52 protein-coding genes (2 of these 52 cut by a window edge) are annotated in these 57,671 nt (G+C 43.9%); 35 read left to right on the forward strand and 17 right to left on the reverse strand.

Annotated features, from left to right (window positions below):
• The 4 genes from R7M72_RS03320 to R7M72_RS03335 all read left to right on the forward strand — a co-directional run.
• Positions 1 to 142: the end of an ABC transporter permease gene (locus tag R7M72_RS03320; protein WP_149192470.1), read on the forward strand. 794 nt of this gene lie to the left of the window's left edge; the window shows 142 of its 936 coding nt (coding positions 795-936); the start codon falls outside the window, past its left edge; the stop codon is at positions 140 to 142.
• A complete protein-coding gene (locus tag R7M72_RS03325; protein ID WP_005387275.1) occupies positions 139 to 933 on the forward strand; it encodes an ABC transporter ATP-binding protein in 795 nt (264 codons plus the stop codon). The genes R7M72_RS03320 and R7M72_RS03325 overlap by 4 nt, the downstream gene beginning before the upstream one ends.
• 141 nt (positions 934 to 1,074) lie before the next feature.
• Complete coding sequence (gene malZ / locus R7M72_RS03330) at positions 1,075 to 2,901, forward strand: maltodextrin glucosidase (RefSeq protein ID WP_064354186.1); 1,827 nt, start codon at positions 1,075 to 1,077, stop codon at positions 2,899 to 2,901.
• A gap of 174 nt (positions 2,902 to 3,075) precedes the next feature.
• Positions 3,076 to 4,536 carry a sensor domain-containing diguanylate cyclase gene (locus R7M72_RS03335; protein WP_318056031.1) on the forward strand — a complete coding sequence of 487 codons (1,461 nt, stop codon included), beginning with the start codon at positions 3,076 to 3,078 and terminating at the stop codon, positions 4,534 to 4,536.
• Between the two features lie 50 nt (positions 4,537 to 4,586).
• Here the strand turns inward: R7M72_RS03335 and dusC are convergent, their stop codons facing one another.
• Positions 4,587 to 5,546 carry a tRNA dihydrouridine(16) synthase DusC gene (gene dusC / locus R7M72_RS03340; RefSeq protein ID WP_315956454.1) on the reverse strand — a complete coding sequence of 320 codons (960 nt, stop codon included), beginning with the start codon at positions 5,544 to 5,546 and terminating at the stop codon, positions 4,587 to 4,589.
• Between the two features lie 170 nt (positions 5,547 to 5,716).
• Between dusC and R7M72_RS03345 the strand changes: the two genes are divergently transcribed.
• Positions 5,717 to 6,334, forward strand: coding sequence for a YecA family protein (locus tag R7M72_RS03345; protein WP_315956453.1), 618 nt, complete (start codon positions 5,717 to 5,719; stop codon positions 6,332 to 6,334).
• 79 nt (positions 6,335 to 6,413) lie between these two features.
• Here the strand turns inward: R7M72_RS03345 and dsbB are convergent, their stop codons facing one another.
• Together dsbB and nhaB are read right to left on the reverse strand one after the other, a co-directional pair.
• The gene (gene dsbB / locus R7M72_RS03350) at positions 6,414 to 6,950 is read right to left on the reverse strand and encodes a disulfide bond formation protein DsbB (protein ID WP_047103441.1); all 537 of its coding nucleotides are present in this window, start codon (positions 6,948 to 6,950) and stop codon (positions 6,414 to 6,416) included.
• 83 nt (positions 6,951 to 7,033) lie between these two features.
• Positions 7,034 to 8,620, reverse strand: a complete 1,587-nt coding sequence (gene nhaB, locus R7M72_RS03355) for a Na(+)/H(+) antiporter NhaB (protein WP_005380822.1) — start codon at positions 8,618 to 8,620, stop codon at positions 7,034 to 7,036.
• A gap of 639 nt (positions 8,621 to 9,259) precedes the next feature.
• Here nhaB and fadR point away from each other — a divergent pair.
• Entirely contained in the window at positions 9,260 to 10,099 is an 840-nt protein-coding gene (gene fadR, locus R7M72_RS03360; protein WP_005380824.1) for a fatty acid metabolism transcriptional regulator FadR, read from the forward strand.
• A gap of 110 nt (positions 10,100 to 10,209) precedes the next feature.
• On the opposite strand, the gene R7M72_RS03365 is transcribed toward fadR, so the two are convergent.
• On the reverse strand, positions 10,210 to 11,019 hold the full coding sequence (locus tag R7M72_RS03365) for a hypothetical protein (protein ID WP_017821380.1): 810 nt from the start codon (positions 11,017 to 11,019) through the stop codon (positions 10,210 to 10,212).
• 332 nt (positions 11,020 to 11,351) lie between these two features.
• Here R7M72_RS03365 and R7M72_RS03370 point away from each other — a divergent pair, with 332 nt between their 5' ends.
• Genes R7M72_RS03370 through R7M72_RS03380 form a run of 3 tightly spaced genes read left to right on the forward strand, consistent with a single transcriptional unit; the run spans position 11,352 to position 12,617 of the window.
• Complete coding sequence (locus R7M72_RS03370; RefSeq protein WP_226975269.1) at positions 11,352 to 11,666, forward strand: hypothetical protein; 315 nt, start codon at positions 11,352 to 11,354, stop codon at positions 11,664 to 11,666.
• Between the two features lie 44 nt (positions 11,667 to 11,710).
• Entirely contained in the window at positions 11,711 to 12,262 is a 552-nt protein-coding gene (locus tag R7M72_RS03375; RefSeq protein ID WP_226975268.1) for a hypothetical protein, read from the forward strand.
• Between the two features lie 10 nt (positions 12,263 to 12,272).
• On the forward strand, positions 12,273 to 12,617 hold the full coding sequence (locus R7M72_RS03380) for a hypothetical protein (protein ID WP_104980051.1): 345 nt from the start codon (positions 12,273 to 12,275) through the stop codon (positions 12,615 to 12,617).
• Between the two features lie 78 nt (positions 12,618 to 12,695).
• On the opposite strand, the gene metG is transcribed toward R7M72_RS03380, so the two are convergent.
• Positions 12,696 to 14,771: a methionine--tRNA ligase gene (metG, locus tag R7M72_RS03385; RefSeq protein WP_315956452.1), complete on the reverse strand. Its 2,076-nt coding sequence runs from the start codon at positions 14,769 to 14,771 to the stop codon at positions 12,696 to 12,698.
• A 162-nt stretch (positions 14,772 to 14,933) separates the two neighbouring features.
• On the opposite strand from metG, the gene apbC reads away from it, so the two are divergent.
• The 3 genes from apbC to R7M72_RS03400 all read left to right on the forward strand — a co-directional run bounded on the left by apbC (position 14,934) and on the right by R7M72_RS03400 (position 19,108).
• Positions 14,934 to 16,010: an iron-sulfur cluster carrier protein ApbC gene (gene apbC, locus R7M72_RS03390; protein ID WP_258515165.1), complete on the forward strand. Its 1,077-nt coding sequence runs from the start codon at positions 14,934 to 14,936 to the stop codon at positions 16,008 to 16,010.
• A gap of 180 nt (positions 16,011 to 16,190) precedes the next feature.
• The gene (udk, locus tag R7M72_RS03395) at positions 16,191 to 16,832 is read left to right on the forward strand and encodes a uridine kinase (RefSeq protein WP_005380833.1); all 642 of its coding nucleotides are present in this window, start codon (positions 16,191 to 16,193) and stop codon (positions 16,830 to 16,832) included.
• A gap of 188 nt (positions 16,833 to 17,020) precedes the next feature.
• Entirely contained in the window at positions 17,021 to 19,108 is a 2,088-nt protein-coding gene (locus R7M72_RS03400; RefSeq protein WP_315956451.1) for an AsmA family protein, read from the forward strand.
• A 62-nt stretch (positions 19,109 to 19,170) separates the two neighbouring features.
• Here the strand turns inward: R7M72_RS03400 and cobO are convergent, their stop codons facing one another.
• The gene (gene cobO / locus R7M72_RS03405) at positions 19,171 to 19,776 is read right to left on the reverse strand and encodes a cob(I)yrinic acid a,c-diamide adenosyltransferase (protein WP_005380837.1); all 606 of its coding nucleotides are present in this window, start codon (positions 19,774 to 19,776) and stop codon (positions 19,171 to 19,173) included.
• A gap of 117 nt (positions 19,777 to 19,893) precedes the next feature.
• Here cobO and R7M72_RS03410 point away from each other — a divergent pair, with 117 nt between their 5' ends.
• Positions 19,894 to 20,346 (forward strand): low molecular weight protein-tyrosine-phosphatase, encoded by a 453-nt coding sequence (locus R7M72_RS03410; protein WP_318056032.1) that lies wholly within the window; start codon positions 19,894 to 19,896, stop codon positions 20,344 to 20,346.
• A gap of 60 nt (positions 20,347 to 20,406) precedes the next feature.
• On the opposite strand, the gene R7M72_RS03415 is transcribed toward R7M72_RS03410, so the two are convergent.
• On the reverse strand, positions 20,407 to 21,966 hold the full coding sequence (locus tag R7M72_RS03415; protein WP_315956449.1) for a SulP family inorganic anion transporter: 1,560 nt from the start codon (positions 21,964 to 21,966) through the stop codon (positions 20,407 to 20,409).
• 332 nt (positions 21,967 to 22,298) lie between these two features.
• Positions 22,299 to 25,364, reverse strand: coding sequence for a ribonuclease E (gene rne / locus R7M72_RS03420; protein WP_005380841.1), 3,066 nt, complete (start codon positions 25,362 to 25,364; stop codon positions 22,299 to 22,301).
• 639 nt (positions 25,365 to 26,003) lie between these two features.
• Between rne and rluC the strand changes: the two genes are divergently transcribed.
• Positions 26,004 to 26,948: a 23S rRNA pseudouridine(955/2504/2580) synthase RluC gene (gene rluC, locus R7M72_RS03425; protein ID WP_021033985.1), complete on the forward strand. Its 945-nt coding sequence runs from the start codon at positions 26,004 to 26,006 to the stop codon at positions 26,946 to 26,948.
• A 58-nt stretch (positions 26,949 to 27,006) separates the two neighbouring features.
• On the opposite strand, the gene R7M72_RS03430 is transcribed toward rluC, so the two are convergent.
• Positions 27,007 to 27,588, reverse strand: a complete 582-nt coding sequence (locus tag R7M72_RS03430) for a Maf family protein (RefSeq protein ID WP_054729223.1) — start codon at positions 27,586 to 27,588, stop codon at positions 27,007 to 27,009.
• 149 nt (positions 27,589 to 27,737) lie between these two features.
• Here R7M72_RS03430 and yceD point away from each other — a divergent pair, with 149 nt between their 5' ends.
• The 15 genes from yceD to R7M72_RS03505 all read left to right on the forward strand — a co-directional run bounded on the left by yceD (position 27,738) and on the right by R7M72_RS03505 (position 40,886).
• Positions 27,738 to 28,262: a 23S rRNA accumulation protein YceD gene (gene yceD, locus R7M72_RS03435; protein ID WP_005387307.1), complete on the forward strand. Its 525-nt coding sequence runs from the start codon at positions 27,738 to 27,740 to the stop codon at positions 28,260 to 28,262.
• Between the two features lie 59 nt (positions 28,263 to 28,321).
• Positions 28,322 to 28,492, forward strand: coding sequence for a 50S ribosomal protein L32 (rpmF, locus tag R7M72_RS03440; protein ID WP_005396978.1), 171 nt, complete (start codon positions 28,322 to 28,324; stop codon positions 28,490 to 28,492).
• Between the two features lie 10 nt (positions 28,493 to 28,502).
• Positions 28,503 to 29,528 carry a phosphate acyltransferase PlsX gene (gene plsX / locus R7M72_RS03445; RefSeq protein WP_017633846.1) on the forward strand — a complete coding sequence of 342 codons (1,026 nt, stop codon included), beginning with the start codon at positions 28,503 to 28,505 and terminating at the stop codon, positions 29,526 to 29,528.
• Between the two features lie 5 nt (positions 29,529 to 29,533).
• Entirely contained in the window at positions 29,534 to 30,484 is a 951-nt protein-coding gene (locus R7M72_RS03450; RefSeq protein ID WP_017821385.1) for a beta-ketoacyl-ACP synthase III, read from the forward strand.
• Positions 30,485 to 30,559: 75 nt separating this feature from the next.
• Positions 30,560 to 31,483 (forward strand): ACP S-malonyltransferase, encoded by a 924-nt coding sequence (gene fabD / locus R7M72_RS03455; protein ID WP_005387313.1) that lies wholly within the window; start codon positions 30,560 to 30,562, stop codon positions 31,481 to 31,483.
• A gap of 45 nt (positions 31,484 to 31,528) precedes the next feature.
• Entirely contained in the window at positions 31,529 to 32,263 is a 735-nt protein-coding gene (gene fabG, locus R7M72_RS03460) for a 3-oxoacyl-ACP reductase FabG (protein ID WP_315957060.1), read from the forward strand.
• A 246-nt stretch (positions 32,264 to 32,509) separates the two neighbouring features.
• Positions 32,510 to 32,743 carry an acyl carrier protein gene (gene acpP, locus R7M72_RS03465; protein WP_004406112.1) on the forward strand — a complete coding sequence of 78 codons (234 nt, stop codon included), beginning with the start codon at positions 32,510 to 32,512 and terminating at the stop codon, positions 32,741 to 32,743.
• Positions 32,744 to 32,836: 93 nt separating this feature from the next.
• The gene (fabF, locus tag R7M72_RS03470) at positions 32,837 to 34,087 is read left to right on the forward strand and encodes a beta-ketoacyl-ACP synthase II (RefSeq protein WP_005372948.1); all 1,251 of its coding nucleotides are present in this window, start codon (positions 32,837 to 32,839) and stop codon (positions 34,085 to 34,087) included.
• Between the two features lie 107 nt (positions 34,088 to 34,194).
• The gene (pabC, locus tag R7M72_RS03475) at positions 34,195 to 35,010 is read left to right on the forward strand and encodes an aminodeoxychorismate lyase (protein ID WP_042523095.1); all 816 of its coding nucleotides are present in this window, start codon (positions 34,195 to 34,197) and stop codon (positions 35,008 to 35,010) included.
• Positions 35,007 to 36,023: an endolytic transglycosylase MltG gene (gene mltG, locus R7M72_RS03480; RefSeq protein WP_042523092.1), complete on the forward strand. Its 1,017-nt coding sequence runs from the start codon at positions 35,007 to 35,009 to the stop codon at positions 36,021 to 36,023. Before pabC ends, mltG begins: the two co-directional genes overlap by 4 nt.
• Positions 36,020 to 36,652: a dTMP kinase gene (gene tmk, locus R7M72_RS03485; RefSeq protein WP_044129475.1), complete on the forward strand. Its 633-nt coding sequence runs from the start codon at positions 36,020 to 36,022 to the stop codon at positions 36,650 to 36,652. The genes mltG and tmk overlap by 4 nt, the downstream gene beginning before the upstream one ends.
• A gap of 24 nt (positions 36,653 to 36,676) precedes the next feature.
• Positions 36,677 to 37,639, forward strand: coding sequence for a DNA polymerase III subunit delta' (locus tag R7M72_RS03490; RefSeq protein ID WP_054729226.1), 963 nt, complete (start codon positions 36,677 to 36,679; stop codon positions 37,637 to 37,639).
• Positions 37,630 to 38,397 (forward strand): TatD family hydrolase, encoded by a 768-nt coding sequence (locus R7M72_RS03495; RefSeq protein ID WP_005372957.1) that lies wholly within the window; start codon positions 37,630 to 37,632, stop codon positions 38,395 to 38,397. The genes R7M72_RS03490 and R7M72_RS03495 overlap by 10 nt, the downstream gene beginning before the upstream one ends.
• A 444-nt stretch (positions 38,398 to 38,841) precedes the next feature.
• On the forward strand, positions 38,842 to 40,272 hold the full coding sequence (ptsG, locus tag R7M72_RS03500) for a PTS glucose transporter subunit IIBC (protein WP_005372959.1): 1,431 nt from the start codon (positions 38,842 to 38,844) through the stop codon (positions 40,270 to 40,272).
• A 212-nt stretch (positions 40,273 to 40,484) separates the two neighbouring features.
• Positions 40,485 to 40,886, forward strand: coding sequence for a hypothetical protein (locus R7M72_RS03505; RefSeq protein WP_005372960.1), 402 nt, complete (start codon positions 40,485 to 40,487; stop codon positions 40,884 to 40,886).
• A gap of 68 nt (positions 40,887 to 40,954) precedes the next feature.
• Here the strand turns inward: R7M72_RS03505 and R7M72_RS03510 are convergent, their stop codons facing one another.
• The 3 genes from R7M72_RS03510 to R7M72_RS03520 all read right to left on the reverse strand — a co-directional run bounded on the left by R7M72_RS03510 (position 40,955) and on the right by R7M72_RS03520 (position 43,673).
• Positions 40,955 to 41,050 carry a MetS family NSS transporter small subunit gene (locus R7M72_RS03510; RefSeq protein WP_005372963.1) on the reverse strand — a complete coding sequence of 32 codons (96 nt, stop codon included), beginning with the start codon at positions 41,048 to 41,050 and terminating at the stop codon, positions 40,955 to 40,957.
• Complete coding sequence (locus R7M72_RS03515; RefSeq protein WP_005372966.1) at positions 41,047 to 42,513, reverse strand: sodium-dependent transporter; 1,467 nt, start codon at positions 42,511 to 42,513, stop codon at positions 41,047 to 41,049. Before R7M72_RS03515 ends, R7M72_RS03510 begins: the two co-directional genes overlap by 4 nt.
• Before the next feature lie 569 nt (positions 42,514 to 43,082).
• Complete coding sequence (locus R7M72_RS03520; RefSeq protein ID WP_005372968.1) at positions 43,083 to 43,673, reverse strand: outer membrane protein; 591 nt, start codon at positions 43,671 to 43,673, stop codon at positions 43,083 to 43,085.
• Positions 43,674 to 43,800: 127 nt separating this feature from the next.
• Between R7M72_RS03520 and R7M72_RS03525 the strand changes: the two genes are divergently transcribed.
• Positions 43,801 to 43,893 (forward strand): YnhF family membrane protein, encoded by a 93-nt coding sequence (locus tag R7M72_RS03525; protein WP_005372970.1) that lies wholly within the window; start codon positions 43,801 to 43,803, stop codon positions 43,891 to 43,893.
• 44 nt (positions 43,894 to 43,937) lie between these two features.
• Positions 43,938 to 45,089 (forward strand): patatin family protein, encoded by a 1,152-nt coding sequence (locus tag R7M72_RS03530; protein ID WP_315956438.1) that lies wholly within the window; start codon positions 43,938 to 43,940, stop codon positions 45,087 to 45,089.
• A 108-nt stretch (positions 45,090 to 45,197) separates the two neighbouring features.
• Here R7M72_RS03530 and pyk read toward each other — a convergent pair whose 3' ends face one another.
• Positions 45,198 to 46,640, reverse strand: coding sequence for a pyruvate kinase (gene pyk / locus R7M72_RS03535; protein ID WP_005372972.1), 1,443 nt, complete (start codon positions 46,638 to 46,640; stop codon positions 45,198 to 45,200).
• Between the two features lie 410 nt (positions 46,641 to 47,050).
• Between pyk and R7M72_RS03540 the strand changes: the two genes are divergently transcribed.
• Positions 47,051 to 48,268, forward strand: coding sequence for an ROK family protein (locus tag R7M72_RS03540; RefSeq protein ID WP_005385828.1), 1,218 nt, complete (start codon positions 47,051 to 47,053; stop codon positions 48,266 to 48,268).
• Between the two features lie 363 nt (positions 48,269 to 48,631).
• Positions 48,632 to 49,585, forward strand: coding sequence for a chemotaxis protein CheV (locus R7M72_RS03545; RefSeq protein WP_005372976.1), 954 nt, complete (start codon positions 48,632 to 48,634; stop codon positions 49,583 to 49,585).
• 72 nt (positions 49,586 to 49,657) lie between these two features.
• Here R7M72_RS03545 and R7M72_RS03550 read toward each other — a convergent pair whose 3' ends face one another.
• From R7M72_RS03550 to R7M72_RS03565, 4 genes are all read right to left on the reverse strand, one after another.
• The gene (locus R7M72_RS03550; RefSeq protein WP_318056033.1) at positions 49,658 to 52,732 is read right to left on the reverse strand and encodes an error-prone DNA polymerase; all 3,075 of its coding nucleotides are present in this window, start codon (positions 52,730 to 52,732) and stop codon (positions 49,658 to 49,660) included.
• A 27-nt stretch (positions 52,733 to 52,759) separates the two neighbouring features.
• On the reverse strand, positions 52,760 to 54,163 hold the full coding sequence (locus R7M72_RS03555) for a DNA polymerase Y family protein (RefSeq protein WP_318056034.1): 1,404 nt from the start codon (positions 54,161 to 54,163) through the stop codon (positions 52,760 to 52,762).
• A 4-nt stretch (positions 54,164 to 54,167) separates the two neighbouring features.
• Entirely contained in the window at positions 54,168 to 54,860 is a 693-nt protein-coding gene (gene imuA, locus R7M72_RS03560; protein WP_017633866.1) for a translesion DNA synthesis-associated protein ImuA, read from the reverse strand.
• Positions 54,861 to 54,989: 129 nt separating this feature from the next.
• Positions 54,990 to 55,736 (reverse strand): YciK family oxidoreductase, encoded by a 747-nt coding sequence (locus tag R7M72_RS03565; RefSeq protein ID WP_005372980.1) that lies wholly within the window; start codon positions 55,734 to 55,736, stop codon positions 54,990 to 54,992.
• A gap of 254 nt (positions 55,737 to 55,990) precedes the next feature.
• Here R7M72_RS03565 and sohB point away from each other — a divergent pair, with 254 nt between their 5' ends.
• Positions 55,991 to 57,052 carry a protease SohB gene (gene sohB, locus R7M72_RS03570; protein ID WP_005385819.1) on the forward strand — a complete coding sequence of 354 codons (1,062 nt, stop codon included), beginning with the start codon at positions 55,991 to 55,993 and terminating at the stop codon, positions 57,050 to 57,052.
• Positions 57,053 to 57,260: 208 nt separating this feature from the next.
• A protein-coding gene (cmk, locus tag R7M72_RS03575) for a (d)CMP kinase (RefSeq protein ID WP_021033981.1) crosses the window boundary here: on the forward strand, positions 57,261 to 57,671 show its 5' portion. The gene runs 270 nt beyond the window's last position; the window shows 411 of its 681 coding nt (coding positions 1-411); the start codon lies at positions 57,261 to 57,263; the stop codon falls past the right edge of the window.

Raw genomic sequence — 57,671 nt, forward strand, 5'->3', positions numbered from 1 at the left:
TTCAGACCTCAACCTGGTTACCGCAGTATTGGTGGCTGTGGCGCTTATTGCTCCAAAGCTAAAACAGAGCATAAGAGCGAAACAACGCGTTACTGATGCTAAACAAGCGGCATCAAAAAATGGTTCTGGGGAGGCATTATGATCGAACTAAATAATATTCAGGTCACGTTCAACCCTGGGACGATTTTGGAAAATCGTGCATTGAAAGGCGTCTCTTTAGAGGTTCCAGAGCATCAATTTCTTACCGTGATTGGTTCTAATGGCGCAGGAAAATCGACGTTGCTTGGTGCGGTGACAGGTGAGACGCCGATGATAGGTGGTCAGGTTATCATTGACGGCAAAGACGTCACCAAGCAGACGGTAGCCCAACGTGCGACGCAATGTGCCCGAGTGTTTCAAGATCCATTGGCCGGGACTTGTGGCGAACTGACGATAGAAGAGAACATGGCTCTAGCGCACATGCGTGGTAAAAAACGCAGCTGGGGGTTGGCGCTCTCTACTAAACGTCGCAAGCTGTTCCAAGAGCGAATTAGCATCCTCGGTCTTGGTTTAGAAGACCGCTTGGGCGATAGCATTGGGTTGCTGTCTGGTGGGCAACGACAAGCCGTTAGCCTTGTGATGGCGACGTTATCGGAGAGTAAGCTGTTATTGCTTGATGAACACACGGCTGCGCTTGATCCTCGTATGGCGGCGTTTGTTATCGACTTAACTAAACGTATTGTCGATGAGTTCGATTTAACCGTGATGATGGTGACGCATTCGATGAAAGACGCATTAGCATGTGGCGATAGGACCGTAATGCTTCACCAAGGTGAAATTGTGCTTGATGTGGCTGGAGAGCAGCGCGCTAACATGCAAGTACCAGACTTGTTGGATATGTTCTCTAAAGTGCGTGGTGAAGAGCTTGCAGATGACAGTCTCTTGTTGAACTAAGCGGTATCCGACAAGTCACTACGCCTACTAAGTGTGATCCTCCTTGGGAAAATTGGCTGATATGTCAACTCGCAGGGAGGATTTCTTGTCTCTAATTCTTCAATAACATAGTGGCATATCCGATGACGAGGAGTGCCCATAATGAACCTGCCATTTATTTTTCATAGTCAAACTATTGATGGTTTAGCTTTTAATGACGAGCAAGTTACAGTCAGACTGAAAACCGAGACATTGGATTTTGATTCCGTCTATGTGCGTATTGAGCCGGACAACGAAGAATATCTGGTCGACATGGCTCAAGTAGGAACGGCTGGTGAATTATTACTATGGGAGGCATCGTTTCGACCAAATCAAGATCGAGATGTCACACATTATGTGTTTAAGCTCCTCAAAGACGGACAGCAATACTGGCTCGATGCACGAGGCGTACAAAAGCGTATTCCACCCAAAGAGTTCCACTTTAAGTTGAATGTAGAGCATCAACCACCAAGCTGGGTCCAAGAGCAAGTTTTCTATCAAATCTTTCCTGACCGTTTTTCTGCTAGTAAAAGTGAGTCTGATATTCGCCACGCTTATGCTCAGTATGATTCTGCATCGGTCGTCAAGGCGTGGGGAGACGCGGTAGGCTCTCACCAAAATACCGGGGCACGTGAATTCTTTGGCGGCGACCTCAAAGGTGTAGAACAAAAGTTGGACTATCTTGAACAGCTCGGCGTTACTGCGCTTTATTTCAACCCGATCTTTTCTTCACCAAGTAATCATAAATACGACACCACCGATTACTTCACTGTTGACCCTATGCTCGGCACCAACGATCAGTTTGCTGAACTGTGTGAGAAAATCCGTGGTAAGAATATGAAGATTGTCTTAGACGCGGTGTTTAACCACACGTCAGTGCATCATCCTTGGTTTGATATCCAACAAAAAGGAGAAGGAGCGTATGGCAATCCGCAGTCAAAGTTCCGTGATTACTACTTTTTCGAAGGTGAAACCAATCACTACATTGGTTGGAAAGGCATTGGTAACTTACCGGTTCTGAACTTTGAAAATGAACAGGTGCGCGACTACATCTACCAAAGTGAAGATTCTGTCATCAAGTATTGGCTGAAGCCACCGTACTTGGTTGATGGCTGGCGGTTTGATGTAATCCATATGCTTGGCGAAGGGGACGGCGCGAAAAACAATGCTCATTATGTGGCAGCGTTTCGTAATGCGACTAAGTCAGTAAACCCGAATGCTTATGTGTTAGGTGAGCACTTTTTTGAAGCAACGCAGTGGTTGCAAGGTGATCAAGAGGATGGGGCGATGAACTACTACGGTTTTGCTCATCCAGTCCGAGCTTTTATCGCACGACAAGATATTATGTACGATCCAATCAACATTGATGGTTTGGAGTTTAAAGCATGGTTGGACGAAGCCAGAGCAAAAATCCCATTTTCTAATCAGCTATCGCAGCTAAATCAACTCGATAGTCACGATACTGCTCGGTTTATCACATTGGTTGATGGTGATAAGCGTAAAATGAACATCGCGCTAGCAATGCTTATGACTTACGTTGGCACGCCTTGTATTTACTACGGGAGTGAAGTCGGTCTAGAAGGAGGGCTAGACCCGGATAATCGTCGTTGTTTTCCTTGGAATGAAATTGAAAGTTCACAATGGCTATCGCTTTACCAACAATGGATCAAGATACGTAAACAATGTAAGCCTTTACAGTCGGGCTGTATTCAATGGCTTCATTGCACTAACAACCAGTTGGCGTACGCACGTGTACTGGGTCGCGAAGCAGTCGTTGTTATGATTAATCTCAGTGGTAATGAATGTTCAATCGATTTACCTATGTGGCAACTGGGCTTGGAGGTTAGCCAAGTTATATCGTTGTTAGATGACACAGAACAGGTTGATTATAAAGGTCATATCTCTGTCAATATGTCGGCACAGAGCTGCAAATTATGGCGACTAAAGTGACACCACACTCTATATTGATTAAACTCCTTTAATATATAAACGGTCTCAAACAGCGCGCACACATTTGTTTGGTCTCTTGTTATCTGGTGCTGCATTGCATGCGTCACCAGATAACGAGTATCAATTTAATAGCAGTCATAAGAGACTATTGACCTTTCATATGCATGGTACTCAATGGTAAACCAAAGGCGATTTAGCCTCTCATTTGTCATCTTTTTTCCTCTGGCGTTATTTGTAGTGGTTTTACTCGTGACAACGAAAAATTACTATGATGCGGTTAACCGCTATATCGATTCTGAGTATTCGCGTATCGAGCGTGCAATGTCTCGCGGTATTAAAGTACTCACGGCTTTAGATTACAGCTTCACCAACTATACCAATTACGCTAACCCACTGTTTGAAGAACATAATTCTTTAGTCAAAGAAGGGCTTTGTTATCTTTGGCCTATAGATGTGTTATTACTCGAAAGTGTTTATAGTGAAGGGTTACCTGCGGTTGACCTTGATTATATGATCGTAGGGGACGAAAGCTTATGTCAGCAAGGTTCAACGATTAACCAGTTAGCTGAACAAAAGGCGGGTTTTGCGCCGTCATTGTCATTTCTGCACGATATTGAATCGCACATTGTTGGAATCCATTACATTGACAAGCGCGGTTACGTTATCTCCTCACCCGATACCTACGCAAAAAATTTCACTAGAGAGCTTTTGTCAACGCTAAAAGCCCGACCTTTTTGGCAAAAAACCGCGCAAGATAAAGTGAACATTACCTTGGCTGGACCAGGGCCTGTGTTGGACTCGATGGAAGGTCAAGTCATTAGTATGACGGTACCCGTCTATGAGAAAGGAGAACACCAAGGGGTTTTGTCTATTGATTTTGACATCAATACGCTTATGGCTTCGTCGCTAGGTCTTGTAGGTCAGTTTCATTTGGTTTCCAATTTACAATCCATTCCTTCAAACAGTACACGAATCAAACCAGTCGAATTAGAGCGATTGAGTGCGAATCACAGCATGTACTACGAGCACAACCTTTGGGATGAAGCTAAGAACCTAGCGGTTTTTGAAAAATACAGCCTTATTGTCGCACTATTTATTTACGTGTTGAGTACCGTCGTCTTGTTCTATGTGAATATGCATAGCGAGCGACGCTACTTTAAAGAACTGGCAGCAAGAGACCCAATGACCAGCTTATTGAATCGTCGAGGTATGCAAACCGTGTGGCGTAATAAGATGACAAAAAAACAGGTTGCTTTAGCAGTGTTCGATATTGATAACTTCAAGAAGATCAACGACACCTATGGTCATGATGTCGGTGATTCTGCAATTCAGCTTGTTGCAAAATGTATACGTGAAAATATTCGCCATACCGATGTTGCCTCAAGGTTTGGTGGCGAAGAGTTCGTTTTAGCGATTTATGACGAAGATTCAGAGGGCATTAAACTCATTTTAGACAGAGTAAAAAAGGCCATAGATGAGCGCTCGATACGCGTAACGAAAGAAGGCTTTACGATCTCTGGCGGTGTGGTGTTTAGTAAAGAGAGCCGAGTAGAAAACTTTGATGAATTGTTTAAAGCGGCGGATGAAAAGTTATATCAAGCCAAAAGTACCGGCAAAAATAAGATCTGTTACTAGGATTTAGGTACAAAAAAGGACGAGATATTCGTCCTTTTTGTGTTCGGGAATTATGCAACCTGAGAGTTTAAGTCATCGCGGTAGCGTTGAATATGCTCAACAATTGGTGCGGCTTTGTTGAACGTTCTGATTTCTCTAAATAGGTCTTTTGCTTCAGGATAAGCTTGACGTAAGTAAGAGAACCATTGTTTTACGCGGTTTGGGTAATACAAGCCTTTATCGCCTTTCATCTCAAACTTGGAGTAATAGATGAGCAACTCAACCACCTCGGGCCATGACATTGGCTGGTGGTTATGTTTTACCATATTGCCTAAGTTAGGGATATTGAAAGCGCCTCGGCACACCATCAAAGAGCTAACGCCAGTCGTTTCAATGCAACGTTGACCGTCTTCATAATTCCAAATTTCGCCATTCGCAATCAGTGGGATATCAAAACGTTCACGAATTTGGTTGATGTAATCCCATTTTATCTCAGAAGCTTTATAACCACCTTGTTTAGTACGTGCGTGTACGGTCAGTTCATTTGCGCCAGCAGACTGAATGGCATCGACAATTTCAAAGCAATCTTCAGGGTTCTCCCAGCCAAGACGAATTTTTGCAGTTACGGGAATGGCTTCTGGAACGGCTTCTCGACAAGCTTTAACCACACGGTGAATGAGCTCTGGATGTTGGAGTAGCGCTGCTCCACCTTTACTTTTGTTGACCATTTTGGCTGGGCAACCAAAGTTTATATCAATACCTCTGGCGCCAAGGTTTGCCGCTTTAATTGCGTTCTCAGCCATCCAGTTCGGTTCTTGTCCCAACAATTGCACATGTACTGGCACACCAGATGCAGTCTGAGAACCTTGCAACAGCTCTGGGCATAAACGGTGAAACACATGATCGGGTAATAGCTGGTCGATTACGCGAACAAACTCCGTAACACACAGGTCATAGTCGTTTATCTCGGCCAGGATTTGGCGCATCAAATGATCTAAAACGCCTTCCATTGGGCCTAGTACAACTCGCATAGCTTGCCTAATACAGTTTGGTGGTAAAAAGGAGGGCGATTGTAGCGATGTAAGTTAAGTTTGTCATTAAAAGAGTCGAAGCGCCCAATGCAGTCAAACACACAACGTTAGGTTACGTGCTTTTGAGCTCTGAGGTATAATGCCGCCAAATTTATGGGAAACCAGATGTCATGCAATACACATTGATTGAAAAAGGTGAAGTTCACGTCGATGAATCTTGCCTATTTATCGAAGGCGCAGTGTTAGCTGCGAATCTGACGACAAAACCACTCGCTCCTGAAAAGTGGTTAGAGCCGCTATTAGGTGAGGGATTCAAAGCGATTCAACCAGCTGTGGAAGAGCAAATTCACAAGCAGCATAACCGAATTCAACGAAACGAATATTCCGTGCTAGAGCTAACAGGCAAAGAACCTGAACAACTTGCTGATTTTGCCGAAGGCTTTATGTCTGTTTGGCCAATGATTGAAGAACAGTGGCAAGACGTTGAGCTCAATGATGGATTACAGCGTATGCTGCAAGCATTACTGACCACTTTGATGCTGGCGATCGATGAGCCAGCAACGCAGCAACAGATGCGTGACGCAGGTATTGAAACGCCACCGGCCCTGACAGATTTAGTCGACCAGCTTGATTTAATGGTCGGTGAAGTCGCGCTGGGCGCGGATGAGTTGATGGTAGGCAATAAAGCTCAAAGCCTAAACCCATTCAAAGGTATCGGGCGCAATGATCACTGTCCTTGTGAGAGCGGAAAAAAATTCAAGCAGTGCTGTGGTCAATCACGCGGCTAAGTCGAATCGCCGCGCTATCCACTTAACAAAAAGCCGACCAGATGGTCGGCTTTTTGTTAATTTTTACGCGTCAGTAGGATTAACGAATTGGATTAACGCGTTTTGCAGGGAAGAATTGTGCAATTACAATTAATGCCAAAGCGATTAAATTGCCTGCAAAAATTACGACTAACCATTGTGGCATTGATAAATCAAGGAACTGCCATACAACCTTAGAGCAATCACCATATGCTTCAAACATCCAAGGAACCCACTGATTGAGCTGAGCCCAGCTAGGGAATGTGACGAATAAATCGCAAGTCGCGAATGGTGATGGATTAAACTGGTAGTCAACGTGCTGCATCGCAAGTAACAAACCCTTGTAAGCACTTAATCCCCAGCCTATCAAACCTAGCCAGCGGAAAATTGGGTTCTTGGGTGCCAATATACCAACCATTGCAGCGACGCCCACTCCCATCATCGCGACTCTTTCATAAATACACATGACACATGGTGCAAGCATCATGACGTGCTGAAAATAGAGGGCACATGCTTCAAAGAAAACGACGAATAGCAGAAGCAGTAGCCACGATAAACGTCCCTTTGAAAACTGGTTAAGTGAATTTAAAATAGTCACGTTTTTGTTCCTGTCTGAAATAGAAAAAGCTCTGAATACTCAGAGCTTTTTATCGTGGATAAGTTTCCTAATCAACTCAAATTTTAGTGACCACCGGATACTACGGGAGTCAGATCACCACTATGAGGTAAAATCCAACCAGCTTCGTAGAAAGAAGCTGTTGCAGGCTCTAGGAAGAACATGATTCCCATCAGACCGACAATCGCAAGAACGACGGTGTAAGGCAGCGCCATGATAACCATTCGACCGTAAGACAGACGAATTAATGGAGCGAGAGCCGATGTGAGTAAGAATAGGAATGCCGCTTGACCGTTTGGCGTTGCAACAGAAGGCAGGTTAGTACCAGTATTGATTGCCACCGCCAGTAAGTCGAACTGATCACGAGTAATGAGGCCCTCAATGAGTGCAGTTTTTACTTCATTGATGTAAACCGTACCAACGAACACGTTATCCGACACCATAGATAATAAGCCATTCGCCACATAGAACAGAGCTAGCTGAGTACCTTTATCTTCAACGGCAAGCACCGCATCGATGACTGGTTTAAACAGCTCTTGATCAATGATTACAGCAACGATCGAGAAAAATACAGCAAGCAGTGCAGTGAAGGGCAGGGCCTCTTCAAACGCTTTCCCCATGGAGTGCTCTTCAATGACACCAGTAAATGCGGTCGCTAAAATGATCACAGAAAGGCCAATTAAGCCGACAGCCGCTAAGTGCAAAGCGAGTGCAACGATCAACCAAACCGCAATAAGACCTTGAACCCAGAGTTTTGCGACATCTTGATTTGTTCGCGTTTTACGCTCTTCACGGTCAAAATCGACGAGGATCTGACGAACGTTATTAGGAAGCTTCGCGCCGTAGCCAAACACTTTAAGCTTTTCAACTAAAGCACAAGTGATGAGACCACAGAAAAATACAGGTAGTGTCACTGGAGACATACGGATTAGGAATTCACCAAATAACCAACCCGCTTGGTCTGCAATAATTAAGTTTTGAGGTTCACCAACCATCGTGGTTACGCCACCTAAGGCAGTACCTACACCAGCATGCATCAACAAAGAGCGCAAAAAGGCACGATAGTTTTCTAAGTCATCACGCGTTAGTTCAGTGATCGTGTCATCTTGTGTATGGTCATGGTCACCGATAGGGTTACCAGACGCTACTTTGTGATAGATAGAGTAAAAGCCGATCGCCACGCTGATAACAACGGCGATAACCGTCAAGGCATCCAAAAATGCAGACAAAAATGCCGCAGCAAAGCAGAACGCGAGTGATAGTAGGGTTTTAGAGCGAATGCCAAGTAAAATTTTGGTAAAAATGAACAGCAATAGCTGCTTCATGAAGTAGATGCCCGCAACCATAAACACCAGAAGTAGCAGTACTTCGATATTTGCTACTAATTCGTGCTTAACTTGCGCAGGGCTAGTCATGCCGATAGCAATGGCTTCAATAGCAAGTAAACCGCCAGGTTGTAATGGGTAGCATTTTAATGCCATTGCTAGCGTGAAAATAAATTCAGCGACCAACAACCATCCAGCTACAAATGGGTTTATTAGGAAGAATACAATCGGGTTAATTATTAAGAAGGCTATAATGGCAACTTTGTACCAATCAGGCGCTTTACCAAGGAAGTTCTTGATAAAAGCGTTTCCGAGCGATATCGGCATGATAATTCTCTTTATAACAAAATTATGAATAGACACTACAATAGTGCTTAAGTATCTGTTTGTTAGACTTATTAACTAGTCTTTAAAAACAATAACTTAGTAAAACAACAATCCTTTGTTTATTGTAGTCTTGCCAAGTTACTTCCCCTGAACTCAAGCACCGCTCACTTTCGACCGCAAACTCTACACTCAGGCATTTATTAGTCAATAACAAAACGTGATGCTACCGACTAAAATGACTTTTTAAATGTAATAACGCGATCAAAACGGCGTTACTATACCATGAAAGTCTTAAAAAAATCCTCTTGGATTTTAAATGACGGTCAGTGACGAGAAAAGGCAAATTAAGAAAGAATATTAACTGTGATATACAAAGTAATTTTTCATATTTTGAATATAAAAATGTGACACGGTTGTCTTTATTTCTCCGAGATTTGTGAGCTGTTTAATTAAATGAAAATTCATATTTTACTGCTTTCGCTCGCATGTTAGAGCCTCTTAAATTGACACAACATATAGAGTATTAACTCTATGTTATGGAGTCGTTTTCACTATTGATCGTAAATTTTCTCAAACCGCTAAGTAGTGGTATGATGAGTAGTATCGACCCTCAGAAATCAATATTGGATAAAAAGTAGAATGGTCATAAAGGCGAAAAGCCCTGCGGGATTCGCAGAAAAATATATTATCGAGAGCATTTGGAACGGCCGTTTTCCTCCAGGCTCAATTTTACCTGCTGAGCGCGAGCTGTCCGAACTGATTGGTGTTACTCGAACGACTTTAAGAGAGGTTCTTCAACGACTAGCCCGTGATGGATGGCTGACTATCCAGCACGGCAAACCTACGAAAGTTAACCAATTTATGGAGACCTCTGGTCTGCATATTTTGGATACTTTAATGACGCTAGACGTTGATAATGCGACAAACATTGTAGAAGATCTGCTTGCGGCACGTACTAACATCAGTCCTATCTTTATGCGCTATGCATTTAAAGCGAACAAAGAGAGCTCTGAGCGTACAATTAAGAACGTAATCGAATCTTGTGAAGCTTTAATGAATGCGGCTTCCTGGGACGAATTCATCGCTTCCTCGCCGTATGCCGAAAAAGTTCTGCAGAATGTGAAAGAAGATAACGAGAAAGATGAAGCGAAGCGTCAAGAAATCTTGATTGCTAAAACGTTCAACTTTTACGATTATATGCTTTTCCAGCGCCTAGCATTCCATTCAGGAAATCAAATTTACGGTTTGATCTTTAATGGTTTGAAGAAGCTCTACGATCGTGTCGGTAGCTACTACTTCTCAAATCCAGCTTCTCGTGAGCTAGCTCTGAAGTTTTACCATCAATTGCTCGAAACTTGTGAAAGTGGCCAGCGTGAGCAACTACCAGTAGTGATTCGTCATTATGGTATGGAAAGTGCGTTGATCTGGAACGAAATGAAAAAGCAATTACCAACGAACTTCACGGAAGACGACAGCTAAGCGCTGACAAGTTGAATAAACGAAAACCGCAGTGCCTTAGGCCTGCGGTTTTTTTGTTTTTATTTATAAGTCGGCGACGGACCTAGCACCAATAATAAGGCATGGAACGTTTATCCTGCTAGCGAGAGTCTGGGTAACGGTAGATATAATGACTCTACGACATCTGAAAGGACATGGTCGTAAGTATTGAAGATGGTCAATGACAAGTCCGATGTGACGCCATAAAGCTCTGCTTCTGTTAAGTCGACATGACTCCCTGTCACGTATTCATTTAGCGTCTGTATTGAGCGCGTGGAAGCAGGAGAGGTAATGCTAAGTGGAGCGATAACCGCTAGTTGGTTTAGCTTACGCATCATGACCGATGCATAGTTTTTGAAACGCTCATTTCCGCCTTGTTCTCCTAAATCTTGAATGCTGATTCGTAACTGAGTCAGGGTCTCCAAGCTATCCATAATGTTTTGCCAGTTCATGTGATACTCATTATGCAAGTCATCTCTTTGCTCAACCGCTAGCCATGCGATGGTTACTTCATCCATCAAAAACAAGCAATGACGAATTAACTTACCATGCTCCATCTGGTTTCTTGCAACACTATGGTCATTCCATTGTTCAAGTAGTTTCCCTACTTTAATCTGTAATACGCGATACATGGGTTTGTTTTCAAACCGTGATGTTTCGACTAAAAGATGCAGCTTGTTAGTCAGAGCATCATGAAGAGCGTCCAATTTTTGTTGATCATTTTGTTGGAATTGAAGCGAGTAGTGAGTAGCAGCTCGGTGGTGTCTCAGAAGGTGAACAACATCTCGCAACAATGTTAACAGCTGATATTTGCGCGCATGTTGCTGCTCTCGTTTAGAAGATAAGTGATATATTCCAGCTAAAATAGCGATGGACAATAGTGTGGAAATCAAAACAAACATAACCAACTCCTTGTTAGTGTTTGGACCTAACAAGGAAGATTGCAGTTTTGATGCCAAACAAAAATTAAATTAAAACAACTGGTTATGTTAAGTGTTCTTTTGGGGCGGTCGTTATTGGTGCATGGATTCACCAAATTTGTGAATATGGTTGATTATTCGGTGTAATTAATTTGTCTAATAAATTCGACCTATGCTTCAGCACTCACTCAAAGATAACGCTCCCTATCGATACAAATGATGAGGATAGGTACCTTCAGTTTCGTAAGGACAACCCACATATATTTGGTAGTTTTATTCCCGCAGGTACTCCTTTCATACTGAACGAAGGCTCTGTGATCAACATAGCTAAGTTGCGTAGCGAGAGACCTGATATAGCTTGTGCTCTTGATACTGTAAAAAGTTGGTCACAAGAAACCAAAAGAAATGTAGCCAATCTAACAAGTGAGTTTGGCGATGAAAACTTACAAGCGGTAGCCCTCCTCTATGAAAAAGAGATTAAGCCTTTTTTAGATGCTACTAATCATACTATGGGGGGGAAAATCGATGAGTATACTGCAGTAGGTGCTGCCGCTACTGCTGTTAATGAAAAGCAAGTCAGATTGAGTAATTTCGGGAAAGCTTTGCTCAATATCAAAATGCCTTACTAGATGCACGTACAGCCTCACGAAATGGTGCGCAGAAAAAGGAGCTTGTGAAGCTTGGATATAGAGTTAAAGAAGCTCACAATTCTTTGAATGCAAAATTTACAAAAGAGCTTACCCATTATGCAGGACGAGTTAAAAGTAGCCGTGGAAACATTTGGAGCAACCCGAATAGAGCTGCCAATATCGCGAGAAGTGGTAGGGATATAACTAAGTTACATTTAACATCTATAGCTAACATCCGCTCAATTCGATTTCTTGAGCAAAGCTCTAGTATTGTGGGTAAAAAGATCATCATGATTGATGCTGGTGTTCGCTTTAACAATGTTCGAAATGCCAAGAATAACGGAGAAAATTGGCAAAAAAGAGCAGCAATGGAAGTTGCAGGGTTTGGTGCGAGCAACGCTGCTGGCGTTTGGACCACATCCAAAGTGATTGCATCTGGAATGGGAATCGCTTTGGCTGCTGGCCCATTTGGAGTCGTAGTATTAATTGGTGTAGGCTTAGGTGTCGGCTATGCAGCAGCTAAGATGGCTGATAGTGCAGGGCAAAATTTAGCCAAAGGTGCCTATGAAGTTAGTTCTAACATTCATTGGAATTAAAGGGATCAACGTGTCTTATTTTGATATGACAAATATGATTATCGGATGTACTTGGTTAGTTAGTACTTTGCTTTTCATTCGTGTTTCGGTAAAGCGGATCGAGAAAAAGATGTCGAAGGATGGTCATGGCCCTGTCGGTTGGGATAGAGATACCTGGGGGGTTAGATTCCCAATGTATACTACAGTTTTAATGCGAGGCAAGCCTGCGAAAGTATCACTTGTAGATGATCAGTTAATACTAAAATACGCAACGACATTTGATCGAGTTCTCGCTTTTGTAGTCACGATCAGCTTTGTACTTTTCCTTGCATGTGGCGCGATTATTACTTGGGGTCCAGAAGAATTCTCTTTGTAGTACAATCAAGCTTAATCGATAAGCTTAACTGCGAGAAAAGGCTTAACTGAAATAGTTAAGCCTTTTCAATAAAGATACTTACATTACGCGCATGCCAGGTTGAGCGCCTTCGTGTGGCTCAAGGATCCACAGGTCGCTACCACCAGGGCCTGCCGCTAGGATCATACCTTCAGACATACCAAACTTCATCTTACGAGGTTTTAGGTTTGCAACCATTACAGTTAGTTTGCCTTCTAGCTCTTCAGGTTTGTACGCTGACTTGATGCCAGAGAACACTTGACGAGTTTCACCACCGATGTCCAGTTGGAACTTAAGCAGTTTGTTTGCTTTTGGCACTTCTTCACAAGAGATGATACGAGCGATACGCATATCTACTGCTGCAAAAGCGTCGAACTCAATCTCTTCAGCGATTGGCTCTTTGTCTAGCTCAGTTTCGCTAGCCTTGTTCTTTTCCGCTTCTGCTTTCTCTTTCGCCGCCATTTCTGCCGCCGCATCTTCTTTAGACGCTTCGATCATCGCTTCAACATTCTTCGGATCGATACGGTTGAACAGTGCTTTGAACTTAGTGATCTCGTGGCCTGTTAGTGGAGCAGCGATGTTTTCCCAAGTTAGCTCTTGGTTTAGAAACGCTTCAGTACGCGCAGCTAGCGATGGCATTACTGGTTTCAGGTAAGTCATCAGTACGCGGAACAGGTTGATACCGACAGAACAGATGTCTTGTAGTTCCTGATCTTTGCCTTCTTCTTTTGCTACAACCCACGGTGCTTTTTCATCAACGTATTGGTTAGCTTTGTCTGCCAATGCCGTGATTTCACGGATTGCACGACCAAACTCACGCGTTTCGTAAAGCTCAGCGATACGGTCAGCAGCAGCAACAAATTCGTTGTAAAGTTCAGGCTCTGCAAAGTTGTCAGACAGTTTGCCTTCAAAACGTTTCGCGATGAAACCTGCGTTACGAGATGCCAGGTTAACGATCTTGTTAACAACGTCAGCGTTTACGCGCTGAGTGAAGTCTTCAAGGTTAAGATCTAGATCGTCGATACGGCTGTTTAGCTTCGCAGCGTAGTAGTAACGTAGACACTCAGGGTCTAGGTGCTCTAGGTAAGTGCTTGCTTTTACGAACGTACCTTTAGACTTCGACATTTTTGCGCCGTTTACGGTTACGTAACCGTGTACGAATACGTTGTTAGGCTTGCGGAAGCCAGAACCTTCTAGCATTGCTGGCCAAAATAGGCTGTGGAAGTAAACGATGTCTTTGCCGATGAAGTGGTACAGCTCTGCTGAGCTGTCTTTTTTCCAATACTCGTCGAAATCTAGGTCGTCGCGCTTGTCACATAGATTTTTGAAAGAGCCCATGTAGCCGATAGGCGCGTCTAGCCATACGTAGAAGAATTTGTTCTTCTCACCAGGGATCTCGAAGCCAAAGTATGGTGCATCACGTGAGATATCCCATTGCTGCAAGCCAGATTCGAACCATTCTTGCATTTTGTTCGCTGTTTCAGCTTGTAGCGAGCCAGAGCGAGTCCACTCTTTTAGCATGCTTTCAAACTGAGGCAGGTCGAAGAAGAAGTGCTCTGAATCTTTCATTACTGGCGTCGCACCAGAAACCGCAGATCTAGGATTGATCAGTTCTGTTGGGCTGTAAGTCTCACCACAGTTGTCACAGTTGTCACCGTACTGGTCTTCAGACTTACATTTTGGACAGGTACCTTTTACGAAACGGTCCGGTAAGAACATCTCTTTTTCTGGATCGAACAGCTGAGAGATAGTGCGGCTAGAGATAAAGCCATTTTTCTTCAACTCAAGATAAATGTGTGACGCTAGCTCACGGTTCTCATCTGAGTGTGTGCTGTGGTAGTTATCAAAGCTGATATCAAATCCAGCGAAGTCTTTTTGGTGCTCTTCGCTAACTGCGGCAATCATTTCTTCAGGAGTAATACCCATCTGTTGCGCTTTAAGCATGATTGGCGTGCCGTGAGCATCGTCAGCACAGATGAAGTTTACAGTGTTGCCGCGTAGGCGTTGGTAACGAACCCAAATGTCCGCTTGGATATGCTCAAGCATATGACCAAGGTGGATCGAACCGTTAGCGTACGGAAGGGCACAAGTTACCAGCATTTTCCTTGACGGAAAGTTTTTTGGATCGTTTGCCATACTTAATATTCGCTTTTCTTGATAGGTATAAATAAATTTTGATGGATAATACTACCCCATGAACTGACTAACTCCAAGGTGTCAAACTGCGGAATGCCTTAGTTTTTTTGGGGTTCTGGTTGAGCCTGGACGGTGGTAGCATGACATCTAAAAGGAGGGCTTATGCATCAGTTCACTTCAAAACAAGATTTTTGTCACTGGTTTAACCAATTCCAACATCCACAGTTGGTGGAAAACTGGGCAGATATTCATGGCGCAATTTCGATTACGACACAGGGTTCTATTGATATAACGTTGCCATTCGCAAGTAATGAGCTTCAAACCGTACTGCATGACTGGATCAAACAGCAGCAAGCCTCGGGTAAAGTGGCTGAATTCCCATTTAATATTCGCCTTGGAGTTAAAGCTTTAGAAACTCAAGTGGCTCACTCGGTTAAGGGTGTTAAGAACATCATTGCCGTCAGTTCTGCGAAAGGTGGCGTTGGTAAATCTACTACCGCAGTTAACTTAGCGTTGGCGATTGCTCAATCTGGGGCGAAAGTGGGATTGTTGGATGCAGATATCTATGGTCCGTCTGTACCTATGATGTTGGGGCAAGAAGATGCTAAACCAGAAGTTCGTGATGGCAAGTGGATGGAACCCATTTTTGCTCACGGCATCTATACTCATTCTATCGGTTATTTGGTGGATAAATCAGAAGCGGCGATATGGCGCGGTCCAATGGCTTCAAAAGCATTGTCGCAGTTATTAACTGAAACAGATTGGCCAGATTTGGATTATTTGGTGATTGATATGCCGCCAGGTACGGGGGATATTCAATTGACTCTGTCACAACAAATTCCGGTAACAGGTAGCGTGCTAGTCACAACGCCGCAAGATTTAGCCCTTGCTGATGCAAGGAAGGGAGCGGCAATGTTTAACAAAGTCCATGTCCCGGTTATTGGTGTTGTGGAAAACATGAGTTATCACATTTGTAGTCAATGTGGCGCGAAAGAGCATATTTTTGGTATGGGCGGAGCTGAAAAAATGTCGCAAGAATTTGGCTTAGCATTGTTAGGACAAATTCCGCTTCATATCTCTATGCGAGAAGATATTGACGCTGGCGTGCCAACGGTAGCAAGACGCCCAGAAAGTGAGCATGCAGGGTATTATAAGCAACTTGCCGATCGCGTATGTAGCACGATGTTTTGGCAAGGCAAAGCAAAACCAGATGCGATTAGCTTTACAATGGTGAACTAAGTTTACTATGCCTGCTGGTTGATAATTGCACATTTTAACGTTTGCTCGGAGGTTAATCCTCTGAGCAGGCAGAAACTTATGACTAAACCCTAATTCCAACTAGTAACTATGGGGTGAACTCCCTATAATCAGGCAGTTTATCTTTTTATGTGACTAGAAATCATCATCGGGTGCAAACTAATGTCTGATAATAATCAATGCGTCATCGTAGGTATTGCTGGCGCTTCTGCTTCTGGAAAAAGTCTGATCGCGAGCACTATTTATAATGAGCTTCGCGCGAAAGTAGGCGATCATCAAATCGGTGTCATCACGGAAGATTGCTACTACAACGACCAAAGCCACCTAAGCATGGAAGAGCGAGTAAAGACGAACTACGATCACCCGAGTGCGTTGGACCACGACCTACTGTGTGAGCACCTAGAAAAATTGGTACGTGGTGAAGCAGTAGAAGTGCCTGAGTACAGCTACACTGAGCACACAAGAACAATTAACACCACCACAATGACACCTAAAAAGGTGATCATTCTAGAAGGTATCCTTCTTCTTACAGACCCTCGTCTTCGTGATTTGATGCATGCGACAGTATTTATGGACACACCGTTAGATATTTGCTTGCTTCGCCGTGTTAAGCGTGATGTGGAAGAACGAGGCCGAACTATGGAGTCTGTTCTTAAGCAATACCAACAAACAGTACGTCCGATGTTCATGCAGTTTATCGAACCTTCTAAGCAATATGCGGACATTATTGTTCCTCGCGGTGGTAAAAACCGTATCGCAATTGATGTATTAAAAGCTCACATTGCAAGACTTTTGAAAGCTTAAGCCTATAGACGGCTATATCGCTTTATTTTTAAGAGAAGAAGTGGCACCTTAAGTGCCACTTCTTTTTTTGTTTTTAAATTAGTCAGTTGCAGGTTAAAACCAGACACTTTTCACGCTTTTGTGGAACTGTCAGCGGTAAATGGAGTCTGCGCTTATAATTGTAAAAACACTCGAGCAAGGAAAAACAAATGAAGAAACTGCTCTTAATTCTAGCAATACCGATTGTGGTCATTTTGTTCGCAATTTTAGCGTTAACCATCTTCGTCAATCCGAATCAGTTTAAACCCCTTATTGTTGAGCAAGCGCAAAAGCAAACGGGATTAGAGTTGGTGATTGAAGGGGATATCAGTTGGCAATTTTTCCCATCGATTGGCTTTGAGTTGGGACATACAGAATTGCGAAACCCACAAGGCTTTAGTAAACCCAATTTATTCAAAGTTGATACCGTTGGTGTAGACATCTCTGTTATGCCACTTTTTAGTCAACAGCTTGAAATTGGAAACGTCACGCTTGATGGTGCTGAGTTCTACATTGAAACCAAGAAAGATGGCAGCAAGAATATTGATGCATTGACGAAAGCCCAAACACAACAAGCAGAACAAGAGAGCAATGCTGCGCCTACGCAAAATGGTGAAACGCAAACTTCTGGTTCTGATTGGAGTATTAATCTTGCTGGCGTTACTGTTTCTAACGGTTCATTAGAAATGCAGGATAAGCAAGCCGGTAGTTACACCAAACTTTATGATATTTCATTAAACCTTTCCGAATTCGCTTTTGACAACTGGACAACGGCTGATTTTGGCGTGAAGGGCGAAATGAACGACCAAAAGTTCACCGCGAAAGGTCAGGCAGACTTTAAGCTAGAAAAAGGTTTGGCAAACTACGCGCTAAAGAACATCAACTTTGATGCGACATACTCTGACCCTGCCAATAAAATTGAATCGGCAACGATCGGTTTAGACACGTTTGAATTCGATAAAGTAAATAACCTGACTTATGCCATTAAGGGTGACGCTGGTGGTATGAAGTTAGATATGCAGGGTGCTGGTCAACTTAGCGTGGACAAGGCTATCAGCAAAGTACAGTTGGATAAGTTAACTCTTAAATCGACTTTTGAGGGTGATGCCTTACCTCAGTCCCCGATGAAATTCGACATGGTGTCTGATCTGTCTTTCGACCTAACGAAAAACCATCTGAGTTTTGTTCTAGAGAAGTTAACAGCGAATGCTATCGCCCTAGATGGTAAGGCAGATGTGACACTCGGTGATATTCCTAAAGTACGCTTTGCTCTCCATAGCCCCAATATCGATCTTGATGAGTTCTTAGGGTTAGATAAGCAAGCTGCCGAAGGTAATAAGCCTGCTTCTGGTGGCGAGAGTGCTCCTGCCGGACCTGAGGTTGAGCCTGATTTGTCTGCGTTGAAAACGTTAGATGTAAAGGGTGACATTACCATCGACAAATTCAAAGCGGCAAATGCGAAGATGGAAGCGGTAAAAACGAGCTTCACTGTAAATCGTGGCGTGTTTGAGCTTACATCTTTTAGTTCGAAGTTGTACCAAGGCTCAATCTCAGCGACAGCGAAGTTAGATGCACGCCAATCACCAGCGACTTACAGTGTTAAAAAGTCAATCAAAGGCGTGAAAGTTCAACCGCTACTTATAGACGTTGCTGAAAACGACAAACTTGAAGGGACAGGTAACATTGATGTGAATGTTACAGGTAAGAGTCTCACGCCTACCGGTATCAAGAAGAATCTATCTGGTACGGTTGTTATCAATTTTGCTGACGGTGCGGTGAATGGCATCAACGTTGCTCAGTTGATTCGTGAAAACTATGCGAAATTTAAAGGGCAAAAAGTTGAAGGCACCAATGAAGCTAAGAAAACAGACTTCAGTGCGATGACGGCGACATTGAAACTCAACAAAGGTGTTGTATCAACGGATAATATGCAAGCTCAGTCTCCATTGTTACGTGTTCGTGGTAAAGGTACCGCAAACTACATTAATGAAACAATCGACTTTACTATCAGCACGTCAGTTGTAGGCAGCCTAGAAGGCCAGGGCGGTAAAGATATAGATGAGCTGAAAGACATCACGATTCCAATCAATGTGTCTGGTAAGTGGGCAGAACCTAAATTCAAGCTCGTATTCGATGATGTTCTGAAGCAGAAAGCTCAGAAAGAAATCGATCGTGGCGTAGAGAAGCTAACGGACAAAATCAAAGACGAGAAAACCAAAGATGCGGTCGATGGTTTATTGAAGAATCTTTTCAACTAACCGTGCGTGAAAATCAAAAGGGTTGGCATTTTGCCAACCCTTTTTAAATTACTCTGCGAGTGTTACCAATCGACGCCTTTGAGGGCTTTTACGCCAGATTCAAATGCGTGCTTTACATTTTTCACTTCAGAAACGGTATCGGCCATTTCAATCAGGGTTCGATGTGCGCCACGCCCAGTAATAATAACCGACTGCATTTTAGGTCGGTTGCTCAGCGCTTCGACCACTTCGTCTAAGTCGATGTAGCCGTAGCTCACCATATAAGTTAGCTCGTCAAACAAGATGACATCGATAGAGTCGTCTTGCAGCATGCGCTTACATTCTTGCCATACGCCTTGCGCTGCTTCGGTATCAGCGGCTTTGTTTTGAGTTTCCCACGTAAAGCCGGTTGCCATTACTTGGAATTCAACGCCGAGTTTCTCAAGTAGGTTGCGCTCACCGTTGTCCCAAGTACCTTTAATAAACTGCGCGACAGCACAATTCAAACCATGACCCACTGCGCGTGCGATCGTACCGAATCCTGATGTCGATTTACCTTTACCATTTCCGGTAATGATCAGTAGCAGACCTTTTTCCTCTTGAGCAGCAGCGATTTTTGCGTCTACCTGTTCTTTGACTTTTTGTTGGCGAGCTTTATGGCGTGCTTCTTTATTTTCTTCGATAGACATAATACTTCCTCAATTCCTTTTCGTGCTGTGCCCAAGTTAATTTGGGTTCATTGATTTATCTCGCTATGATAGACCAACATATCGTGAAGAAAAACCACCGATAATTCAGGGAATAAAATGAAGAAAATACTTGTTGTTTGTATGGGAAACATTTGTCGGTCACCAACTGGAGAGGCAGTGTTAAGAGCGAAAGCTCAAAAGCTAGGCGTTGAAGTAGAGGTTGATTCGGCAGGTACAATTGGCTACCACGCAGGAAACCGACCGGATTCAAGAGCGATGGCAGCAGGAAAGCAGCGAGGTTATTCTTTTAAAGGAATGCAAGCGCGCCAAGTCACCATTGATGACTTTGAAAAGTTTGACCTTATATTAGCCGCAGATAAAGCAAATTTGGCCGATTTATTGGATATTTGTCCGTTGAAGTATCGACACAAAGTATCGTTATTTTTAAGTCATTCTGAGTCAGGTTACGACGAAGTCCCGGACCCATATTATGGTGGGGAAGATGGCTTTGAACTGGTGCTTGATTTAATCGAAGAGGCATCATCAGACGCAATTTTGAAGAAGCTATAATCGCCGTGCTTGAAGACAATAGAAAAAGGGATGAGCTCAGCTCATCCCTTTTTATTCGTGTTAACCCGCTAGTATGTCGGTTGCGACTTTGTAGCTTGGGTCTTCCTTCACGTTAATTTCAACCAAGCTGCCAGCTTTGTCCAAAAGTTTACGACAATCTGGGCTTAGGTGACGAAGGTGCAGCGTTTTACCTTGAGCATTGTAACGCTCAGCCAGTGTTTCAATGGCTTCAATTGCAGAGTGATCTGTCACGCGAGAGTCTGCAAAATCGACAATCACATCTTTTGGATCTTCAGGCGCGTTAAACAACTCCAGGAAGTTAGCCGCAGAGCCAAAGAAAATAGGGCCGTGAATCTTGTACTCTTTTGAACCTTCCTCGTTTAAGCACGTGTCGGCATAGATGTGCTTAGCGTGTTGCCATGCAAACATTAATGCAGAAACGATAACACCAACCGCTACGGCAACAGCAAGGTCAGTAAGAACAGTAACAACGGTCACAAGAACAATAACGAAGAAGTCTTGCTTCGGTACGCGGCGTGCTAGCTTAAATGTTGCCCATTCGAATGTACCAATGACAACCATGAACATCACACCAACCAGAGCAGCGAGTGGGATCATTTCAATTAGCGAAGAAGCGAATAAGATAAACATCAATAGAGCGATAGCCGCAACGATACCAGATAGACGGCCGCGACCACCTGAGTTTACGTTGATCATCGACTGACCAATCATCGCACAACCACCCATTGCGCCAAACACAGAACACGTCATGTTTGCCATACCTTGACCGATACATTCGCGGTTAGATTGACCACGAGTATTCGTCATCTCATCTAAAACTGTCAGTGTTAGTAGAGATTCAATTAGACCAATGGCCGCGAGAATGATCGCGTATGGAAGAATGATTTGTAGTGTCTCTAGTGTAAATGGTACCGCAGGAATAGAGAAGGTTGGTAGTGAACCTGCGAGTGTTGCAGCTTCATCACCAGACATTGTACGCAGGAAGTCAACAACAGTTCGAGTTTCCAGATCCAAGCCAACCACTAAAGCCGTCACCGTTACGATCGCAACAAGTGAAGAGGGTACAGCTGTTGTGATTTTTGGTAGAAAGTGAATGATTGCCATAGTCAGCGCAACCAAACCAAGCATTAGCAGCATCTGGTCTTGTGGTAGCCAAGTAAGCATGCCGTTGATGTCTGGCGCTTTAAACTGACCCAACTGAGCTAGGAAGATAACAATAGCCAGACCGTTCACAAAACCGATCATCACAGGGTGAGGTACGATGCGGATGAACTTACCCAATTTAAACATACCAGCGGCAATTTGAAGAATACCAGCGAGCATGATGGCTGCGAATAGGTACTGGACACCGTGAGTCGTGACAAGCGAAACCATTACGACTGCCATGGCACCTGTTGCACCAGAAATCATGCCAGGACGACCACCGAAAATGGAAGTAATAAGACCAACGATGAATGCAGCGTAAAGACCGACCATCGGATCTACGCCTGCGACGAACGCAAATGCGACAGCTTCAGGAACCAATGCTAGCGCAACGGTTAAGCCTGATAGCACATCATTTTTTACGGAGTGCTTAGAAAATTGGGGAAATTCGAACATGTTTGTTTTTAAGTTCTCTTTGCAATGAGTTAAACCCGACACATATTCGTATTTGCACAAGCCACTGGAAGGTTGATTTTTAATCAAACATTGCAGTGTAAACCGTAGTATTAAAAGAGCAGCATCAGAATGGTGTCGAAAACTTGAGTCGGCGCATGCTACCGAAAAGTGTGATTAAGTTCAAGAATGATACGAATAATGGCGTACAAATGTGATCACGAATTGGTATTTATATGAACAATTTATTGGGCAAATATGAAGATAAAAAAGGCTACCAGATGGTAGCCTTTAATTTATTTATGCCGTTAAGCAGTTGAACGTAATGATTTAGCCTAGTTAAAGTTAGGCTTTGTCATCTCTGCCGATGCACGGTTTTTAGCCACTTGGCTACCTGCACCTTTAGCTTGGTAACGTTCGGTTTTGAACGGCGCTGCTGCAACCGTGATTTCGCGTAGCTCTTGAGGGCCAGGTGCTTTCGTCATCGGTGCGCTAGCGTTTAGCTTAGCAGCAACTTTAATGGCTTCGACTTTAGGCTCTGGTTTATCTACTGGCGCTTCGGCTACAATCTCTTTTGCTGCTTCAACGATAGGCTCTTCAGTAGGTGCCGTTTCTACAATGGCATCAACCGGTTCAGCATGTTCAGTTACAGGAGTTTCAACGATAGGCTCTACCGATGCTGTTTCTACTACTGCCGATTCAGCTTTTTCTGCGATTACTGTTTCAACAACAGGTGCTTCTACTACTGGAGCTTCCACTTTCGCTTCAACGGTTTCTTGAACCTTGTGTTCAACAACTGGCGCATCTGTTACGACAGGTTGCTCGCGACGAATAATCACTTTACCCATTGCCATTTCTGGACACGCAAAGCCACCTTGGATTGTAGGTACTGCTGCTACAGCTTCTTCCTTAACTCGCTCTTCCTTCTTAGGTGCTGGTTTCGGAATGTAACGTGGCATTACTTTACCCATAGCCATTTCAGGAGAAGCGACACCTCCCTTACGTAGGCGGAACGGGTTAGGGCGGCGATCACGGCCACGGCGACGACGCTGGCCGCTTGCACGCAGGTGACGTGGCGAACGACGATTACGACGTTGCTTAGACTCTGCTTGCTTGTTGTCTTGCTGTGCCTCTACCGCTGCTTCTGTTGGCTTTTCAACTTTAGCTTCAACCGTTTCTTGAGTCTTAACCGCTGTTTCTTCGGCTTTCTTCTCAATAGCTTCTTGGTCCTTAACGCGTACAGACTTGTTCAATTTGCGACGTTGGCGGCGCTCTTTCACTTTTTCTGCTTTCGCATTTTGCTGCTTCGGTTTGCTCTCTTCTGGTTTTGTTTCAGTACGAGCTTCCGCTGCTAGCTGCAGACCTTTTTCCGCTACTTTTGCGTTTGCTTTCTGCTCTTGGGCTTTATCTGCCTGTTGAGCTTTAGGTTTACGCTTTTGGTTACGGTTTTGCGGTTTATTTGTTTGTTGTTGAGCTTCGTTTTGCTCATTAGCCTGCTCATCACGAGGCTTACGACGACGTCGGTTATCGCGATTATCACGATTATCGCGCTGGTTGTTATTGCGACGACGATCGTTGCGATCACGCTTATTACGTCGATTATCGCGATTTGGTTTTTTCTCTTCCTGAGGTTTCTGTTCTTCTTTTGTTTCTTCAGAACCACCGAATAGGAAGCTACCAAGTGCTTTAAACAGACGGCTGAACAATCCAGGTTTCTCTTCTTGTTCAACGTTTTGTTCTTTCTTCTTCGCCTCAGGAGCTGGTTTAGCTGCTGGTGCAGGTGCGGTTTGAGACGGAGCAGCAAAGCCTTTAAGAACTGGCTCTTCAATTCGTTTTGGTTTTACGTCAACTTCCGCTGGCTCTTTACCTTCTGCTTCTTTCATTGCTTCCAGTTTCTTAGGAAGTAAGTAAGAAATCAGATCGAACTCTTCGCCTTCACGAACACGGATAACTTCAAAGTGCGGTGTTTCCATATCAGAGTTAGGAACAACCGTAATTTTCACTTCTTGAATGCGTTCGATATGGTTTACTGAACGACGTTTTTCGTTCAATAAGTAAGAGGCGATTGGCACAGGTACGACTGCAAGTACTTGTGCTGTATTGTCTTTTAGCGCTTCCTCTTCAATTAAACGAAGTACAGAAAGTGCTAGAGATTCGTTGTCGCGAACGACACCAGTTCCGCTACAGCGAGGACAGATGTGATGGCTTGCTTCTGCAAGAGAAGGGCTCAAGCGCTGGCGTGACATCTCCAACAAACCAAAGCGAGAAATACGACCGATTTGTACACGAGCGCGGTCAAGGCGAACGGCTTCACGTAGACGGTTTTCTACTTCTCGTTGGTGACGAACTGGGGTCATATCGATAAAGTCGATAACCACTAAGCCACCTAAGTCACGTAGACGCAATTGGCGAGCAATTTCGTCGGCTGCTTCTAGGTTCGTGTTTAGAGCTGTTTCTTCAATATCGCCGCCCTTGGTTGCACGAGCAGAGTTGATATCGATAGACGTTAGTGCTTCAGTCGGGTCAATAACAATAGAACCACCAGATGGCAGACGCACTTCACGTTGGAAAGCCGATTCAATTTGGCTTTCGATTTGGTAGTGGCTGAATAGTGGAACTTCGCCTTCATATTTCTTAACGCGGTTAAGGAAATCAGGGCGCACCAATTGAATGTGCTCTTTTGCACGTTCGTAGATGGTGTTGCTATCAATTAAGATTTCGCCAATATCACGACGCAAATAGTCACGGATTGCACGAACGATAACGTTACTTTCTTGGTGGATTAAGAATGGAGCAGGGTTAGAGTCCGCTGCACCTTTGATTGCACCCCAGTGGTTAAGTAGTACATTCAAATCCCACTCAAGCTCTTCAGCACTCTTGCCAACGCCAGCAGTACGTACGATTAGGCCCATGCCCTGAGGCAGTTCCAAAGTACTTAATGCGGCTTTTAGTTGAGTACGCTCGTCACCTTCGATTCGACGAGAAATACCGCCAGCACGAGGGTTGTTAGGCATCAGAACAAGGTAACTACCAGCAAGAGAAATGAAAGTAGTAAGAGCTGCGCCCTTGCTTCCACGTTCTTCTTTTTCCACTTGAACGATAACTTCTTGGCCTTCCGTTAGCACTTCTTTGATGCTTGGACGACCTTGGTAGGTGTAACCTTCAGGGAAATATTCGCGGGCAATTTCTTTGAGAGGGAGGAAACCGTGACGCTCGGCGCCGTAATCAACAAATGCGGCTTCTAAGCTTGGTTCGATACGTGTGATACGTCCTTTGTAGATATTCGCTTTTTTAGATTCATGACCTGGACTCTCGATATCAAGATCGAAAAGTCGCTGGCCATCAACCAGAGCGACACGCAACTCTTCTTTTTGAGTTGCGTTAATTAACATTCTTTTCATTGAAAATTCTCGTTGTCTTTTCTTTTATATCTTTCTTGTCGACTTGCCACTGTTTTTTCGCTCTTTCACGGTGCCTGATCCCATGGCTTGTATTTTGCAGCCTCCCGGCTGGAAGGGGATGCTCTCGGGCACTTCAGTCATCACAAGCCTCTTGTGGTTTCTGTTGGAAACGTAGACTTGTGACCCGCTATTTGGGCGGTAGGTACTCAACGTGAATATGCGAGGAGTAGGGTGGCAAGAGTGTTGAATTCGATGTGTCTCACGCCAATGCTGCACTCGACCTTCAACGATCTACTCACATTGCTTGAGGATAAATGATTGGTAATGAATAAAATGTAACCAAACCTTCCTTAGCAGCTGTGAACTATAGCAGTGCGCGTGGCTATCAGCAATCTGCTTTCACGCAAACGATAGAAAATTTGCCGCTAAACTCAAAATTTCTATTTTATAACTGGCTGTTTCATAAGCAATTGAGATGTGCAAACTGTTCAAGACAGAAAACAAATTGAGAACTTGATTGAGAGTTTTAATAATTTAAACAAAAGCTTGGCGAAATTTAGACCAGTATGTGCCACCGAGTGTTTCTTTTACGACAAGAATAATGTGAAGTCGCACGAAATTGAGTTTACAATACCGCCCATGAACGAAATAAGAACAAAAGTCCAGTTCGTCGACATCGACGAAGATATGGCGGGTCAGCGCATTGATAATTTTTTGCGCAACCAATTAAAAGACATTCCTAAAAGCATGATTTACCGAATTGTGCGTAAGGGCGAAGTGCGCGTAAATAAAAAGCGTATAAAAGCAGAGTACAAGTTAAAAGCAGGCGATCTCGTTCGTATTCCACCGGTGACCGTCGAGAAAAAAGATGACGATGTCGCACCAAGTACGAAACTTAACAAAGTCGCTGAGTTGGAAAATATGATTATCTTCGAAGATGACCATATGTTGATTCTAAACAAACCATCTGGCACCGCTGTGCATGGTGGCAGTGGTTTAAAGTTTGGTGCGATTGAAGCGCTTAGGGCTCTGCGTCCTCAAGCTCGCTTTCTTGAACTTGTGCATCGTATTGACCGTGATACTTCAGGGATTTTGCTGGTTGCTAAGAAGCGTTCTGCACTTCGTCACTTGCAAGCCCAGTTTCGTGAAAAGACAGTAAAGAAGTTTTACTTAGCTCTTGTCATGGGGCAATGGAAAAGCAGTTGTAAGGTTGTGAACGCGCCACTGCTCAAAAACGAAGTGAACAGTATTGTTCGTGTTAACCCTAATGGTAAGCCGTCAGAAACGCGTTTTAAGATTTTGGAAAAGTTCGAACAAGCTACATTGATTCAGGCGAGTCCGATTACTGGTCGAACTCACCAAATACGAGTTCATACGCAATACACTGGTCACCCAATCGCTTGGGATGATCGCTACGGTGATCGTCGCTTTGATGCTTACACAGGTCAAGTTGGTTTAGATCGTTTGTTCCTACACGCGGCAAACATCAAGTTCCAACACCCATCAAATGATGAGTGGATGGAAATCAACGCACCGATGGAACCGAAACTAGAAAAAGTGTTGGCGGGTTTAAGAAACGCGTAACCATGTTTTCCTCGCGGATGCAAAAGGGAGCCTGTGGCTCCCTTTTATCGTATTTGGGTTAAAGGACATCGAGTCCTTGAACATGCAACATATCAATCAAATCAATCAATGGTAGTCCGACAAGTGTGTTCGGGTCTTTACCGACTAATTTCGTAAACAAGCAAATTCCCATGCCTTCGCTTTTAAAGCTGCCTGCGCAGTAAAAAGGTTCTTCCCTGTCGACGTAGCGTTCGATTTGTTCAAGTGTTAAATCTCTAAAGTGCACCTCGAAAGAATCAAAGCCGACTTCTGTATGGTTTGTGACGGTGTTATGTACCGCAAGACCAGTATAGAAAGTGATGACTTTTCCACTTTGAGCCAAAAGTTGATTTATCGCGTTATCTCTATTTAAAGGCTTGCCAACGATTTCACCATTAATGACACAAACTTGGTCACTGCCGATAACTAAACTTGCTTTATCCGTCTGGCAAGATATTGCTTTCTCTTGGGCCAGTCTCTGTACAAGTTCAGTTGGCGTTTCTTGGTCAAAAGGTGTTTCATCGCAATCAGGTGGTAAACAAACGAATGGTAGTGAGAGCTTTTCAAGCAGTTGTTTACGAAAAGGGGAAGTTGAGGCTAAAACCAGTTGGTAATTTTTCATTTTGAATTACAATTCGTGGGAGCATTTCCAATAGGATAATCGATCAAAAATGATTCTGGCTAATGCTCTGTATGTTAAGCGTAAAAAAGTACAACTTTTTTGCCTTTTTCTTTGACTAATTTTGATTTGGAAGATAATATTCGCGCCCTATGCAAAAGGTAAAAATACCGCGAACGGTTGACCCAGCTAAAGCTGCACAGAAACGATTGGATTACGATGGCATCATCCAAGCTAGTCTTTTCAAGCGCTTAGTGGAAACAACTGAAGGCGTAAAACGCGACGCAGAAGTCTCATTGTCATTTGGGATGGATGAACAGCGACTCGTTGTTATCTCTGGTAAAGCTAACATCGAAGTCGATTTAGAGTGTCAGCGTTGTAATGAGGTATTCGCACATGAGTGCGAAGTTGAATTCCTTTCTACTCCTTACTACGGTGAGAAAACAGAACAGGAAGCACCAGAAATTTATGATTTGGTAGATCTAAATGAATATGGTGAATTAGACCTCATACAACTTGTTGAAGACGAGTTCATCTTAGCATTACCTCAAATTGCGATGCACGATGAAGCGGATTGTAGCGTTGATTCAAATAACATGGTTTTTGGTGAGATTCCTGAAGAAATTGAGGAAGAAAAACCGAATCCATTCGACGTTTTGAAAAGTCTGAAAAAGTAATAGGTGTGGTAGCCGATTCTTCTTCAGGTTTTTAACCCAATAGTATAGGAGTAGGGTCAATGGCCGTACAGAAAAACCGTAAAACTCGTTCTAAGCGCGGTATGCGTCGTTCACACGATGCACTAACTACAGCTGCTCTATCTGTAGACGCGACTTCTGGTGAAACTCACCTACGCCACAACGTAACTGCTGAAGGTTACTACCGTGGTCAAAAGGTTATCAACAAGTAAGGTTGAACCTTTGCAAAGTATTACCGTTGCACTTGATGCAATGGGCGGGGATTTCGGTCCACGCGTAACAGTGCCTGCCGCCGTGCAGGCACTGTCTCATTTCCCAGAGCTAAAAGTGATTCTTATTGGTGATCAATCTCTGATCACGTCTCAATTATCTCAACTCGGTACCTCGACCAGTTCTCGCTTGACTATTCTTCACAGCGAGAAAGTTATCTCGAACTCAGAAAAACCTTCATTGGCGTTACGTAATAGCCAAAATAGTTCTATGCGTATGGCTATCGATTTGGTTTCTGAGCAGAAAGCGGATGCTTGTGTTAGTGGTGGCAACACCGGTGCATTAATGGCACTATCGCGTTTCATTCTTAAGTTACTTCCTGGCATTGAACGTCCTGCTTTAGTTTCCGCTTTACCGACGATTACCGGAAAGCGCACTTGGATGCTAGATCTGGGGGCGAATGTATCGTGCGATGCTGATAGCTTGTTCCAATTTGCTGTAATGGGCAGTGCATTAGCTGAAGAACACTTGGGTCGTCCTCCTCGCGTTGCTGTGCTCAATATTGGCGCAGAAGAGATTAAAGGTAACGATTTAGTCAAACGTTGCGCAGAAATGCTTTCTCAGACCGATGCGATTAACTTTGTCGGTTATATTGAAGGTAATCAAATTTTGCATGATGTTGCTGACGTCATTGTTTGTGATGGATTTGTCGGCAACGTATGCTTGAAAGCCAGTGAGGGAACAGCTCAACTTTTTATCGAAAAAATTAAAACCAGCATAATGGCATCAACGATAAAGGGTTGGATAGCTAGAAAGTTGTTTTCTAGGCTGTTTAATGAACTAAAAACACTGAACCCCGACCAGTATAACGGCGCAAGTTTGCTAGGATTGCGCGGCATTGTCATAAAAAGCCATGGAAGTGCGGATGTATCTGCGATTGTCAATGCACTTGGCGAGGCAGTACACGAGGTCAAACGACAAGTACCAAGCCGTATTAGCGATCGTTTGGAAGCGGTTTTACTCGAGAGGCATTATTAGTCTTCATGTATAGCAAAATTTTAGGTACTGGCAGCTACCTGCCATCTCAGGTGCGTACAAACGCAGATCTAGAGAAAATGGTAGATACAAGTGATGAGTGGATCGTTGCTCGCACGGGTATTAAAGAGCGTCGAATTGCTGCAGAAAACGAGACTGTAGCAGACATGGCATTCTACGCAGCTGAAAACGCTATCGATATGGCGGGTATTGATAAAAACGATATCGACCTGATTATCGTAGCCACAACGAGCAGTAGCCATACTTTCCCTTCATCTGCGTGTCAGGTGCAGGCAAAGCTTGGCATTAAAGGTTGTCCAGCTTTTGACTTAGCCGCTGCTTGTTCTGGTTTTGTGTACGCATTATCTGTTGCAGACCAACATATCAAATCTGGTATGTGCAAAAACGTACTTGTGATTGGTTCAGATGCTTTGTCTAAAACGTGTGATCCGACAGACCGTTCAACCATTATCCTATTTGGTGATGGTGCCGGAGCCGTTGTCGTAGGCGCTAGCCAAGAGCCTGGCATTATCTCTACCCACATATACTCGGATGGTCAATTCGGAGAGCTTCTAAGCCTACCTGTACCTGTGCGGGGGCAAGATGCGGATAAATGGCTTCATATGGCTGGGAACGAAGTATTCAAAGTCGCTGTCACTCAGCTATCGAAACTAGTAAAAGATACGCTTGAAGCCAACAACATGCATAAGTCTGAACTAGACTGGCTAGTGCCGCACCAAGCGAACTACCGCATTATTTCAGCGACAGCGAAGAAACTTTCGATGTCACTAGACCAAGTCGTGATTACACTTGATAAACACGGCAACACATCAGCTGCGACGGTGCCAACAGCACTAGATGAAGCGGTACGTGATGGTCGTATTAAACGCGGTCAAACTCTGCTTCTTGAAGCGTTTGGCGGCGGATTCACTTGGGGCTCGGCCCTTGTTAAGTTCTAAGTTTCACAAGAATTCAAAATTTAAGGTGCACTTGGTGCATCTTATTTCTTTTTACTTTGCTTAAAGGAAAACAACATGAGCAAGTTTGCTATCGTATTTCCAGGTCAAGGTTCTCAAGCTGTAGGTATGCTTGCAGAACTAGGCGAACAATATGACGTAGTAAAACAAACATTTGCAGAAGCATCTGACGCACTAGGTTACGATCTATGGGCGCTTGTTCAAAATGGACCTGCAGAAGATTTAAACGAGACTTTCCGTACTCAACCAGCTTTGCTAGCTTCATCTGTTGCAATCTGGCGTGTATGGCAGGAACTTGGCTTAGAGCAACCAGCAAACCTAGCTGGTCACAGCCTAGGTGAGTACTCAGCACTTGTATGTGCGGGTGTTATTGACTTTAAAGAAGCCATCAAGCTGGTTGAATTACGTGGTCAACTTATGCAAGAAGCAGTACCAGCTGGTACTGGCGCAATGTACGCGATTATCGGTTTGGCTGATGATGCGATTGCAAAAGCGTGTGAAGACGCAGCGCAAGGCGAAGTGGTCTCTCCAGTAAACTTTAACTCGCCTGGTCAAGTCGTTATCGCTGGTAGCAAAGACGCAGTAGAGCGAGCTGGTGCGCTATGTAAAGAAGCTGGTGCGAAGCGTGCGCTTCCTCTTCCTGTTTCAGTACCTTCACACTGTGCACTTATGAAGCCAGCAGCGGAAAAACTTGCTGTAGCTCTCGAGTCTATCGAATTTAACTCACCACAGCTGCCAGTTATCAACAACGTTGATGTGGTTGCTGAGACAGATCCTGCAAAAATCAAAGATGCGCTTGTTCGTCAGCTACATAGCCCAGTTCGTTGGACTGAGACAGTTGAACTGATGCACGAACAAGGCGTAGAAAATCTTCTTGAGCTTGGTCCTGGTAAAGTTTTAACAGGTCTAACAAAACGTATCGTGAAAACGCTAACTGCAGCCGCAGTGAATGATATCGCATCGCTAGACGCTGCGAAGTAATCCATCAAGCGATAAATTTGCGATAAGAAAAGGAAACACAACATGATGAATCTAGAAGGTAAGATCGCGCTAGTTACCGGCGCAAGCCGTGGTATTGGCCGCGCGATCGCGGAACTTCTTGTCGAGCGAGGTGCTACGGTTATCGGTACTGCTACTTCTGAAAGTGGTGCGGCTGCTATCAGCGAGTATCTTGGTGATAACGGTAAAGGCTTAGCGCTTAACGTGACTGATGTCGAGTCTATCGAAGCGACATTAAAAACGATCAACGAAGAATTTGGTGTGATCGATATTCTGGTGAATAACGCTGGTATTACTCGTGACAACCTATTGATGCGCATGAAAGATGATGAGTGGAACGACATCATCGATACCAACCTAACGCCAATCTACCGCATGTCTAAAGCGGTTTTACGCGGTATGATGAAAAAACGTGCGGGTCGTATCATCAACGTAGGCTCTGTTGTTGGTACCATGGGTAATGCTGGTCAAACTAACTACGCAGCAGCGAAAGCGGGCGTGATTGGTTTTACTAAATCAATTGCTCGTGAAGTTGCGTCTCGTGGTGTAACAGTGAACACTGTTGCTCCTGGTTTCATCGAAACTGACATGACTAAGGCACTAAATGATGACCAACGTGCGGCAACATTGTCGAACGTGCCAGCAGGTCGTTTAGGTGACCCACGTGAAATTGCATCAGCAGTAGTTTTCCTTGCTTCTCCTGAAGCAGCGTACATTACTGGTGAAACTTTGCATGTAAATGGTGGCATGTACATGGTTTAATGCGACAGTTTATGCAAAATAAGCTATTTTACATTGTGAAAAATAGCCTATAGTTGCAGTTAACTGTCATGAACTTGTCATGCTTATGCGCAAGATTTGTGCATGATTTAAGTCAAAAATGTATTGAAATTCGGTTAAATTCGCTAATTTTGTGGTTTGACCAGCAAGGACCCCCTTGCAACTTTCAATAGTTCGAATAAACTACGGAATCATCGCATTAGGCGAAATCTGTAAAGGAAAAGAAAAATGAGCAACATCGAAGAACGCGTAAAGAAAATCATTGTTGAACAGCTAGGTGTAGACGAAGCAGAAGTTAAAAACGAAGCTTCTTTCGTTGACGATCTAGGTGCTGATTCTCTAGACACTGTAGAACTAGTTATGGCTCTAGAAGAGGAATTCGACACTGAGATTCCTGACGAAGAAGCTGAGAAGATCACTACTGTTCAAGCTGCAATCGACTACGTAAACAGCGCTCAGTAATTAGCTCTCCCAGGCGGTCTCCTAGACCGCCTGTGTTCTTTCTAACTTCTTCTATCCTCTCATAGAAATATTCAATTCCCGGAGAATTATATCGTGTCCAAGCGTCGTGTAGTTGTCACTGGCATGGGTATGTTGTCACCGGTAGGCAACACAGTAGAATCATCTTGGAAAGCCCTGCTAGAAGGTCAAAGTGGTATCGTAAATATCGAGCACTTTGATACTACGAACTTCTCAACTCGTTTTGCAGGTCTTGTTAAAGATTTCGATTGCACAGAGTACATGTCTAAAAAAGATGCTCGTAAGATGGACCTTTTCATCCAGTACGGCATTGCAGCGGGTATTCAAGCTCTTGATAACTCTGGCTTACAAATTACCGAAGAAAATGCGGCTCGAGTTGGTGTTGCTATCGGCTCAGGCATTGGCGGTCTTGACCTTATCGAAACTGGCCATACTGCATTAGTAGACAAAGGCCCTCGCAAAGTTAGCCCATTTTTTGTTCCTTCGACCATTGTAAACATGGTTGCAGGTAACCTATCTATCATGCGTGGTCTTCGTGGTCCAAATATCGCGATTTCTACCGCATGTACTACTGGCCTGCATAATATCGGCCATGCAGCACGTATGATTGCCTACGGCGATGCAGATGCGATGGTTGCTGGTGGTGCAGAAAAAGCTTCTACGCCTCTTGGCATGGCTGGCTTCGGTGCAGCTAAAGCACTATCTACTCGTAATGAAGAGCCTCAAAAAGCGTCTCGCCCATGGGATAAAGGCCGTGATGGTTTTGTTCTAGGTGATGGTGCTGGCATGATGGTGCTTGAAGAGTACGAACACGCAAAAGCACGTGGCGCGAAGATTTACGCAGAACTGGTTGGTTTTGGTATGTCTGGTGATGCTTACCACATGACTTCTCCAAGCGAAGATGGCTCTGGTGGTGCACTTGCGATGGAAGCGGCAATGCGTGACGCGAACATCACAGGTACCCAAGTAGGTTATGTGAATGCTCACGGTACATCTACTCCTGCTGGCGACGTTGCAGAAATCAAGGGCGTGAAACGTGCTCTTGGTGAAGAAGGTGCGAAGCAAGTACTTGTATCATCAACTAAGTCTATGACTGGTCACCTATTAGGTGCAGCAGGCTCTGTTGAAGCAATTATCACGGTTATGTCTTTGGTTGACCAAATCGTTCCGCCAACCATTAACCTTGATGATCCAGAAGAAGGTCTAGACATCGACCTTGTGCCGCATACAGCGCGCAAAGTTGAAGGTATGGAATACGCTATCTGTAACTCGTTTGGCTTTGGTGGTACAAACGGTTCTTTGATCTTCAAAAAGTTCGCTGAGTAACACTATCTAACCTTATTTAGATAAGCGAAACTTGTATTCTAACGGCTCGATGCTTAGCATTGAGCCGTTTTGTTTTATTTGTTGTCTGCTAATTTGAAGGTACGTGAATGTTTTGGGTAAATGGAGTTCCGCAAACGCATGTAGAGCTAGGTGATCGCTCATTCCAATACGGTGATGGAGGCTTTACCACCATCCTGACCCAAAATGGAGAGTTGGTTTACTGGCAGGAGCATACTGAGCGCATGAGTGCTTGCCTTGACGCTTTGAAGATCTCTTCACCTGACTGGAAAGTTGTGCATGGTTGGGCAAGCAAAGCGGTTTTATCTGACGCACGAGCGGGGGTGAAGATTCACGTTAGCCGCGGTATTGGCGGGCGAGGGTATAGCCCTAATGGGATTAAAGGCCCTATCGTGACGATTTCCAATTTTGCATTTCCTTCTCATTATTCATCTTGGCAAGAACAAGGTGTGGACTTGGGCGTTTGTAATACTCGTCTAGGGATTCAACCTTTACTTGCGGGACATAAGCACAACAACCGTTTAGAGCAGATTCTCGCCAAGGCTGAAATCGACAATACAGAGTTTGCAGATGCAATAACGTTAAATGTGCAAAACCATGTCATTGAAACTACAATGGCCAACCTTTTTTGGGTTAAAGGTAATAAAGTATTTACGCCGGAGCTGACCTTATCAGGCGTTACGGGCGTAATGCGTCGTAAGGTGCTTGAGTTACTTAAAGTAAGTCATATTGAAGTCATCGAGGGGCGTTTTATACTTCCAGATTTGCTGAGTGCTGACGAGGCTTTCATGTGTAACTCAATATTAGGTGTCGCACCTATTCGCAGCATAGTGACATCGAACTCTAAGACTATATTTCCGATAGGAAAATTGACTCAACGACTGCAAGGGAATTTAACTACGTGATTAAAAAACTGTTGGCTTTTGTTGTGCTGATCGCAGTGATAGGCGCAGCAGCTGTTTTTTATATAATTTCACAGGCTAAACAATACGTTGAAAAGCCTATTCTATTGGAACAACCTCAGCTGTTTACTGTAGAAAGTGGTACAAGCTTTCATCATGTCATGCGCGCCTTAGTTGAAGGTGAGGTGATTGAAACATCGGAGTACATCCGTTTAATTCCTCACTTATATCCAGAATTGTTGCAAGTGCGAGCGGGTACTTACCAACTTGAGCCTGGTATGTCACTTTCGCAAACATTGGAGCATCTGAATACTGGAAAAGAATACCAGTTTGCGATCACTTTTGTTGAAGGCAGCCGCTTTTCTGAATGGGTAGATCAACTAAAAAGTGCTCCTTATTTAAAGCATGATTTAACCGATCTTTCAGAAAAAGAAATGGCTGCGAAGCTCGGAATTGAGAGAGAAAAGCTAGAAGGGTTGTTTTTAGCAGAAACCTACCATTACACAGCGGGTGCGAGTGAAAGCCAGTTATTAAAACGAGCGCATCGAAAACTCAATAAAATACTGGATGCTAACTGGGAAGCGCGTCAAGAAAAGCTGCCATTACAGGACAAATATGAAGCCTTGATTCTCGCGTCTATCATCGAGAAAGAGACGGCTATTGATTCTGAGCGTGAGCGCGTCGCTTCTGTGTTTATCAACCGATTGAACAAACGCATGCGGTTACAAACTGATCCGACAGTTATTTATGGTATGGGTGACGCCTACGATGGCAACATTCGTAAGAAAGATTTGCGTACGCCGACACCATATAACACCTATACCATCAATGGATTGCCACCAACACCGATTGCGATGGCTGGTGAAGCTTCCATTGAAGCGGCTTTGAATCCAGAAAGCAGCAACTATTTATATTTTGTAGCAAGTGGAAAGGGCGGACATGTATTCTCGAAATCCCTTGCTGAGCACAACCGTGCTGTTCGTGCCTATTTAAGAGAACTAAGAAAGAACAAATGATGAAAGCAAACTTTATTGTCGTTGAAGGCCTAGAAGGCGCGGGTAAAAGCACTGCGATTAAAACCGTTTTAGATACGCTAAAAGCGGCCGGTATTGAGGATATCGTAAATACCCGTGAGCCAGGAGGCACACCGCTAGCAGAAAAAATGCGCGCTCTGGTGAAAGAAGAGCACGAAGGTGAAGAACTTAAGGACATGACGGAGTTGCTTCTTCTGTACGCTGCACGTGTTCAGTTGGTTGAGAACGTGATCAAACCAGCTTTGGAAAACGGTCAGTGGGTGGTTGGTGACCGACACGATATGTCGTCGCAAGCTTATCAAGGTGGTGGCCGTCAGATTGACGCATCGTTAATGAAAAATCTCCGGGATACAACGCTTGGTGATTTTAAACCTGCTCTCACTCTCTATATGGATATTGACCCTCGTGTTGGGCTTGAGCGTGCACGTGGGCGTGGTGAGTTAGATCGTATAGAGAAGATGGATATTAGTTTCTTCGAGCGTACACGTGAGCGTTATTTGGAGATTGCTCATGCCGATCCTTCCATCGTTATCATTAACGCAGAACAGGCGATTGAAGGCGTGTCGCGTGATATTCGGGACGCTCTAAACGAGTGGCTAGCTCGTCAATAAGTGAAACGTAAATTTAGGTGACTCATGTTAAATGATTATCCATGGCTACAGCCAATATGGGATAACCTCAAAGTAGGGTTAGAGTCGGACAGAATACCAGGTGCGCTTTTATTACAAAGCGAGCAGGGCTTGGGCATCGAAAAACTTATCGAGTTTTTTAGCCAAGCACTTCTTTGCCAAAATTACGCGAGTGAAGCATGCGGTTTTTGTCATAGCTGCCAGCTAAATCAATCTCAAAACCACCCTGATTTACACTGGATCAAGCCAGAGAAAGAAGGAAAGGCGATAACGGTGGACCAAATTCGCGCTTGTAACCGTCTAGCTCAGGAATCATCTCAGCTTAATGGTTACCGCCTATTTGTAATAGAACCGGCGGACTCTATGAACGAGTCGGCATCGAATGCGCTGTTAAAGACGCTAGAAGAGCCTGGGGCAAAGTGCTTGTTTTTGCTCGTTACCCACAATCAGGAGCGTCTGCTCCCAACGATTCGTAGCCGTTGCCAACACTGGGTTGTTGCGCCTCCGTCAGCGGAACAAGCGATGCAATGGATGCACGAACAAGGGGCGAAGCAAGTTCCTGCTTATGCCTTAAAACTGAATATGGGCTCTCCAATAAAAACATTGGATGCGTTAAATAATGGTGAGCTCGAAGCTTACTTGGCTTTTGAACGCAGTTTTATTAAGGCAATGTCTTCGCCTGTTTCAGACGTTTCTGAGTGTGCTTCTTTAATCGCTAAACACTCAGAGCAATCACTAGACTGGGCATGGTATTTACTGACAGATGCTCAGAAAGCGCAGTTTGGTGTATCAGAAGCTCAAATGCTTCCGGGCGCGACAAAGTTCCAACCGGACAACTATAACGGTTTGTACTCATCAGCGAAGGCGCTGATGAACCTGAAAGCTCAGGTGCAAGCCTTTCCTGGCCTGAACCTTGAGCTACTATCAATGAATTGGTTAATTGAATCACGAGAGGCATTATGTTCGTAGATTCTCATTGTCATTTAGACAAATTGAATTACGACGATCTCCACATCAATGTGGAAGACGTTATTAACAAAGCTAAACAAGCAAACGTAACTGAGCTACTTTCTGTTGGAGTAACGCTGGATTCTTTCCCGAAAATGATGGAAATGATCGAGCCTTATGACAATGTTTATGCTTCGTGCGGTGTGCACCCACTTGATGTTGAAAGCGACTTTTCGATGGACGTATTGCGCCACCATGCGTCGAATGCAAAAGTCGTCGCTATTGGCGAAACGGGTTTAGATTATCATTACAAGCCCGAAACGGCCGCGTTACAGAAAGAGCGCTTTGAGCAACACGTTGATCTTGCAGTGGAGCTCAACAAACCTTTAATTATCCATACCAGAAACGCACGTGCGGATACTCTAGATATTTTGCGTAAGGGTGGGGCAGAGAAATGTGGTGGTGTTATCCATTGTTTTACAGAAGATCTTCCATTTGCTGAAGCTGCACTGGAGCTGGGGTTTTATATTTCTATCTCGGGGATTGTTACTTTCCGTCAAGCTACAGAGTTAAAAGAAGTGGTGAAGACTCTACCTTTAGAGAAGCTTCTTATTGAGACAGATTCTCCTTACTTGGCTCCTGTCCCTCATCGTGGCAAAGAGAATCAACCCGCTTATGTTGTCGAAGTCGCTTCTTATATTGCGCAACTCAAATCGTGCTCTCTTTCTGAAGTGGCACAAAAAACCACCGAAAACTTCCGAAATCTTTTTTTGCGATGAAAAAATAATAAGAGCATAAAAAAGGAGCTTAGGCTCCTTTTTTGTTGATAAAAACAACAGATACGCTCACGAGTTTAATGTTTACTAAAAATGTTGATTTAATAACATTCAAAAATCACAAATGTAATTTTGTTACTAAAAATAACATTGAGGCGTATTTTATTTACGCCTTAAAATTAATTATATAAATAATTAATTCTTTATAAAACAGTAATATAAGTGCAATGCAAACCTTTTCATCGGCTGTTTTTGGGTGTGATCCAAGACTTGTTTTGAAACTAAATTTCGTAACTGTGTGGAAAGTTTGAGGGTCATCAATATATATTTAGAGCCGGAAAATATAATGCAGTTGTGGTTACATTTTCATTGGGTGCTAACCTTTAGGCTACGGGGGTGTGCCGTTAGTGCCCAAATAATACTTATAAATTTATCAGGAGCATAAACATGTTTAAGAACCTTTTTGCTAACCTGCAAAAAGTTGGTAAGGCTCTGATGCTTCCAGTATCAGTTTTACCAGTTGCAGGTATTTTATTAGGTGTGGGTGCTGCCCATCTAAGCTTTATTCCAGAGATCGTTTCTAATCTTATGGAACAAGCTGGTGGTTCAGTATTCGGCCAAATGGCACTTCTATTTGCAGTAGGTGTAGCTCTAGGCTTCACTAACAACGACGGTGTTGCAGGTCTTGCAGCTATCGTTGGTTACGGCATCATGACGGCAACGCTAGGTGTAATGGCGGGCGTTATGGGTGTTGAGAAAATCGATACAGGTGTACTAGGTGGTATCCTTGTCGGTGGTGTGGCTGCTTGGGCATTCAACCGTTTCTTCAAAATCCAACTTCCAGAGTACCTTGGCTTCTTCGCTGGTAAGCGCGCAGTGCCAATCATCACTGGTTTTGCTGCGATCATCCTAGGTGTTATCCTTTCTGTTATCTGGCCACCAATTGGCGGTGCAATTTCTGCATTCTCTGATTGGGCTGCACACCAAAACCCACAGCTAGCATTCGGTATCTACGGTGTTGTTGAGCGTTCTCTAATCCCATTCGGTCTACACCACGTATGGAACGTACCGTTCTTCTTCGAAGCAGGTTCTTGTGTTAACGCTGCCGGTGAAGCTCAAAATGGTGTACTAACTTGTTACCTAGTTGCTGATGAAGCATCTCGTGCTGCTGGTAATGGCTTCGGTCAGCTAGCGGGTGGTTACATGTTCAAGATGTTCGGTCTACCAGCTGCAGCAATCGCAATTGCTCATTGTGCTAAACCAGAAAACCGTGCAAAAGTAATGGGTATCATGGCGTCAGCTGCACTGACTTCATTCCTAACTGGTATTACTGAGCCAATCGAATTCTCATTCCTATTCGTTGCTCCACTACTATACGGTATCCACGCTCTACTAGCTGGTTCTGCATACATCGTTTCGAACACTCTAGGCTTTGTACACGGTACTTCTTTCTCTCACGGTCTGATCGACTTCCTAGTTCTATCTGGTAACGCTCAGAAGATGGTGCTAATGATTGCCGTTGGTCTAGTTTACGCAGTAATTTACTACGTAGTGTTCCGTGGTGTAATCACAGCGCTTGACCTAAAAACACCTGGCCGTGAAGATGAAACGGAAAGTGCAGCTGTAACTTCTGGCTCTGATATGGGCGGTGAACTGGTTGCAGCGTTTGGCGGTAAAGCTAACATTACTGGTCTAGATGCATGTATCACACGTCTACGTGTAGCAGTTGCAGATACAGCAGCTGTTGACCAAGACAAGCTAAAACAACTAGGCGCTGCTGGTGTTGTAGTTGTAGCTGGTGGTGTACAGGCTATCTTCGGTACTAAGTCTGATAACCTAAAAACTGAAATGGATGAGTGGATTCGTAACCACGGTTAATCGCAGTCATTCATAGTAATGCATAAAAGGAGGCTTCGGCCTCCTTTTTTAGTTCCTATTTTATTAACTGACAGTTCCTTTTTAGTGTGATCCTAAACTCATCTTTACTTTTGTCAGCTTTTTCATACATCGAGCTTACCCATCGTTGACATATTGATATGCCATTATGTTTGAATAGCGAATAATGTTTTTTTGAATAATTGATAACGTGTATGAAGAACAAATTCATTTTAGTTTTGGGACTAGTTTCTAGTACGGCAATGGCGGCAAGCGAACCAACGGATCTATCAGTTGGTATGGCTGTCGATCAACAATTAAGTGTTGTTGTAGAGTTAGATAACAAATATCGTGGCATTATCGGAAACGATGGTATGGCGTTTGATTACATCGCTAAGCGTGGAACATTCGATCAAAACATGCCTGTGACTTGGTATGTCGGCGTTGGTGGCTGGTATGAATGGGATGACGAGTTTGGTGTGAGAGTACCACTTGGTGTGAACTGGGATTTATCACGCGGCTGGGACCTTTATGGTCAAATACACCCAGAGCTAGATCTTTACAAAGGTGCTGACTTGCAACTTGGCGGCGCCGTTGGCATCAAGTACAGTTTCTAGAATTGAACTAATGTATGTACAAAAAACGCCGGTAACTACCGGCGTTTTTTTATATGGAACTTAACGTTCTATTGTTTATCCATGGCTCGCTTGATGCAAACGGCAGCGCCGCCCCAAGTGATACCTAAACCAATAACCATCATAATAATTGCGCTGATTGTCATTTTGCTGTCTCCTTGCGGTTCACTGCGTTGATCACTAGACCAAAGATAAAGAGTGCGGCGATAAGTGCCCAGCCTAAAGTTAGATCATAGCCACCGTAGCCTTCAGTAATTAGGGCGTATAGCTTGGTCGCTAAGATAATGGCGAGCATGATTGGTGTAACGAAGCGTAAGCAGATCTCGAACCATTGACCAACAGAGAAATCAGAGCGCTCGTTAACGTAATTACGTACTTCTGGCACGCGCTTCAATAGCCACGCCATCAAGACAATCTCAACCAGACCACCAACCATGATGCCAACGTTGTTTGCAAAGTGGTCTACTAGATCGAGTAGCAGCAGACCGCCATTGGTAGCAAACGCCATAGAGACAACGAAGCCAATACCAATCACAACATTTGCAGCTTTTTTACGGCTCCACTTCAGCTTGTCGATAATGGCTGAAGTTACGGCTTCCATAATTGAAATATGCGAACTTAGACCAGCAACCACCAGTGCAAAGAAGAACAGTGGACCAAGAATATATGGGGCAGGTAGTAGGTTAATTGCCGCAGGTAAAGTAACAAAAGCCAAGCCAACGCCTGCAGATACCACCTCTGTTAACGGCTTACCTTGCTCTTGAGCCATGTAACCCAATACTGAGAAGATCATGATGCCGGCTAGGATCGAGAAGCCACAGTTGATCAACACGGTCATAAACGCGTTATTCGTTATGTCCGACTTTTCTGGTAGGTAGCTAGAGTAAGCTAGCATGATGGCGAAGCCGATACTTAGCGTAAAAAAGATCTGACCATATGCCGCTGCCCATACTTTCACATCCCAAATTTTGCTGAAATCGGGTTCGAACATGTAGTTCACGCCATCTAGAGCTCCTGGCAAGAAAATCATACGTCCGATTAAGAAAATCACCATCAAGAATAGGATTGGCATCATAATTTTAGATGCTCGTTCAATTCCTGATTTCACGCCTTTGGCAATAGCGGTGTAAGTAATTGCCCAAGCAATCACCATGGATAAAGCAATCTTCCATTGAATACTGCCTAAGTCTGTTGGTGAGTTGTCACCTAGCTTTAGGTATTCACTAAAGAAAAATGCGTTGGTATCGGTTCCCCAACCTTGAGTGAACGACAACCCAAAGTAAGAAATCGACCAACCGATAACAGCCACATAGTAAACGGCAATAACTGCAGCCACACCAACTTGGAACCAGCCAAGCCATTCAAATTTAGAATGAATTTTCGCAAGTGTTTTTGGTGCCGAGCCTCGGTATTTTTGTCCCATACTGAACTCAAGGATCATAAATGGAATACCGGCAGTGATCATGGCAAAAATGTAAGGAATAAAAAATGCGCCGCCACCGTTTTCATAGGCCATGTATGGGAAACGCCAAATGTTTCCCAAACCGATAGCAGACCCAACTGCTGCTAAGATGAATCCCGCCCGGGATCCCCATTGTTCTCGCTTCATATTTGACTCCTATAAGACTCCCTGAGGAATGAAGCTCTCTACGTAACACAGTAATAATTGCGCAAATAGTTGGAAGAAAGGACCGCTGTTATCCATCAGATTTTCTATCCTTAATTCTAACTTCTTATAATTTTATAGAGCTATATTCTGGTTACTGTAAGAGAAAGTAGATTATTAATCTTAAAATTTTGATGTGTGTTTGATAAAACTGAAATATTTATCTGTTTTCACTGATCAGACTAACTTCTAATAATACTTAGCGCAATAGAATCTAAATGTTAATTCAGATGCGTTGTCTGGTTTTAATCTTGTTAAATTTGAGTTTGATTGTGGTTTTATGTGGGTGTGTGGTTGTTTGTCTGGAATAAATGACTGGGATCTAATAATTGCTTTGGTGTTTAAGACTATTTTGATTAATTAGGGCGTACGGCTATCTTTTGTGCACCTATCTAGATGATGCTTCGTTACTTTGCCAAACAATGGTGTTTAGACGATATCCTTTATCGGCTCTGTGCAGGACTCGTTCAGCGTTCTTTGTGACGCGTCCTATAAAGGAACATGCATAAAAATTAGAAGCGGAAACTAAAACCGACATTTGATTGGAATTGGTTCATCCAATCAGTATCGAACTTAATGATACAGTTTGAGCCGTCATTAGGTAGAGTACAGGCGCCAGATGTATCGTTATCAACGACCGTTCCTAACCATCTCAGTTGGGCTGTTAATGCAAAGTTCTTTGAAAATTCATATTCCAGCCCTGCAAAAGCGCTAGCCGAAAATCCGTATTTTTTGTCTACCCAATCCACATCGGCGTAAGAAGCGCCCAAACCTACACCGATATAGGTTTGCCATTTTTCTGCGACAGGATAGTACATGCTGCTTTGGAAGTGCAGATAATGGATATCTGCCGAGTTGGACAGCTTTTCAAGTTCCGTCGATTGATTGGAGTAAAACAATCCGATCCTTCCTTTTTCTAAGGGAGTCTCGACTGAAAGAGCGTAATTCACTGCGGGGTCGAGATCGTATGTATTACCACTTTCATCCTCTACTTGGCCGCCTCCTGTATAGCCTATGTATGGTGTAACGATGATATTCGCTTGTGCATTGATAGCAGTACTCATCATCATGATTCCTACTAGCCAGCTGAGTTTTTGGTTCATGCCCTATCTCCTTATTATGACTAAGCTAATTGTGATGGGTTAGTCAAAATTGCGCGACTAAATTAAGCAAATCTTGAACATATTTCACACCGGTGTTATTAATTTGTTACATATTAAGGAGGTGTTTATGGAACACGATCTAAAATCCGCATTAATCATTGTGGTGACTGTTTTTGCAGTGCTTTTGTCATTTGGCATCATTGCTATTACAACAGCTTAAGATAACCACTTTTACCAAACGTTTTAACAAAATGGCGTGAGCCTATGATACGTAACAGCGGTATAATCACAGAAAGCCATGAAGAGCTTGATGTAAAAGTTTATGAGCACTTTAGGCATGGTAAAACTGCTTTAGTCACGCAAGGTGGAGGGCAGAGAGGGATTTTTACCGCTGGCGTTTTAGACGCCTTTTTACTTTCCAACTTCGATCCTTTCGATGAATTCTATGGCACCTCTGCCGGAGCACTCAACTTATGTTCTTACTTGTGTCGTCAACATGGCATGGGCAAAGCTTTTATTACCGAGCTGACAACGTCTCCTGAATTTTTTAATCTTTTTCGCTATATCCGAAAGCAGCAGTACTTAGGTTTAGAGTGGGCATTAGAACGGATTCAAGATTTCCCATACAAGCTTGACCTTGATTTAGGGCGCAGTGCATTGGGAAAACGAGGAGCGTTTGCTGCGGTAACGAATATAGAGACGCTATCAGATCAATATCTACCAATCTTGGATGACTCGTGGTTTAACACTATGCTAGCGACGTGTGCGATTCCCAAGTTGTACCACGGACCTGTCGACGTAAATGGCAATAAGTTTGTTGATGGCGGCGTGTCTGCCTCTATCCCTGTACAAGAAGCGTGGCGTCAGAATGCTCGCAACATTATTGTCATTCGCACAGAGCCGTTTTCAGAGATTGAAGCGAGAGCCCAAAGTGAAGTAGGGGATGTGCCTGTCGAATGGTATCGGGAGTCTATCAACTCAGTACAGCAATCATGGCAGCAAAAAGTGAATCAGTGGAAGCTGGATTGGGCGTCGTTCTTCCAACAAAAAATTAATGCAGCACATCAATCGAAGCTTGCAGGGAAAATGCTGTTAAATGGAGGCCGTTGGTTGTTCGGTGCCGATAACTTGTATCGTTTAAGTCATCTGATTGGTGAGAATTTTGATTCAGGTTTAGCCGACATGCTGATGATTCATTATCAAACATTTGAGCTCACTCAGGCCTTTATATCTGCTCCACCTGACGACACTTTTATTTTACAAGTTGCGCCTAAAGAGGGACTTCGTTCTTCTTCTTTGTTAAGTGACCAAGAGTCACTAGAGCATGACTATCAACTTGGGCTTCAAGCTGGGTTTAACCTAGTTCAACTCTATGACCAGCTAGATGTTGAAATTGATGGTAGAGAGAGTGCATAAACCTTCTTACGTTCACGATGTGCGCAATATACAAAGCATATAAATAAGGCTCCATTTTCGGAGCCTTATTTGCGGGTTCTTGTGGTTAACTCTGGTTAGGTATAACGACTACGCTTGTAGAATGCGCATGCAGTTGGTTGAGCCAACAACATCCATTACATCGCCTTGAGTAATAATGACTAAATCACCTTTGTGCAAGAACCCTTGCTCTTTAAGGCTAGTAATCGCTGCTTGAGCCGTTGGTAAACCCGCATCACTTTTTGACTCGAAATATACAGGTGTCACGCCTCGGTATAATGCTGCTCGATTTAGTGTCGATTCATTCCGTGATAAGGCAAATATTGGCAAGCCAGAGCTTAAGCGAGACATCATCAACGCAGTCCTGCCGGACTCAGTTAACGAGATCATCGCTTTAATTCCTTCCATGTGATTCGCAGAGTACATGGTTGCCATTGCGATGGTTTCTTCAGCGGTTTCGAAGGTTCTATCTAAGCGATAGGTTGATAGACTTGCCTCCGACATTTTTTCAGCCCCCACACATACTTCGGCCATGGATTTGACCGTTTCTACAGGATATTTACCTGCAGCGGTCTCTCCAGAAAGCATCACCGCGTCAGTGCCGTCTAGAACCGCATTGGCCACATCCATCACTTCAGCACGCGTTGGCATTGGGCTAGTAATCATGGACTCCATCATTTGTGTCGCAGTAATCACGATACGGTTTAAACTGCGTGCGCGGCGAATCAGTTTTTTCTGGACACCTATGAGCTCAGGGTCACCGATTTCTACACCAAGGTCACCACGTGCAACCATCACTACATCGGATGCGAGAATAATGTCGTCAATAGACTCATTGGTCGCGACGGTTTCTGCTCGTTCGACTTTAGCCACTAACATGGCTTCAAGGCCTGCATCTCTGGCTAAGCGTCGAGCGTAATGCATGTCTTCGCCGTTACGCGGGAATGAAATAGCAAGGTAGTCCACTTGAATTGCTGCGGCGGTAAGAATATCAGCTTTATCTTTCTCTGTGAGCGCATCTGCTGACAATCCGCCGCCTTTTTTGTTTATCCCTTTATTGTTGGACAATGGACCACCGACAATCACACGGGTATGAACTTTATTACCCTCTACTTTAGTAACTTGCAGCTGAACGCGTCCATCATCGAGTAATAAAATGTCATTTGGTGAAACATCTTGCGGTAGTTCTTTATAATCTAACCCTACAGATTCTTGATTGCCTTCACCTTTTGGTAAATCACTATCTAATGTGAATTTATCGCCCACATTCAAAATGACTTGGCCGTCTTTAAACGTTGATACACGGATTTTAGGGCCTTGTAAGTCACCAAGAATTGCAACCTGACGCCCAAGTCTTGCTGCAATGGTACGGACTTTGTTCGCACGTTGAATGTGGTCTTCACTGGTTCCATGTGAAAAATTCATACGGACAACGTTTGCACCGGCTTTGATGATCTCCTCAAGTATATTGTCCTTATCCGTTGAAGGACCCAGCGTAGTGACAATTTTTGTTCGTCTTAATTTGGAAGTCATAGATTCTCCGATGAATGTGTGTGTAAAGGTAACTTGAACTCTATCCTTACTTTACGCAATCGCTCTCAAGGTTAGCCTCGTTGCTGAGCCCACACCTTAAAGCTACTTGGATATAAGTATATGCACATAATGTTTACATTAAGAGTAACCCCGGTAAAACAGACAGATATTCGACAGGCAATGGCCTTATTGATAAAAATGCGCTGCTTTAAAGGCACTACTTCATAATTTAGTGAATAAAAATAAGTTATTTTTCAAACAATTTAACAGGAGTAGATTCTTCGTTATTTGATTGAATACACAAACAAACAGGTTTATACGTGATGCTTGTCACGGGGATTTATTAATTCACTTCACAATTAGTTCGCAAAGTAAAAAAATTGTCCCGTTATAGAATTTCGGAGTGCAAGATGTACATGGCTCAACCGGGCCATATTGATCATATCAAACAGGTCAATGCTGGTCGTGTATATAAACTAATTGACCTAAAAGGTCCTATTTCTCGAATTGATTTGTCCAAGCAGAGTGAGCTTGCTCCTGCTAGTATCACCAAAATCACTCGAGAATTAATTGAAGCGCACTTGATTCATGAAACGACAGTACAAGAAGCGACGAGTCGTGGTCGACCTGCTGTCGGTTTGCAGGTCAATAATGAAGGCTGGCAATTTTTGTCAATGCGTTTGGGGCGAGGTTATTTAACCATTGCTTTGCATGAGTTAGGCGGTGATGTACTGATCGATACTAAAATCGAGATACACGAGCTTGATCAAGACGATGTGCTTGAGCGCCTGCTTTACGAAATTGATGAATTCTTTCAGACTTACGCGGATCAACTTGATCGGGTTACCAGTATTGCCCTTACGCTGCCTGGTCTCGTGAACTCAGAGCAAGGTGTCGTTTTGCAGATGCCTCATTACAATGTCGAAAATCTTGCTCTTGGACCAGAGATATACAAAGCAACAGGCTTGCCAGTTTTCATTGCCAATGACACGCGAGCTTGGGCATTAGCAGAAAAGCTTTTTGGTCATTCTCAAGATAATGACAACTCCGTTCTTATCTCTATCCACCACGGTTTAGGTGCGGGCATCATTCTGGATGGGCGCGTTTTGCAAGGCCGTCACGGTAACATTGGTGAACTCGGGCATATTCAAATTGACCCAAATGGAAAACGTTGTCATTGCGGCAATATTGGCTGTTTGGAAACCGTTGCCAGTTCTCAAGCAATTCGTGAAGAAGTCGTAAGACGAATCGCTGATGGCGAAGACTCTATTCTTGCTAAACAAGAAGAAATGAGTATTGAGAGCATTTGTGAAGCCGCTGCAAACGGTGATCCTTTGGCCGTCGATGTGATTGAAAAACTTGGACGCTACTTAGGCTCTGCAATTGCTATTGTGATCAACTTATTTAACCCTGAGAAAATCTTGATCGGTGGTGTGATTAACCAAGCAAAAGATGTGCTTTATCCTGCGGTTCGTCGCTGTATCGAAGAGCAGAGTTTACCTGTTTATCACCAAGATCTTGAGCTGGTGGAGTCTCGTTTCTATAAGCAAGCCACAATGCCTGGTGCCGCGTTGATTAAGCAAGCGTTGTACGATGGTCAACTATTGATGAAGGTTGTGGAAGGTTAAGTACTTTTTAACATGATGATGTGCCTGGCTGTTGAGACTGCATTTGTAGGTGATTTAGGGTGAGACTTAACGGCTCACCCTTTTTGATCGCCTATTACTAGAAAGGGAATTTGAGTTATGTTGCATTGCTATATCTGCGCCATTCATGTAATTTCCTAAAAAGCTCAAGTAAATAAACAAAATGGCTTTCAATGTGCTGCGTGACTTTGCGTCTGATGCAAAGAGAAGTAATACGCTAAAACTGTTGTACTTTAAAGCTGTGCTCGAAAAGCCAAATATTTTAAGGTTATTTGGTTATATAACCTTGCTGTGTCTGTACTGATTTCGAGTAAAATAAGAATTATCCATAATTTAGGTAGTAGTATGTCCGGAGTGTTAAATACGGTTGACCAGCGTACAAACTTGGTTGGTGAAAATCGACTAGAGCTTCTGCTGTTCACTTTAAATAGTCGCCAATTATTTGCGATTAATGTGTTCAAAGTGAAAGAGGTCATCAAGCTTCCACCGTTAACCAAGCTCCCTGGATCGCACTACAATATTCGTGGGGTTGCTTCTCTACGAGGTGAAGCGGTACCAGTGATTGATTTACGAGGCGCAATTGGTTTTCCTGCTTTACGTGGTGAAGCGGAAGAAGAAAATTTGATCGTGACAGAGTACAACCGCACGGTGCAGGGCTTCTTAGTCGGTCCGGTTAAAAACATTATTAATACGGCATGGACTGAAATTCAGCCGCCTCCTTCCACGTCTGGTCGCTCGAATTACCTCACGGCTATCACGCAAATCAAAGAGGGGGATGCCTCTCAAATTGTCGAAATTATTGACGTTGAAAAAGTTTTAGCAGAGATCGTGCATTACGACGTGACTATTTCGGAGGACATTCTCGATCAAGAACTGGCCCAAGCAATGGTCGGGCGTAATGTTCTGATTGTGGATGATTCCTCTACAGCTCGTAATCAAGTTCGCGATACGCTTTCTCAATTGGGTATGAATATCATCGAGTGTCGTGACGGGCTAGAAGCGTTAACGGTTTTAAAACGTTGGTGTGATGAAGGTAAAGATGTAGAAAAAGAGCTGTTGATGATGATTACGGATGCTGAAATGCCTGAAATGGACGGTTATAAACTGACCCATGAAGTGCGCCAAGATCCACGTATGTCTAAGTTGTTTATCACATTGAACACTTCTCTGAGCGGTAGTTTTAATGAAGCCATGGTACAAAAAGTAGGCTGTGATCGCTTTATATCTAAATTCCAACCGGATCTGCTGGTTGAAGTTGCTCAAGACCGATTACGCCAGATGCTTTCTAAAAGTGCATGATTAGATCTAGTGAAATCAGAGGGAGCGCACCTCTCTCTGATTTTTAACATCTCTCTCCTTAATTCCTCTGTACTAATGGAAATCCCGAGATTTACTTTGTAGATTGTTCAAGTAGTGCGTGCAATCAATCAACTTACCAGCAATGACGTGCGTGACTTCTCCCTCTCTTTCAAGAATGCCTTTCACCATTAATACTTTAGCGCCTAAATACGCTTGCTTTTGGGCTCGTGCTGTAGCTTGCCAAACGACCACATTAATGTTGCCCGTGTCATCTTCTAACGTAAAAAATGTCACGCCAGCGGCGGTGCCTGGAGATTGTCTTCCTGTTACCACACCTACCACTGTGACCAGTGACTTATGCGGTTTCTCTGTCAGTTGCCTCATGCGGGTAAAGTGAGGGAGTTTGCCCGTTTCTTCTAATAATTTAATTGGATGGCGGCTAAGAGATAGTCCCGTGCTTGCGTAATCCTCAATTAAATTTTCATATTCAGAGGGTTGAGTCTGGTAGCTAACATTGGGTTCTTCGACCTTGTGAAACAATGGTAGGTCAGATAAGGAATCCATTGCTGCCCAGCGAGCGTTATAACGATTTCCCGATAAGGCTTGAAATGCATTGGCTGAAGCCAATAATTCAATGTCACTTCGGCTTCTTAATATCTGCTTTACTTCTTGAATCGATCGGTAACCATTAAGTGGTTTGCGCTCAATAAGCCTTTGTGCGCTTTCTGCGTTAAAGCCTTTCACCAAGCGAAAACCAAGTTGCACGCCGAGCCTGCCATTCGGACGTGAGACGAGATGATGTTGATATTTTGAATGATTGACGCACACCGGCAATACTTCGACGCCATGTCGGCGAGCATCTTGTACTAATTGCGATGGGCTATAAAATCCCATTGGTTGGCTGTTCAACAATGCAGTGTAAAATTCGGCTGGGTAATAATATTTTAACCATGCAGAACAATATGCCAGCACTGCGAAAGACGCTGAATGACTTTCAGGGAAGCCGTACTCACCAAAGCCGCAAATCTGATCGAAAATGCGCTCAGCAAACGCTAAGTCATAACCTCTCTCTTGCATACCATTGATCAGTTTTGGTCTGAATTTAGCGAGATCGCCATTCTTTTTCCATGATGCCATCGCTCGACGGAGTTGATCGGCCTCGCCGCCGCTAAACCCTGCGGCTACCATGGCTAGCTTGATGACTTGCTCTTGGAAAATAGGGACGCCCATAGTCCGCTCAAGAACGCTTTTTACTTCTTCCGATGGATAACTGACAGGCTCTTTGTGATCTCGTCGTTTTAAAAAAGGATGCACCATATCACCCTGAATAGGGCCTGGACGAACAATTGCAATTTGAATCACTAAGTCGTAATAACAAGCAGGCTTTAGGCGAGGAAGCATGCTCATTTGTGCACGAGATTCTATTTGGAATACGCCTATCGTGTCAGCTTTTTGGATCATGCGATACACGTGTGGATCATCTTGTCGGCGAGTGATTTCGGAAATAGAGAGGGATCGCTGGTGATGTTTCTCGACCAGTTGAAAGCACTTTTTGATGGCGTTTAACATGCCGAGTGCGAGTACATCGACTTTTAGTAGCTTCAAGCTTTCTAAATCGTCTTTATCCCATTGAATGATAGTGCGATCTTCCATCGAGGCATTTTCAACAGGTACCAACTCATATAAAGGGCCAGATGAAATTACAAAGCCACCTACGTGCTGAGATAAATGGCGTGGGAAGCCAATGATCTCGTTGACCAATTGGATAAACTGCTGCCCTTTGAGAGATTCTGGTTGTAAGCCAAGTTCAATAATTTGAGCTTGCCAGCCTTGGCTGCGATCTCGGCGATTAACGTTCTTAACGAAAAAATCTAATTGCGTCTCTTCAATCCCTAGTGCTTTACCGACTTCACGCACGGCACTTTTAAAGCGATAGCAGATCACTGTTGCAGCAAGTGCTGCACGCTCACGACCATATTTTTTGTAAATATACTGGATAACTTCTTCACGGCGCTCGTGTTCAAAGTCCACATCAATATCCGGCGGTTCCTTACGTTCTTTACTGATAAATCGTTCGAATAAGACAGCGATTTGTCGAGGATCGACGGCGGTAATTTCCAGGCAATAACACACCACAGAGTTTGCAGCGGAACCTCGCCCTTGGTAAAGAATGCCTTGCTGTTTCGCGAACATTACGATGTCGTGAATAGTAAGGAAGTAGTAGTGGTATTTAAGCTCTTGAATAAGCGCCAGTTCATTCTCGATGGTTTGATTGACTTCTGCTGGCACGCCTTCAGGAAAACGCAGCTTTTTACCACGTTCGACCAACATACGTAAGTAAGAGTCGGGTGTATAACCATCTGGGATCAGCTCGGTAGGATATTCGTATTTTAAATCGGAGAGCTTAAACTCGCATAAATCGGCGATGTAAGTACTTTCTTCCAGCCATTCTGGTTTGTAAATCCGAATCAACTTTTTAAAAGGACGAAGCGCTCGCTCAGTATTCGAAATACGGTCAAAACCGAGTTTATCGACGCTACACCCATGTTTTATAGCAGTAAGTACATGTTGTAATGGCAAGCGTTCAACGTCATGCATGAGAACGCCTCCGCAGGCAGTTATAGGTAATTGAAATTCATGTGCTAACTGCTCGCAGTGCGCAATGTACTCAGTATCGTTGTTACTCAAATGGCGCTGAATCGCTACCCACAAACGATTAGCGTGGTGTTGATTGAGCCAGCGCCCCCAATAGTGATCACTCTCTTGATGTGTGGGCAGCCACAATACCAAACAATGTCGAACCGACATCAAATCCCATTCGAACAGTTGATAGTTGCCTTTTTCACTGCGTCTTCTTGCGTTTGTGATGATACGACACAACTCGGCATAAGCCTTGCGACAAGGGCAAAGCAGTACGATTTGGCATTCATCATTTAACCAAAACATACTTCCAACGATTTGTTTGATATCGAGTTTATGTTGTTCGATGGTCGCATGGGCTTTGACAACGCCCGCGACTGAACATTCATCCGTTATAGCTAGAGCTTGATAGCGATAGAAAGCAGCTTGGAGTACCAGCTCTTCTGCATGAGAAGCTCCAGTCAAAAAAGAGAAGTTAGACTGACAAAATAGTTCCGCGTAACTCATAATGACCCAACAAAAATAACTGTCGATTTAACAAAAATAGCCATGAAGAAACCAGTGCTTGTGCTGATCACGAAATATCCATAACCAGCGGCCTTGCTTGGTGTGTGCAATGTAGTAATCACGCATGATCTCATCACCATCCCACCACCCAGAAACTATTCGCTCAGGTCCGTGGACCAAAGAAACTTGCTCTTGCAATACAATGGGAGTCGGTAATTGCATTGCTGGGCGTAGTATGGATGGTATGGCGTGCCCCTTTTCATCCGTAGCATCAGCAGGGCGATACTGACTGGCCTTTTCTGGTCTAGGATCGCAAGCAATATTGGGTTTTAAAACGGCACTTTTTCCCAATTTAGCTTGCAGTAAAGAAAGCAACTCTAAAGCATTCATGTTTCCTTTCTGCCCAGCAAAGAGATCGCGTGATGCACTAAGAGGCTCACCTTGACGGATGACTTTTAACGTTAGCCCTGTGACTGGGCCATTAAGCGAGAGTGACTCTAAGCTCAAACTCGCAAACTGTTGCCAACGCTGACATAGGTAATCACCTTGCGCAGAAGTGAGTTGAAGGTGTTGCTCTTGTTTCTCACGCTGGTGGAGTGTTAAACACAGTTCAAAAGCGACCTTATCTCTTAATTTAAGAAAGATTTCGAGTTGACGAAGCAATTTGGCCAACGGCTTTTCAATCCACTGAACGTTTTCGATCTCAAACAACAGCTCTAAATAAACTTGGAAGGATTCGGTAGGGTGATAAAAGTCGACAGGGTGTTTAAACTGCCCAGTCAGTCGACCAACGTAGTTCACCAAATCGATATCAAAGCGTCGTGCGATGTCTTGCAATGGCAGTTCAAGCAGGTTTTGCAATGTGGTGACACCTACACGTTGTAACTTCTCTACGGTAGCGTTTGATAAATCTGTCAGTGTTAACGGTATTGGTGATAAGGCTTTTTGTATGGCAGATTTGTCTTCGCTGATGACGTTCGCTCCTGATAATGCCATCAATTTGGCAGCAAAAGGCGAAAAACCACATCCGAATTGAAAACTCAGTTTCAGCTCCGATAAGTGAGCTCTGACTTTGTTCCAATAGTTTTCAAACCCTTCATACAGAGCGAGCATTGGAGTAGCACGCAGCAAAATACCTTGGTTTGGCATCAACACAACGTCAGATGTGATCAAATACAGCCATTGAGCAATTTCTTGTAACTTGCTCCATTCGGTGTGCGGATGATAAGGATGCACTTGTAAATCTCGACACAAGGACGCAGCACTGCCTAGGCCCATACCTGGCTTAATGCCTTGTTGTTCGGCAATCTCGTTGTATTGAATAATCTGGCAACGTTGGCTTTCGACAATCACCACGGGTTGTTTTTGGTTATCACCAAAGAGTGCGTCTAGCTGCAGGCGAGGGAAGTGCAAGTAAATCCACAGAGCCATATCACTAACCTTGGTTCGCCAGTGGGAAATTGACCACAGTCGAGTGCACAGTTTCAGATGATGGTTTCACCAGTTGCGGGTAATGGTGTTGGAATCCGATACTAACGCTACCTCTATTCCAGCCTCCTTTCCTTTTCAGCACTTCAACATGAATCCCTTGCTCGTCGCCTTTCAGTTTTAAACTGAGTGACACAGGCAAAGACAAGCGGTTGATAGTATCTGTTTTAAGCATAAAGAGAGGGCAAGTACCTTGTTCACTCGCTACCTGTAAGCGTTTCACTTGATGTATTTCAAGCTCTTCTTGCCATAACAAAACATTACTGCATACCCCACTTTTCAGACATTGCTCTGCAGCCCAAAGAGCATCTTTGGGATGAGCTGGATTAACGACCCACACTTGGTTTATATCCAAACCGATGTAGTGTAAGAACAGAGAATTCACTAACGCGGGAGGTTGAATAAATGCGGTCACACCATTGGTCTGGGTGGCTTTTAAATAAGGAGCGAGCAAACGCAATTCACCAATACTACCAATAGATTCCATCTCCACTACGCCATGAGGTGGAAAGCCTCCGCCGAGCAAATCATCTAATTCAGAAAAACCGGAACTAGTCTGCAACTGCTGAGGATCTGCTTTCGTTAAATTTGCTTGCCAAACAAGGTGTTGGCTTTTTAAGTTCTGAATAATATCTTGCATAATAAATACCTGTATATACATACAGTATATTTCTGTGGGAGAAAGTCGCAAGATTTTTATGAAGAGAGAAATGAAAAAAGGCAGCGTTTGCTGCCTTTTCAATCGATTATGTGAGGTAACCTGAATGAGTTATTTACGCTTCGGTTGAGCGTCGATGCACTGACCGTTCACATCGGTAACCGCAGGATCCATTAAGTGCAAATATAGCGGCATGATATCCAGTGGCGTTTTGAGAGTATTCGCATCTTCACCCGGATATGCTTTTTCACGCATGCGAGTACGAGTGGCACCAGGGTTAATTGCGTTAACGCGGATCGGTGTATCACTCAGCTCGTCAGCTAAAACTTGCATCATGCCTTCTACGGCAAATTTAGAGATAGCGTATGGCCCCCAGAATGCGCGGCCAGAGTGGCCGACGGTTGAAGAGGTAAAGATAATACGCCCAGCTTCTGATTTACGCATCACAGGCAGTAATGCTTGAGTCATTAGCACTTCGGCTTTCACGTTGATCTGCATGATATCGTCGAAGTCTTCCTCTTTGATTTGATCAAATGGACACAGCGAACTCAAGACACCTGCGTTGTGTAATAGACCATCCAAGCGACCAAACTGTCCTTCGATTGTCTCTGCCATATCAATGTAATTCTGCTGAGTTGCACCCTTGAGATCCAATGGAATGATAGCAGCTTGTGGATAGCCAGCAGCTTCAATCTCATCATAGATAGATTCAAGGTTTTGCACATTTCTACCCAAGAGAATAACAGTTGCACCGTGCTCGGCATAAGAAAGCGCGGCTTGACGGCCGATGCCATTACCAGCGCCAGTAACAAGAATGACTTTACCTTTTAGAGCATCAGCTGAAACGGAGTAGTTCACGGCGATAAATCCTTATTATTGTAAGAGGGTCCATGATAGTTAATTGACGCTAAAAAACGCCTGTTTCTCAATGGAAAATCTTGGTAATCGTGACAAGATGGTTACAATACACCAATTCATGTGTTATACCAATTCCAGAACTTTCGTTAGGTATGCTATCAATCAGAACAAGTGGTTACAAACCGCGCTGCCTTCTCGCTGATGTTTCTGCGTAACATACTAACGTCATCTGAAATGAGATAAAGGAGCTCTCGTTGGAATTTTTATTAGATTATGGTCTGTTTCTGGCCAAAATTATCACGGTGGTTGCTGCGATAATTGTTCTGCTCATTATTGCAAAATCGGCTGGTGGCAAATCGGGTGCGGCGAAAGGGGAGTTAGAGATTACCAACCTTTCAGAGCAACACAAACAATCTGTTGAGCAGTTAGAGCATCATTTGCATGACGATGCTTTCATCAAGGCTCGAGATAAAGCCGTCAAGAAAGAAGAAAAAGAGAAGAACAAATCTCGCGAGAAAGAAATCAAACAAGCGAGCAAAGACGGTTCATTAGATAGCAAGCGTGAACCACACCTATTTGTTCTTGATTTCAACGGTAGCATAGACGCAAAAGAAGTCGCGTCTCTACGTGAAGAAATCACCGCTATTTTGGCTGTCGCACGTGAAGGTGATGAAGTGTTACTTCGCTTAGAGTCTGGCGGTGGTATGGTTCATGGTTACGGCCTTGCCTCTTCTCAACTGGACCGAATCAAAGCTGCGGGTCTTCCTCTGACCATCTCTGTTGACAAAGTTGCGGCAAGTGGCGGTTACATGATGGCATGTGTAGCAGATAAAATTGTTTCTGCACCATTTGCAATTGTGGGTTCTATTGGCGTTATCGCACAGATTCCTAACTTCAACAAACTGTTGAAGAAACATGACATTGAGTACGAACAACTAACAGCGGGTGAATATAAACGCACGCTAACGATGTTCGGTGAGAATACCGATAAAGCGCGCGATAAGTTTAAGCAAGAACTTGAAGAAACACATGTCTTGTTTAAAGACTTCATCCGTGAGCGTCGTCCTAGTTTGGACCTAGACAAAGTAGCCACTGGTGAGCACTGGTTCGGCACACAAGCGAAAGAGCTTGGTTTGGTGGATGACATTAGTACATCTGATGATATCGTTGTTGCGGCATGCAAAGATAAAACTGTACTTTCTGTGCATTATGTACAAAAGAAAAAACTGGCCGACAAGCTAGCAGGTGTGGCGGGTAAAGTCGCTGATAGTGTGATTTTAAAGTTAGCTGAGCGTGGTCAAAAGCCGATTGTTTAATCGAGCTTAAGTTCATGACATTTAAAACGGCGAGGGCGGAAGCTCTCGCCGTTTTTGTTGAACTTTATGTTTATTGATGAATCCAATTACGCATTAGGTGTAATGCGTTACACGACATTTTTCCTCGCTCCAAAGACTGATTACCCGTATAATGTGCGCCTCGAAAACCGAGCAAATTGCTGAAAAGAAACTATTGGTGGAGAAGAACATGTCCTCTCAAACTCCGGTTGTAACCGTAGATGGACCTAGTGGTGCAGGTAAAGGCACTTTATGTATGTTGCTGGCGAAAAAGTTGGGTTTCCAACTCTTAGATTCTGGCGCAATTTATCGTGTACTTGCACTCGCTGCGATTCACCACGGTGTCGACACCGAGTCAGAAGATGCTCTTGTCCCACTAGCAACACACCTAGACGTTCAATTTATCGCGGAAGGTGACTTAGTTAAGGTCATTCTAGAAGGCGAAGATGTGTCAGGGGAGCTTCGTAAAGAAGAAACGGGTATGGCAGCATCTAAAGTTGCGGCTTTGCCACGTGTTCGTGAAGCATTACTACGTCGTCAGCGTGCATTTGAGACCGCTCCGGGTCTGGTTGCTGATGGTCGTGATATGGGCACAATTGTA

Origin of the sequence: Vibrio sp. YT-18 (assembly GCF_033337345.1) — a bacterium.
In the GTDB taxonomy this organism is placed as follows: domain Bacteria; phylum Pseudomonadota; class Gammaproteobacteria; order Enterobacterales; family Vibrionaceae; genus Vibrio; species Vibrio alginolyticus.

Excerpts from the sequence above, each read along its gene's own strand:
- R7M72_RS03325 (WP_005387275.1), top strand. The coding sequence starts at position 139 with ATGATCGAACTAAATAATATTCAGGTCACGTTCAACCCTGGGACGATT.
- malZ (WP_064354186.1), top strand. The coding sequence starts at position 1,075 with ATGAACCTGCCATTTATTTTTCATAGTCAAACTATTGATGGTTTAGCT.
- R7M72_RS03335 (WP_318056031.1), top strand. The coding sequence starts at position 3,076 with ATGGTAAACCAAAGGCGATTTAGCCTCTCATTTGTCATCTTTTTTCCT.
- dusC (WP_315956454.1), bottom strand. The coding sequence starts at position 5,546 with ATGCGAGTTGTACTAGGCCCAATGGAAGGCGTTTTAGATCATTTGATG.
- R7M72_RS03345 (WP_315956453.1), top strand. The coding sequence starts at position 5,717 with ATGCAATACACATTGATTGAAAAAGGTGAAGTTCACGTCGATGAATCT.
- nhaB (WP_005380822.1), bottom strand. The coding sequence starts at position 8,620 with ATGCCGATATCGCTCGGAAACGCTTTTATCAAGAACTTCCTTGGTAAA.
- fadR (WP_005380824.1), top strand. The coding sequence starts at position 9,260 with ATGGTCATAAAGGCGAAAAGCCCTGCGGGATTCGCAGAAAAATATATT.
- R7M72_RS03365 (WP_017821380.1), bottom strand. The coding sequence starts at position 11,019 with ATGTTTGTTTTGATTTCCACACTATTGTCCATCGCTATTTTAGCTGGA.
- metG (WP_315956452.1), bottom strand. The coding sequence starts at position 14,771 with ATGGCAAACGATCCAAAAAACTTTCCGTCAAGGAAAATGCTGGTAACT.
- apbC (WP_258515165.1), top strand. The coding sequence starts at position 14,934 with ATGCATCAGTTCACTTCAAAACAAGATTTTTGTCACTGGTTTAACCAA.
- udk (WP_005380833.1), top strand. The coding sequence starts at position 16,191 with ATGTCTGATAATAATCAATGCGTCATCGTAGGTATTGCTGGCGCTTCT.
- R7M72_RS03400 (WP_315956451.1), top strand. The coding sequence starts at position 17,021 with ATGAAGAAACTGCTCTTAATTCTAGCAATACCGATTGTGGTCATTTTG.
- cobO (WP_005380837.1), bottom strand. The coding sequence starts at position 19,776 with ATGTCTATCGAAGAAAATAAAGAAGCACGCCATAAAGCTCGCCAACAA.
- R7M72_RS03410 (WP_318056032.1), top strand. The coding sequence starts at position 19,894 with ATGAAGAAAATACTTGTTGTTTGTATGGGAAACATTTGTCGGTCACCA.
- R7M72_RS03415 (WP_315956449.1), bottom strand. The coding sequence starts at position 21,966 with ATGTTCGAATTTCCCCAATTTTCTAAGCACTCCGTAAAAAATGATGTG.
- rne (WP_005380841.1), bottom strand. The coding sequence starts at position 25,364 with ATGAAAAGAATGTTAATTAACGCAACTCAAAAAGAAGAGTTGCGTGTC.
- rluC (WP_021033985.1), top strand. The coding sequence starts at position 26,004 with ATGAACGAAATAAGAACAAAAGTCCAGTTCGTCGACATCGACGAAGAT.
- R7M72_RS03430 (WP_054729223.1), bottom strand. The coding sequence starts at position 27,588 with ATGAAAAATTACCAACTGGTTTTAGCCTCAACTTCCCCTTTTCGTAAA.
- yceD (WP_005387307.1), top strand. The coding sequence starts at position 27,738 with ATGCAAAAGGTAAAAATACCGCGAACGGTTGACCCAGCTAAAGCTGCA.
- rpmF (WP_005396978.1), top strand. The coding sequence starts at position 28,322 with ATGGCCGTACAGAAAAACCGTAAAACTCGTTCTAAGCGCGGTATGCGT.
- R7M72_RS03450 (WP_017821385.1), top strand. The coding sequence starts at position 29,534 with ATGTATAGCAAAATTTTAGGTACTGGCAGCTACCTGCCATCTCAGGTG.
- fabD (WP_005387313.1), top strand. The coding sequence starts at position 30,560 with ATGAGCAAGTTTGCTATCGTATTTCCAGGTCAAGGTTCTCAAGCTGTA.
- fabG (WP_315957060.1), top strand. The coding sequence starts at position 31,529 with ATGAATCTAGAAGGTAAGATCGCGCTAGTTACCGGCGCAAGCCGTGGT.
- acpP (WP_004406112.1), top strand. The coding sequence starts at position 32,510 with ATGAGCAACATCGAAGAACGCGTAAAGAAAATCATTGTTGAACAGCTA.
- pabC (WP_042523095.1), top strand. The coding sequence starts at position 34,195 with ATGTTTTGGGTAAATGGAGTTCCGCAAACGCATGTAGAGCTAGGTGAT.
- tmk (WP_044129475.1), top strand. The coding sequence starts at position 36,020 with ATGATGAAAGCAAACTTTATTGTCGTTGAAGGCCTAGAAGGCGCGGGT.
- R7M72_RS03490 (WP_054729226.1), top strand. The coding sequence starts at position 36,677 with ATGTTAAATGATTATCCATGGCTACAGCCAATATGGGATAACCTCAAA.
- R7M72_RS03495 (WP_005372957.1), top strand. The coding sequence starts at position 37,630 with ATGTTCGTAGATTCTCATTGTCATTTAGACAAATTGAATTACGACGAT.
- ptsG (WP_005372959.1), top strand. The coding sequence starts at position 38,842 with ATGTTTAAGAACCTTTTTGCTAACCTGCAAAAAGTTGGTAAGGCTCTG.
- R7M72_RS03505 (WP_005372960.1), top strand. The coding sequence starts at position 40,485 with ATGAAGAACAAATTCATTTTAGTTTTGGGACTAGTTTCTAGTACGGCA.
- R7M72_RS03510 (WP_005372963.1), bottom strand. The coding sequence starts at position 41,050 with ATGACAATCAGCGCAATTATTATGATGGTTATTGGTTTAGGTATCACT.
- R7M72_RS03515 (WP_005372966.1), bottom strand. The coding sequence starts at position 42,513 with ATGAAGCGAGAACAATGGGGATCCCGGGCGGGATTCATCTTAGCAGCA.
- R7M72_RS03520 (WP_005372968.1), bottom strand. The coding sequence starts at position 43,673 with ATGAACCAAAAACTCAGCTGGCTAGTAGGAATCATGATGATGAGTACT.
- R7M72_RS03525 (WP_005372970.1), top strand. The coding sequence starts at position 43,801 with ATGGAACACGATCTAAAATCCGCATTAATCATTGTGGTGACTGTTTTT.
- R7M72_RS03530 (WP_315956438.1), top strand. The coding sequence starts at position 43,938 with ATGATACGTAACAGCGGTATAATCACAGAAAGCCATGAAGAGCTTGAT.
- pyk (WP_005372972.1), bottom strand. The coding sequence starts at position 46,640 with ATGACTTCCAAATTAAGACGAACAAAAATTGTCACTACGCTGGGTCCT.
- R7M72_RS03540 (WP_005385828.1), top strand. The coding sequence starts at position 47,051 with ATGTACATGGCTCAACCGGGCCATATTGATCATATCAAACAGGTCAAT.
- R7M72_RS03545 (WP_005372976.1), top strand. The coding sequence starts at position 48,632 with ATGTCCGGAGTGTTAAATACGGTTGACCAGCGTACAAACTTGGTTGGT.
- R7M72_RS03550 (WP_318056033.1), bottom strand. The coding sequence starts at position 52,732 with ATGAGTTACGCGGAACTATTTTGTCAGTCTAACTTCTCTTTTTTGACT.
- R7M72_RS03555 (WP_318056034.1), bottom strand. The coding sequence starts at position 54,163 with ATGGCTCTGTGGATTTACTTGCACTTCCCTCGCCTGCAGCTAGACGCA.
- imuA (WP_017633866.1), bottom strand. The coding sequence starts at position 54,860 with ATGCAAGATATTATTCAGAACTTAAAAAGCCAACACCTTGTTTGGCAA.